This is a genomic window from Oceanimonas sp. GK1, from assembly GCF_000243075.1.
Classification (GTDB): Bacteria; Pseudomonadota; Gammaproteobacteria; order Enterobacterales; family Aeromonadaceae; genus Oceanimonas.
In genome coordinates, this window is record NC_016745.1 from 3,015,400 (window position 1) to 3,070,171 (window position 54,772).

The following is a 54,772-nucleotide window of genomic DNA, read 5'->3' on the forward strand; positions in this document are numbered from 1 at the left end:
GGCACCGTGGTGGCCATCACCCACGACCGTTACTTCCTCGACAACGTGGCCGGCTGGATCCTGGAGCTGGACCGGGGCGAAGGCATTCCCTGGGAAGGCAACTACTCCTCCTGGCTGGAGCAGAAGGATCAGCGCCTGTCGCAGGAAGCCTCTTCCGAAGCCGCCCGCCAGAAGTCCATTCAGAAAGAACTGGAGTGGGTGCGTCAGAACCCGAAAGGTCGTCAGGCCAAGTCCAAGGCCCGTATGGCCCGCTTTGAAGAGCTGCAGAACCAGGACTTCCAGAAGCGCAACGAGACCAACGAGCTGTTTATTCCGCCCGGTCCGCGCCTGGGTGACAAGGTCATCGAGGTGGAGCACCTGACCAAGTCCTACGGCGACCGCGTGCTGATCGACGATCTGTCGTTCAGCATTCCCAAGGGCGCCATCGTCGGCATCATCGGCCCCAACGGCGCCGGTAAGTCCACCCTGTTCCGCATGCTCACCAACGCCGAGCAGCCGGATGCCGGCAGCATCACCCTGGGTGATACCGTGCAGCTGGCCTCGGTGGAGCAGTTCCGCGACGCCATGGACAACAGCAAGAGCGTGTGGGAAGAAGTGTCCGGCGGGCTGGACATGATGCGCATCGGCAACCTGGAAATCCCCAGCCGGGCTTACCTCGGCCGGTTCAACTTCAAGGGCACCGACCAGCAGAAGCGGGTCGGCGAGCTGTCCGGTGGTGAGCGTGGCCGCCTGCACATGGCCAAGCTGCTGCAGACCGGCGGCAACGTGCTGCTGCTCGACGAACCGACCAACGACCTGGACGTGGAAACCCTGCGCGCCCTGGAAAACGCCCTGCTGGAATTCCCCGGCTGCGCCATGGTGATCTCCCACGACCGCTGGTTCCTCGACCGTATCGCCACCCACATTCTCGACTACAAGGATGAGGGCAAGGTGGAATTCTTCGAAGGCAACTTCACCGAATACGAAGAGTGGAAGAAGAAGACCTACGGCGCCGAGTCCATTCAGCCCAAGCGTATCAAGTACAAGCGCATCGCCAAGTAAGGCTTACCGCTGTGCTGCTCAAAGGCCCGCTTCAAGCGGGCCTTTTTATTGGCGGCTAGACTCAGGGCAAGCCACTCACCGGAGCCTCCATATGACACTGCGTACCTTGATGATGATCCTCTGGCTGCTGCCCGCCCTGGCGGTGGCCGCCCCTCAGGTGGCGCTGAACGAGCAATCCCACCAGGACTACCTGACTGCCGATAAGGCCCTGAACGAAGCCTATGGCCGGCTGATGGACAAGCTCAGCCCCGAGCGCCGGCAAAAACTCAAAACCGCCCAGCGAGCCTGGCTGCGCTTTCGCGATGCTCAGGCCGAGCTGGTGTCCTCGGCCTGGCAAGGCGGCTCCCTGCAGCCCCTGGCTCACAGCGAAGAGCTCAAACGCCTGACCGAACACCGCACGCAAGAGCTGGAGCAGCAGTGGCGGGCGGAAAACCGCTGAGCCCATACCGAACTGTGATCCTGCCGCCTCGCCCTGGCGCCCCCCTGTGGTATGCTGTCGGTTTTGGCCCACTCACCCCCACGGGATTCCTATGGACACCTATGCCGCGCAGGCACAACTGGATCGGCAGGACACCTGGCAGGGCTTCAAGCAACTGCTGCCCCTTTCCTTTTTTGTGGCCGCCTTTGGCCTGGCCTTTGGCCTGGCGGCACACCAGACCGGCCTTAGCGACGGCAATATCGTGCTGATGAGCGCCGCCGTGTTCGCCGGCACCTCCCAGTTTGCCGCCCTCGACATCTGGGGGCTGCAGGTGCCCCTGGTACCGCTGGCGATCACCACCTTTGCCATTAATGCCCGCCACCTGCTGATGGGCGCGACCCTCTACCCCTGGCTGCGCCACCTGCCCCCGGCGAAGCGCTACGGCATTATGCTGTTTGCTTCAGACGCCAACTGGGCCCTGGCGATGCAGCATTTTCACAAGGGCGAGCGGGCGCTGGGCATTCTGTTTGGCGGCGGCATGGCGATCTGGAGCTTCTGGATGGCGGGCACCTGGCTCGGCATCCGTTTTGGCAGCGCCATTGAGGATCCGGTGAGCATCGGCCTCGACATGGTGCTGGGCTGCTTTCTGCTGGCCATGGCCCTGGGCGCCCGCAAGGATCTGCGCACCCTGGCCATCTGGGTGGTGGCCGGCATCAGCGCCATGGCGGCCTACTGGTGGCTGCCGGAAAACAGCCATGTGGTAGTGGGGGCGCTCGCCGGCGGCGTGCTGGGTGCCATCTGGATGGAGAAAGGCGCATGATGCTCGACACCGCCGGCAACGGCACCCTGCTTATCATCGCCATCATGGCAGTAGTGACCCTGTTCACCCGCCTGGGCGGCGTGCTGGTGATGTCGTTTATTCCCATCAACCGTCGAGTGCAGAACTTTATCAGCGCCATGTCGGGCTCGGTGCTGATTGCCATTCTCACCCCCCAGGCGGTCAACGGTGACGGCGGCGCCCGGGCCGCCCTGCTGGCCACCGGCCTGGTGATGTTAATCCTGAAAAAGCCCCTGCCCGCCATCGCCGCCGGCGTGCTGACCGCCGCGCTGTGGCGGCAAATGCTCTAAAACCAGCTGGAAGTCGGAAACGATAAGTAGCTGCCGCTTTAGCCGGCAGGGCCTGTGCAACAGGCCTTTAATACACGTTACTCTGAAAGTTCGCGCTAGCCGAAGCGGTGCCTTCAGCTGAATGCAAAAGGCCCGCTGCTCAGCGGGCCTTTTATCACTCACGGTTCAAACAACAACATTAACGGCGCCACACCACCGGGAACCAGTCTTCGCGCATTATGTCACCGGTTTGCAGGTTGATGCCGTCAAAAGGCGGCGAGGTGGGGCCGCCCCGATCAACAAAGCGCACGTCGTCGCCCATAAAGCGGGTGGAAAAGGCCCGGCGGCGGTGTGGGGTCTGGTTGCCCGGCGCCCCGTGCACGGTTTTGAAGTTAAACAGCAGGGCGTCCCCCAGCTCCAGCTCCGGGCTCAAAATCTCAAAGTCGCCGCCGTCGATGTCCGGCATCTCCATATAGGGGCTGTCGTCGGCATACCAGGAGGCATTGGTGGACCACTTGCTCGGGCGGACCGGCTTGGGCCAGCGGTGGGAGCCCAGCACCACCTGCAGGGCGTTTTCCGGGGTAATGGGATCCAGTGGTATCCAGTAGCTGCCGGTCTGCTCGCCGTCCACGCAGTAATAAGGCATGTCCTGGTGCCAGGGGGTGGCCTTGGAGGTGCCCGGCTCCTTCACCAGTATGTGCTCGTGAAACACCTGAACGGCGTTTGAGCCGGTGGCCTCGCCCACAATGGCGGCGCCGGGCGACTGCTCAATCCACCGGCGAAATTCGGGAATACGCTGCCAGTTGCAGTAATCCTCAAAGAAACGGCCGGTTTCGGTGCCGGTCACGTTCTCCCGGCCATGTTCGCTGGGCTGCTGCAACACCCGGTCAAAGCCGGTGCGCAGGGGTTCAATCCAGTCCTTGAAAGCACCCTTGATCACAATGGCGCCGTCGCGCTGGTAAGCGGCAACTTGCTCGTCGGTCAGCCAGGTTTTGCTGGTGGTGGCGGTGGTCATTTTGCTCTCCTTCCCCAATAGGCAGTCACCGCTCGACTTTAACAGCCTTTCTACATAGCATAAAAATACAGTTTAAATATGAAGCTCATAGCATAATGACTATACCTTTCACCTTTCGTCAGCTCGGCTACTTTGTGGCCGTGGCCCAGCACGGCAGCATCAGCAAGGCGGCCGGTGCCCTGCACGTGTCCCAGCCCTCGGTCTCCATCGCCATTGCCCAGCTGGAAGGACTGCTGGGCCAGCCCTTGTTCCAGCGCCACCGGGGCCAGGGGGTGAGCCTGAGCCCCAGGGGCGAGGCGCTGTTCCGGCAGGCCCGGCATATTCTCGCCCTGTCCCAACACCTGCTCGACAGCCAGCACCAGCACGGCACCGAGGTGGAAGGCCAGCTGGTGCTCGGCTGCTTTCGCGACATCGCCCCCTACTATCTGCCCCGGCTGGTAAGCGAGTTTGAACGGCGCTACCCGCGTATTGGCGTAACCATGCAGGAGCAGGATCTGGCGGGCGTGCGCGAGGGGCTGGAGCAGGGCAAAACCGAGCTGGTAGTAAGCTATGGCCTGGGGCTGCCGCCGGAGTACCGCCTGCATGTGCTGGATGAACTGAGGCCCTATGCCCTGCTGCCGGTACACCATGCCCTGGCCAACCAAACACAACTGAGCCTGGCGGAGCTGGCGGAAGAAACCCTGATCCTGCAGGACCTGCCGCTGACCCGGGAATATTTTCTGTCGCTGTTCTGGCACCGGGATCTGCAGCCGGCGCGCATTCACCACACTCTGTCCTTTGAAATGCAGCGCGGCCTGGTGGCCCACGGCCACGGCGTGGCGCTGTCCTGCACCCGGCCCGCCGGGGATCAGAGCTACGACGGCGCGCCCATCGCCTGCCTGCCCCTGAGTGACGAGGTTCCGCCCCAACGGGTGATGCTGGCCCGCTCACCGGCCTTTCCGCTGTCGCTGCCGGCCCGGCTGTTTGTGGAGCAGGTCACCGGCCAGCCTGCCTTGCCCTGATCTTTCCGGGCCCCACACCCACGAAGCGCCGCCGGAGCGCTACACTGCGGTGTGGCTTCCTCACTCAGGCGTTCGCTGCTTATGACCACCGGCTCGTCCTCATCCGATCATCCTCCGCTGTCCCGACACGACCGCCCGTCGCGGCTGCCGGAGCTTTGCCTGCTGGAGCGTCTGATCCGCCGGGGAGCCCCCGCCCTACGCAGCCGGGTACTGGCCAGGGTGGAAGACAAGGAAGGCTGGCTGCCCGTCTATGGCCTGGAGCTGGGCAGCCTCAATCCCACGGCCCCGGTGCTGCTGCTGTGCGGCGGCGTGCACGGCATTGAGCGTATCGGCACCCAGCTGCTGCTGGCTCAGCTCGACACCCTGCTCCAGCGCCTGCGCTGGGATCTCAGCCTGCAGCAACTGCTGCAACAGGTGCGTATCGTGCTCTGCCCGCTTCTCAACCCGGTGGGCATGGTGCGCGGCTGGCGCTGCAACGGCAACGGGGTTGATCTGATGCGCAATGCCCCGGTCACTGCCGAGCAGCCCGGCCCCTGGCCGGTTTCCGGTCACCGCCTGGGGCGCTGGCTGCCCTGGTATCGGGGCGAGCCTGGCCAGCCCATGGAAACGGAGGCTCAAGCGCTCTGTACCCTGGTCGAAGAGCAGCTCGCCACGGCCCCTTTTACCCTGGCGCTGGACTGCCACTCGGGCTTTGGCCTGCGCGACCGTGTCTGGTTTCCCTATTCCGGACGCCGCCAGTTGCTGGAGCACGCCGCCGAGCTGCACGCCCTGTGCCGGTTGTTTGAACGCAGCCATCCGCACCATCCTTACTTGTTCGAGCCGCAGCACCATCATTACCGCACTCATGGCGATCTCTGGGATCACCTCTACCAGCGGCATCGGCAGCATCAGGACTCCGTCTTTCTGCCCCTGACGCTGGAAATGGGCTCCTGGCTCTGGGTAAAAAAGAACCTGCGGCAAGTCACCAGCTACACCGGACTGTTCAACCCCCTGGTGCCCCATCGTCATCAGCGCACCCTGCGCCGTCATCAGCTGCTGCTGGACTTTCTGCTGCGGGCGGTCAACGCCTGGCAGCACTGGCTGCCCACCGAGGCGCACCGGCGCCACCATCAACGCCGTGCCGAGCGCCGCTGGGGAACGCCATGAGCGCCGCCGGGCCTCAGCCGCCCCAAGGGGCAAGCAGGGAGCACCGTGGCTGGTTTTTACTGCGCGGCCTGGTGCGGGAATGCCGCCACTGGGGAGATTTTCCCGAGCGGCTGGCCGCCCGGGTGGGAGAGCCGGTGCGTTGCCTGGAGCTGCCCGGCAACGGCGTTCACCACCGGCAACAAAGCCCGGTCTCGATTGCCGCCATGCTGGAGCAGTTGAGAAGCGAGGCCGGGCCGGGCGCGCCGGTTCACCTGCTGGGGTTGTCGATGGGCGGCATGATCGCCGCGGAGTGGGCCGCCCGCTACCCTCGGGAAGTGGCCGGTCTGGTGCTGGTGAACTCGAGCAGCGGGCTCAGTCCGTTCTGGCAGCGCCTGCGTCCTGCCGCCCTCCCCCCTTTGTTGCTGGCCTTGTTGTTGCCCAGGGCTCAGCGGGAGGCCCTGGTGTACCGACTGACCTGCGCCCGCCGGCAGGATCGCCACGCCACCCTGCAACGCTGGCGTCACTACGCCAACCAATACCCGGTCGCCCACGGCAATTTTGTGCGCCAGCTGCGGGCCGCCGCCCGCTACCGGGTGCCCCCCAGGCCAGCCGGCATCCGCCCTCTGATCCTGTGCAGCCGGGGCGATCGCCTGGTGGACGCCCGTTGCAGCCATGCCCTGGCTCGCTACTGGCACACCGATCTTCACGAGCACCCCTGGGCCGGCCACGATCTGCCCCATGATGACCCGGACTGGCTGCTGAACGAGCTGGCCCGTTACCGGCGCCGGTAAACCCGCGTGCCGGGCAGAGCCCGGCACGCTGAGTGGTGGCCGGCATCATGTCGCCGGGCCCTGCGTTACAGCACATGGGCCGCTATCCAGCCAAAGATCACCAGGGGGATGTTGTAGTGAATAAAGGTGGGAATGACCGAATCACGAATATGATCGTGCTGGCCGTCGGCATTCAGGCCGGCGGTGGGCCCCAGGGTGGAGTCGGAGGCGGGAGAGCCCGCATCGCCCAGGGCGCCGGCGGTGCCCACCAGGGCCAGGGTGGCCAGGGGCGAGAAACCAAAGCTGATGGCCAGGGGCACGTAAATGGCGGCAATGATCGGTATGGTGGAAAACGACGAGCCGATGCCCATGGTAATAAACAGCCCCACCAGCAGCATCACCAGCGCCGCCAGTCCCGGGTTGTCGCCAATCAGCGCGCCGGAGCCCGCCACCAGCTCGGGAATGGCGCCGGAGGCCTTCATCACCCCGGCAAAGCCGGAGGCGGCGATCATGATAAAGCCAATCAGCGCCATCAGCCGCATGCCCTGAGTGAACACATCGTCCTGATCCTTCCACTTGAACAGGCCGTTCATCGACAGCAAAGCAAAGCCCAGCAGGCCACCCAGCACCATGGAGCCGGTGCTCAGCTGCACCACCAGGGCACCGACAATGGCCACGCCAATCATGACCAGCTGCTTGCGGCTGAGCGCGGGCCGGCTTGCCTTTTCCCCCTTCACCTCGTTCAGCGGCGAGACATAGCCCCGGGGCCGGCGGTAGCTGAACAGCACCGCCACCAGCAGCCCCAGCACCATGCCCGCCGCCGGCAGCAGCATGGCCTTGGGCGCCATGGCGGTGGTCACCTGCATGCCCAGCTCCTCGCCGGCCTGGTTCACGCTGCTGGTGAGAATGTCGTTGAGGAAAATGGTGCCAAAGCCCACCGGCGTGGTCATGTACATGATGGTAATGCTGAAGGTGATCACGCAGGCCACGGCGCGCCGGTCCAGCTGCAACAGGTTCATCAGCCCCAGCAGCGGCGGCACCAGAATGGGAATAAAGGCAATGTGCACCGGCACCACGGTGCCGGAAGCCGCCCCCACCAGGATCAGCGCCACAAACAGCAGCCACTTCACTCCGCCGGCCTGGCCGGCACCGCCCTGAGACGCATCCCGCCGGGCTCCCACCCAGGCCAGCGCCTTGTCGGACACCATGGTGGTAATGCCGGTGCGCGACAAGGCCACCGCAAAGGCCCCCAGGGTGGCATAGGCCAAGGCCACGGTGGCGCCGCCCCCCAGCCCGTCGTTGAAGGCCGAAATCACCTGCTCCACCGACATGCCGGCCCACAGCCCGCCCACCAGGGCAGCCACCACCAGTGAAAACACCACCGACACCCGGGCCAGACACAGGCCCACCATCACCACAATCGCCAGTACAATGGCATTCATCGGATCCTCTCCCCTTCTCGCTCACATCCTGTCAAGGGTGCACCGGCCCCGATGCACAACAAAAAATTAACACCGTTAACAAATTTAAAATAAATACAGTTTGCGTATGCCGCATATAGCACTAAGGCTATGTTCAGCCGGCCAGCGCCCTGCCCACCAGGGCCTGCACGGCCGCAGGCAACGTCAGTGCCAATGCGGCCTGATGGCCTTTTTCCGACATTTTGCGCCAGGTTTTGCCGATGATGTCCACCACCTTGTCCTCGTCGTGCCGGGCGGCAAAGTCTTGCAGGTAATAGCGCAGAAATACCAGGCAAATCACGTCTTCCAGCAGCTGCACCTCGGTGTCCTGCTTGAGCCGCTTTTTCAGCAACAGCCCGCTCACCCGCTGCTGCGCCTGCTCACCGTAACCCGCCTCTGCCATCAGCTGCGTGGTCAGTTCGGCATGATATTGCGCCAGCTCGCTGCGCCAGCGCTGGTAGCCGCTTCGATCCATGGGGTAATCGCTGCGGGGAATGGCCCAGCGGCGAACATGCTGGGCCCGGGCGGCAATGTGCAGCAACTCGCCGGCATCAGGGGCAAAGTCATGGAGTTGCTGCGTCATCCGCTCGCTGTAGAGCAGCTCTTTGGGCCAGTCTTTTCCCTCATGGACCTGCCGGTTGGGATCCTGGCGGTTGATTTGATCGATGGCGGAAATGACTTGCTTGAAAACCGGTGATGAGGACATTTGGCAGACTCCTTGCGCGCAATGGCCGCAATCATACCGGCAGCGGCCCGCCAGCTCGAGTCTGGTGCACAAAAAATGCAAAAATTCATTGATGCATTTCAAATGTGACTATATTATTTCGCCCCAATAAGTAACATTATGAATACAACTTAACCCAACCAACGAGGTTCTCATGCTGGATGCTCGCACCATTGAAATCGTGAAAAGCACTGTTCCCCTGCTGGAGTCGGCCAACACCGCCCTTACCGAACATTTTTACCAGCGAATGTTTCGCGATAATCCCGAGCTGAAGGATGTGTTCAACCTCAGTCACCAGAAAACCGGCCGCCAGCCCGCCGCCCTGTTTGCCGCCGTGCTGGCCTACGCCAAAAACATCGACAATCCCGCCGTGCTGAGTGCCGCCGTGGAGCGCATTGCCCACAAGCACACCGGCTTTGCCATTCAGCCCGCGCAATACGCCATCGTCGGTCATCATTTGCTGGAAACCATCAAGGAGCTGGCCCCTGACGCCGCCACGCCCGAGGTGATCGATGCCTGGGCTAAGGCCTACGGTGCCCTGGCCGAGATCTTTATTGGCCGGGAAGAGCAGATCTATCAAGACAACGAAACTCAGACCGGCGGCTGGCGCGGCACCCGGGCCTTTGTGGTGAAGGAAAAACGCCAGGAAAGCGAGCACATCACCAGCTTTCTGCTGGCCCCCGCCGACGGCGGCGCCGTGGTCGACTTCAAGCCCGGCCAGTACCTCAACCTGCACCTGGACTCAGACCGGCTTGAGCACAAGGAATACCGCCAGTATTCCCTGTGCCAGGCTCCCAATGGCGAACACTACCGCATTGCGGTCAAGCGCGAGCCGGGCGGCGTGGCTTCCAACTTTCTGCATGACCATGTGAACGAGGGCGATACCCTGCAGGTGCTGCCGCCTTCCGGCGACTTCTTTATGGAGGTGACCCCCGCCACGCCGGTGGTGCTGATCTCCGGCGGCGTGGGCCTGACCCCGATGCGGGCCATGCTCGACCAGTTGCTGAACCAGGCGCACGCCGCCCCCATTCACTGGCTGCACGCCTGTGAAAACGGCGCCCAGCACGCCTTTAAGGAAGACATTCAGGCCCGCCGCCAGGCCCATGCCAACCTGGAAACCCACACCTGGTACCGGGCTCCGCTGGCACATGATCGCCCCGCGGAAGACTTTGACGCCACCGGCCTGATGGATCTTGGCAAGCTGCGCGAGGCCATCAGCCAGCCCGGTGCCCACTACTACTTCTGCGGCCCGGTGCCCTTTATGGCCATGGTGAAAGAGACCCTGTCCGGCTGGGGCATCGCCGACGCGCAACTGCACTACGAAGTGTTCGGTCCGCACCAGAGTCTGTGATACTCAAATTTACGGCTGTAGGCGCCGCTTTAGCTGGCGCAAACCTGAAGACCACTGTGTCTTAAAGGCCTGTTGCACAGGCCCTGTCGGCTAAAGCGACAGCTACAGCAATGCCGAACCAGAGCGTTTGCATGATGTTATGAATACAAGGCCCGCGCTGCTTGCAGCCGGGCCTTGTTTGTTCTAAACAGAAGGCTCCTTCACATCGCTTCGCTCTGGCGACGGGTTAAATGGAGTTTTCTATGAACATCAATGCGCTGCAGACCCTGCTGTTCGTTCCGGCCAACCGCCCGGAACGGTTTGCCAAGGCCCTGAGCAGTGGCGCCGACGCCGTTATCATCGATCTGGAAGATGCCGTGCCGCCGGCGGAAAAGGACGCCGCCCGAGCCACACTGGCCGGCTGGTTAACGGAACAGCCACCGGCCTCGGTGCTGGTGCGCATCAACGGCACCGGCAGCCCCTGGTTCAATCAGGACATGGCGCTGTGCCGCGCCGACGCCGTGGCCGCGGTGGTGGTGCCCAAGGCGGAAGATCCCGCTGCCCTGGCCGAGCTGGCCAACGTCACCGACAAACCGCTGCTGCCCTTTATCGAGTCGGCCCGGGCCCTGGCCCGGCTCGACGACATTGCCAGCACCCATGGCGTGGCCCGGCTGCTGTTCGGCCAGCTCGACATGGCGCTGGATCTGGCCATGGACTACCCGCCGCCGGCGGGCGAACCGCAGGATCAGACGCCCTTTCTGCCCATTCGCAGCCAGCTGGTGGTGGTGTCTCGGGTTCACGATCTGGCCGCGCCGCTGGACGCCGTCTATACCGCCTTTAACGACGATGCCGGCCTGCAGGCCTATGTGCACGAGGGCATGAAGCTGGGCTTTGGCGGCGTGCTGCTGGTGCACCCGCGCCAGGTGACGCCCGCCATCCAGGCCCTGGCGCCCACGGCGGCCCAGCGGCTCTGGGCCGAGCGAGTGCTGGCCGCCGAGCGAAAAAGCAGCGGGGCTGTGGTGGCAGTGCAGGAACACATGGTGGACAGCCCGGTGATGGCCCGGGCCCGCCGTATAGAGGAACAGGGTAAAAACGACTAAATAACATGCCGGGGCCCAGGCCCCGGCATGTTCCGGTGATGAAGAGCGGGGCGGTTACAGTTTTTCCTGCACGTCCCGCGCCGCTTCCTGCACCGCTTCACCGCCCCGCTCAATGTCCTTGCCGGCACCGGCAAAGGTATTGCAACCTGCCAGGGTGAACAGCGCCACCATCCATAACACCCACTGTCGTCGTATCGTCATCATTTGCATCCTTAACCGTGAACACCACGCCAACAGTATAGCCGCCGCCGGCGACCAGGTTCATTCCATCCAGGTGCTGAGCTGCGGATGCGGCCGCCCCATGTGGAATCCTTGCGCATGATCGATGCCGGTGGCCCTGACCATGTCCAGCACCGCCTCGTTTTCCACGTATTCGGCCACGGTTTTCACCCCCAGTTGTCTGGCCAGCTGGGTAATGCTGCTGACAAAGGCCAGATCCCGGCTGTCGTGGGCCATGTTGGCGATAAACTCCCCCTCGATTTTCACAAAATCGATGGGCAGGTGCTTGAGATAATGAAAGGACGAGAACCCCGAGCCAAAGTCGTCGATCGCCAGTAAAAAGCCGGAATCCTTCAGGGCCCGGACAAACTGCTCCAGCAGCACCATGCTCTTGATGGTATCCCGCTCGGTGATTTCAAACACCACCCGCTCCGGGCAAATACCGTAGCCGGCCACCAGGGCCCGCACCCGGGTGAGGAAGTCCCCCACCAGCACCGCCCGGGGCGACAGATTGATAAACACCAGGCCGTTAAAACCGGTGTCCCGCACCTGGGCAAAGGCCTTTTCCATCACGATGTAGTCGAGCAGGTGCACCTTGCCCATGGCCTCGGCAATCTCGATAAACTCGCCGGCGTTCATCAGGGTGTCGTCGGCCAGGCGAATACGGCTCAGCACCTCCACCGCCATGGGAGCGCCCTCCGCCAGGGGAAGAATGGGCTGAAACACCGGCAGCAGGGTGCGCTGCTCTATGGCCTGCACCACCAGCTGGGTTTTTTCGCTCATGTCCCGAAAAATGTCGGCCACATCCTGCTCACCGGGCAGGCAGACCCGGTTCTTGCCCTGGCTCTTGGCCCGGTACATAAGGTTGTCGACAAACATAAACAGTTCCTTGGCGTTGTCCGCATGGTCGGGGTAAATACCCACGCCCACCGAGCAGGTTACTCGGATCTGGCCGCCATCGTGCTCCATGCCAAAGCCGTCCACCGCCGCCAGAATGCGCTCGCTGACGTCCCGGGCCCGCTCCATGCCAGCCTCGGTGAGCACAATCACGAACTCGTCGCCGCCGTAACGGGCCAGCACGTCACCATTGCCCAGCTGGCTCTTCAACAGTATCGACAGCTCGGTCAGCAGACGATCGCCGCAGGCATGGCCGTAGCCGTCGTTGACCGACTTGAAGTTGTCGAGATCAAGCAGCAGCATGGCCACCGAATAGTCGTGCCGGCGGCTGCGGTCCAGCTCATAGTCGAGCAGTTCCCACAGCATGCGCTGGTTATAGAGGTTGGTGAGGGGATCCCGGGTGGCGTAGTACTCCAGATCCCGAGTGTACTTGTAGATGGCCTTGACCGAGCCCACCACATTCAGCAGGGTGGACAGAATGCTCTCCAGCACCAGCACCTTGGTCTTGTCCTTGACGATGTCGGCCTGCACCCCGATGCCGACAATGCCGCCGATCTTGGGCGCCTCCACCAGCAACGACTTGGTCTGCAGTTCGATGTCCTGTTCGGCCAGCTCCACCCTGTGGGCCTCATCCTTGTTGACCACGTTGTGATTGAGGGTGAACTCGCCGTGACTGAAGGGGGTATCGCCACTGCGCAGCCGGGCCAGCACCGCCTGCTCCATCATGACCCGGGTGGCGGTGGTGGGGGTATAGAGCCAGAAAATTTCCAGATCAAACAGCTCGTCGTCCACCTTGAAAATGGAAAACATGGTGTAGATGTCGAGCACCTGGTTGATGTCGAGCATCAGCACATTGACGTATTCCCGCCAGTCGCGCACCACTTCCGAGGTGATCACGAATTTTTCCAGCAGCCGGATCTCGAATTCCAGCAGATCCTTGTCCACGGCAATATTGCGCAGCTTGTCGGCCAGCTGCTCCACTTGGCCAAAGATAGAGTTCATCTCACTGAAGCGGAACTGCCGCCGCTCACTGCCCACCCGCGACAAATCCGACAGGCTTTCCACCTGGGCGATGCTGCGGGACAGGTGCTGCACCGAGTCATTGATGTGCAGGCTGACCCGGCGCACCGCCCAGAAGGCAAACAGCAGGGGCAGCGGCGACAGCAGCAGCAGGTAGTAAAGCAGGTTGCGGTTGGCCATGCGCAGCTGGGCCGACAAGTCCTGCTCCACGGAGATCACCCCCAGGGTGTCTCCCGGGCTGGCATTGGCATGGCAGGCCAGGCACTCCTGGCGCGCCTTGAGCGGGTAGAGGTAGCGCAGGTGTTCACCCCTGTCCAGGGCGGCAATGTCACCACTGGCAACGGCCTGCAGCAGGGCCTCGTCCGGCGGCTGCTGGGTAATGGCACCAAAGCGCTCGCTCACCAGCTCGCCCCGGTAGAGGCCGATATGAAAGCCGTCGCCGCGATTGCCGTTTTCCAGTTGCAGCAAAAAGGTTTCCAGCTGGGCGCGGCTCCAGCCCTGGCTCATGATGGCGTACATGGAGTTGAAGGTGGTCTGGGCCACCGAATCCGCCACCTGACGGGCACTTTCCCGCACGCTGCTCTGGTAGGCCTGATTGGCGACCAGCAGCAGCAACAGAAAGCCGATAACGGAAAACTGCAGGGTACGGTTAAGCAGGTACCGCCGAATGGTGGTCGGATTGTCGACCATAATATGGAACTCTCCCTGTTTCCAAAGCGGCGATTATATGTGAGGGGGGCATGGGGCGCATTGCCAACCCTTGGATTGTTTGACTCAAATCAACATCAGCCGGAAAATGCCGCCGGCATCAGCAACACTGCCAGCAGCAAGGCCGCGCCCACCACTGGATAGATCAGGTAGCCGTCGTTGCTGCGCCGGGCCTGCAAAAACAGCAGCCGGCCCATCACCCACTGATAACCCAGCAGCAGCAGGCTGACCAGGGCAAACTCCCCCAGTCCCAGCCAGGAGGCGCGCAGGGCGTAGCCGGCCAGCAGCAGCGGCTGCAGCACGATAAGGTAGAGGGTCAGTTTGTGCAGCTGGCGCCCGAGGCGCGAGCAACGCCCTTGAGGGTGGCGCATAAGGCCTCCTTTGCTCCGTCTTCCGCCCTATAAAACGGCCGCCAGGCGAACAAAGTAAAACCGGGTACGCTATTTGCTACGCCTGTGCCATGAGAACCCTATTTTTCCTGTTGGCGCTGGGGCTATGGGCGCCGCCCGCCTTGGCCTTTTCCTTTGACGAGGGGCTGTACGCCCGCCCCGAGGTCAAGCGTGAGCTCGACTACCTGCGCCGCCATCCGGCCTACCTGGAGCGCAGCCGCGCCCGGGCGGAACCCTGGCTTCCGCACCTGCTGCCGCTGCTGCGCGCCCGGGGCCTGCCTGCCCGCCTGCTCTGGCTGCCGGTGGTGGAAAGCGCCTGGCTGCCCGGGGCCCTGTCGCCCGCCGGCGCCGCCGGGCTGTGGCAGCTGATGCCAGCCACCGCCGCACGCTTTGGCATTCTGGTCGCTGACAATTACGACGGCCGGCTGGCCCCGCTCAGCGCCAGCCGGGCGGCGCTCACCTACCTGGCCTGGCTGCATGACTATTTCGACGGCGACTGGCTGCTGGCCCTGGCCGCCTACAACGCCGGGGAAGGTCGGGTGCGCCGGGCCATGCAACGCAGCGGCAGCCGGGATTTCTGGCAGTTGCCGCTGCCCAAGGAAACCCGCCGCTACGTGCCCCGCTTTCTGGCGGTGCAGAAGCTGCTGGGGCAACCGGCCGCCGGTCGCGCAGTACTGACCGAGCACAGGGTGAAAGGGCCCCTGTCACTGTCCGCCCTGGCCAGCCGGCTGGGCGTCACGGTCACGGAGCTGAAGGCCCAGAACCTGGCCCTGAAGGGAAACTGGCTGCCGGCGGAGCACGAGGTGTCAGTCCTGCTCCCCGCGACCGGTCATCGCCGGGCACAGCGGCTGGTGACCATCAGCGCCCAGCCGCTGTTTACGGAACAGGCCGCCGGGCTGGACTTGTCCGGCGCCGGCGGCCTGTTTGGGGAAGTGGGCGCCGTCTTCAGACGGGAAGCGCCACCGGGCTGGCGCCCTTACTGAATGATCGCCACCGGTGGCGCGTCGGCGGCCAGGCGGGCACTTTGCTGCTGCTTGTTGAAAATACCCTCGGGCAGCCCCGCCTCAAACAACGCCTGCAGCAACTGCTCCGCCTGCCGGCTCAGCAGCAGCAGCTCCACCCGGCGGTTGTTGCCCGAGGTGGGATTGTCCCGGTCAAAGGGCGCCTGATCGGCCATGGCCACCACCTGCAGCACCCGCTCCCGGGGCACCCCGGCCAGCTCCAGCAACTGACGCACGTTCTGGGCCCGGGCGCCGGACAGGTCCCAGTTGGAATAATGCTGGCTGGCATAACGCACCGCATCGGTATGGCCGGAGATCACCAGGCGGTTTTCCACCTTCTCGAACACCGGCGCCAGGGTGTGCAGCAGCCGCTCGAACTCTTTTTCCATGCGGGCACTGCCCCGGGTGAACATGGGCCTGTCGCCCTGATCGTGAATGCGAATGCGCAGGCCCTCGGGCACCACATCCAGCTCCAGGTTGTTTTCCATGCCCTGGCGCTCGGCCAGCTCGCCAATCAGCACCGCCAGCCGGCGCTTGTCCTGTTCGCTCTCCACCCGGCCCGGGCGCAGCTCGGCGGGGCTTTGCAGCGGCTCGGTGGCCAGGGAAATATCCTGCAAGGCGGTGGCCTGGCCCGGGATCTGCGCCAGCGGCTGGCCCTGCATGTCCACCGGAAAGGGCGTGCCCCCCAGCAGGTAGGGGCTGGTGCTGCCGTCAAACACCGAGTAGTCGCGCAGCTGGCTGGACACGGTTTCCCGCTCCTGCTCGCTCGACACCGCCAGTATCCACAGCACCATGAACAGCGCCATCATGGCCAGGGCAAAATCCGCAAAGGCCACCTTCCAGGCACCGCCATGACTGCCCTCGCCCTTGTGGCGCGACTTGCGTTTAACGATGATGGTTCCGTGATCACGCATCAGGGGCTTTCCGCTTCGGTTTCACTCACCCAGGACTCCATGTCGATAAAGCCGGGCTTGATGTCCTGCTCGATCAGCTTGCGCCCGGCATCCACCGCCAGCAGCGGCGACTTACCGCCCACATGGGAAACCAGCACCGCCTTGACGCACTCCAGCGCGGTAATGCGCCGGCTGACCCACTGCTCCATGGCGTTGCTGGCCGGGCTCAGCAGGCAGTAACAGGCGAAAATACCGAGAAAGGTGCCCACCAGGGCCGCGGCCACGTGCACCCCTATGTAGGTGAGCGGGCCGTCCAGGTGCTGCATGGTGATGATGATGCCCATCACCGCCGCCAGTATGCCGAAACCGGGCATGGCGTCGGCGGTTTTGGCCAGCGCCTGGGACGGCTTGAGCATGCTTTCTTCCAGGGCGTCGATCTCCTGCTCCAGCAGGGCTTCCAGCTCATGGGCGCTGAGCTTGCCCATGCCCAGCATACGCAGGTTGTCGATAATAAACCCCAGCAGCTCCGGATGGCCGGCCACCAATGGATAGCGGCCGAACAAGGGGCTTGAACCGGGTGACTCCACATGACCGTCCAGCGCCTTCAGGCCCTTCAGCCGGGTTTCCTGCAGCAACTGGTGCAGCAGTGGCAGCAACTGGCGATAGAGCTCGCCATCGTTTTTCTGGCCGCCGCCAATGGCCTTGAGCTGCTGCCAGATGCCCTTGAGCACGGCGGTGGAGTTGCCCAGGATCAGCGCCCCCAGGCCGGCGCCGAGAATGATCACGATTTCCGCCGGCTGCCACAGCGCCGCCAGCTTGCCGTTGGCCATGATAAAACCACCGAACACACACACCAGAATGACGGCGATACCTACCAGCTTCTGCATTATTTTTCTCCACCCTGGGCAAATTCCCGGTTCAACAACGCCAGGCACTGCTTGTGCAGCTGACACACCCTGGATTCGGTCAAATCCAGTACCAGGGCGATTTCCTTCATGTTCAGATCATGCTGGTAATACAGCGACATCAGCCGCTGCTCCCGGGCCGGCAGCCGGGTAAGCAGGGCCTGGATCTGGCGCTGCTGCTCCAGCCGGTCCAGAGCCTCGTCCTGAGCCGGCTCGTGACCGTGCTCCAGCAATACCTGCAGGCTTTCCATCTCCGCCATCTGCCCGGCGTAAACGATGTTGCGCAGCTCGTCCATGGTCACGCCCATGGTTTGTGCCAGCTCGGTTTCGGTGGGCCGCCGGCCCAGCCGGCGCATCAGCTCCCGTTCCGCCTGGGCGCACTGGTGGCTTTGCTGGCGCAGCTGACGGGGCCGCCAGTCGTGGCGACGCAGCTCATCGAGAATGGCGCCGCGCACCCGCTTGAAGGCAAAGCCGGCAAACCCCTCGTCGGGCGGGCCGCCGTAACGGCGAATGGCTTCCAGCAACCCCATGATGCCAATCTGGGCCAGATCGTCCGCGTCCATCACCGTATTGACCTGATTCCTGAGCTGCCCCAGCACCCGCTTGACCAGCGGCAGGTACTGATTGAGCCAGTGCCTTTCCTGCTCCGCGCTCACCGCGGGCGCGGCGGCATCCCGACTCCAGTCCGGTTCCACTAACATGGCCGCCTCCTATTGGATCACCAGCTTGGTGATCAGCACCGCTTCCACCGAAGGGGCATAGCCATAGCCCTCCAGCCGCTGGTTCAGGGCCAGCTGCAGCTCACTTTCGAACTTGCTCATGTCCTGCAACTGCGCCTGTACCTGATCGTGGTCAAAACCGCTGAAATAACTCAGGGTGGTGTTGCGCAGGGCCGGCAACACGCCTTCCCACAGCGCCAGCTGCTGCGGGCGCCGGCTCATCAGCGCCAGCTCCAGCACCATGTAGTGATTGCGCTCGGCACCAGGCAGGCCGATCACAAACTGCTCCAATGGCTGAAATTGCGGCTCGGTGACCGGCTCGGGCTCGGGAGCCGATTCAAACAGCGCCAGCCAGCCTTTCGCTTGCAGTGTTTGACGGTAATCGGCCAGCACAAAGGTACCGGCGCCTATGCCGGTCAGCAGCACCGCCAGCAACAGCAGTGCCATCTTCAGGGAAGAACGGGATGTTTTAGCCACTTGATTGGTTTCCTCTGTCAGGCCAGGGCGTTAATCCAGCCAAGGCCCATGGCCCCGGCGGGGTTGTCGTCACCCGGCTCGGCGGATGCCGCGCCGATATGAATGTCGTCATGAAAGCGGGGGGCGCTGTCCTGGCGGTCTTGCTGCCCCACATTGACCTCCACCCCGCCACCGTGCTGGGCCAGCAGATCCTGGCGCAAGCGGTCGGCCTGGGCGGTAATGGCGTCGCGCAGGCCGGCATGGCTTGCGTTGATCTGCACATGCAGCCTCTCCCCTTCCAGCCGGACGGTCAGCTCCATCCGCCCCATTTCGGGCGGGTCCAGCTTGATACGGGCCTGTTGCACCCGCTGGTTGAGCTGCAGCTCCACCTTGTCTTTGAGGGCCAGCAGCAACTGCTCGCCGATGGCCGCCTTGTCGCCGGACTGCACCGACACCGGCGCCCACTCGTGACTGCCCGCCGGTGCCGTGCGCACCGCCGCCAGGGCAGTGGCAAACACCGCCGTCGGATCGGCATAAGCCGCCTGGCCGGCGGCCGCGTCCGGCCGGGACAAGGGCCCACCGCCCAGGCGCTGCAGCAGCAGGGCATTGGCTTCAGGCATACGGAGTTCGGGAAGACGAAGCTCGGGCAGACGGGGCTCAGGCCGCGTGCCCGCATCGGGCTGGGCCTGTTGCCGTAGCGAGGGCGGGCCGGCGTCGGGCCGGGCCTGCTCGCGCAGTCGCCATAACTGCACCGGTGCCTCGGCGACCGGCCGGTGGCTCAACAGGGGCGCGGCGGGCTCAGCGTTCCCCTGGGCCGGCAACGACAGCGTCGCCACCACCTGAGCCTCGGCACCGGTATCGCCACCCGGGTCGGCACCGGACTGAGCGTCGCGGTCGCCTTCCTCCGCCGTGACACTGCTGCCCTCCATGGCGGCACTTGGCAGGGCTGTGCTCGAATTAACCGTCTGCTCCCGGCGGCCGTCCGGTGCCGTCGCATTCGCCGAGGCGAGTGACGCAGGGGCGGCCTCGGCGGCCGCTTCTTTACCGACCGGCGGCGTCGCCTGCAGGCCCAGGCCGGTGCGTTCGGCCACGCCGGCAAAGCCGCCCTTGCCCTCGCCGGACAGAATTCGCTCGCCGGCCACGGCGGGCAGGCCGGCAACGGCCCGGGCCGCGGGCAATGGCATCACGCCTCGTCCTCCAGCTGGCTGACCCAGTCGTAGGCCAGGGTGCCCTGGTGCTGCTGGCGCAGCTGGTCCAGTTGCGAGTCCAGCGCCTCGGCCTGCAGCCTGACCCGGCTCCATTGCGCCCGGTACTGCTCGGCAAAACGCTGCAAGAGGTCCCGCTGCCGGGCGTTGAGCTGGTGCCGGTAGGGAGCCAGCTCTTCCAGCGCCTTTTTCAGCTGTTTGTCCAGTTCGCTGAGCCAGCCCCACTGGCCCGCCTCGCAGGCCTGGGCGGTGCTTTGCTGCAGCATCAGCAGGCGGGCGAAAATGGGGCCCAGCTCGGCACGTCCGCAGGCCGCGGACGGCGCAGGGGGAACAGGGTTTTCCGCCGGGGGACTGACCGGATTCCGCTTTTCCATTATGCGGGCACCTCGCTGCCCAACCCCTGCCAACCGTCCCGCAGGTCGGCCAGCACCTTGTTGACCGGCGCCAACAGGGCGGCGTCGTTGTTGACGCTGGCGCTGAACAGCTGGCGGCCGCAGAAGTCGTACAGCGCATGTAGGTTGAGGGCCAGCTCGCCGCCGTTGTTCATGTCCAGAGAGCTGTCCAGACCACCAATAATATCAATGGCTTTGGCGATGGATTTGCCCTTTTGCTCAATCCGGCCGGCAAGGATGTGGCCCTCGGCCCGGGCGATTTCGTCCATCAGTCCGTCCATCAGCATCAGCACCAGCTCCCGGGGCGAGGCCTGGGCGGCCCGGGCATCGGTGTGAGTATGCTGGTAAATATCAAGGCCGGAATCGGCATCAAACATGGTCAGCTCCTGGCTCGGTTAAAACATGGACATGGTCTGTTGCATTTGCTGTGCCAATGTTTGCATGCGGGTGAACTGGCCCAGGTAGCGCTGGTAGACCTTGTTCATGCGGCTGTCCAGGGCCTCCTGCCGGTCGGCAATGCGATCCAGGCCGCTCTGCAGGCTGCGATCCCGCTGCACCAGGGTGCCGTTGCGATCCAGATAGGGTTTGGTGTCGGCCTCCAGCCGGGTCAGCAGGCCGCCGGCACCGGTAAAGGCGTCTTCCAGGGCGCCGGGCCGGCTTTCCTGCAGCCTGGCCATGGCGGCGGTGTCGAGGGAGAGCTTGCCGTAGCGGTCGGTCTTGATGCCCAGCTCCGCCAGACTGACACCGTCGGGTGGATTGGACAGGGTGCCCCGCAGCCGCCCCAACAGGCCCCGGGCCATGCTGTCGCCGGAGAGCGCCGCACTGCTGCCTTCCTTGCTTTGGGTGTGCTTTTGCACCTCGCCCACCAGGGCGTTGTAGGCGTCCACTATACCCTTGAGGGATTCCTCAATGGCGGCCTGATCCGTGGCCACGCTGAGCCCCAGCGGCGCATCGGTATAGTTGCCGAATTCATCCTGGGCATGGGCCTTGCTCACCGTCAGGTTGAGGCCGTCTATCTGGCCGTCAAAGGTGTTGGTGGTGCTGCTCAGTTGCAGGCCGCCGGCCCCGCCCAGCTCGATCACCGCATCCTGGGCGCTGGCCAGTTGCGTCTTGTTGCCAATGGCGGTTTGCAGCTCGGTAAAGGCCGCCTCGCCGTTGCCGCCGCCGAGGTTGATGGTCATGGCCTGGCTGGCGCCGGTCTTGCTGCCGGTCAGCATCAGGTGGGTCTGGCCATCGGCCCGCACCAGAGACGCCTGCACGCCGCTGTTGTCCGTCGCCTGGTTGATCGCATCCCGCAGCCCGGTAAGCCCGCTGGCGGAGTCCAGGGTCGACAGATCCAGGCTCAGGGTCTGGCCGTCAAGGGTAATGTCGAGCACGCCCTGAGTGGGCACCGTCCAGTTCTCGTCCAGCGCCAGGGAATACTGATCGGATTGCGCCAGCTGTTTTACATAGAGCTGGTAATCGGCGTTGGCGGCGCCGGCCTTGACGGTGGCGCTGGCATAGCCCTCGGCACTGAAGCCGACGGACTGGCTGCTAAGGCCGGTGCCGCTGGTCAGCTCCTTGATCGCCATCTGCAGCGCCTGCAGCTTGCCTTTGATCTGGCCGTAAGCCTCTTTCTGGGCGCTCAGCTGGCTTCGCTGGCTGCGCAGCAGGCCGTCGAGGGGAGCCCGCTCCGCCGACATCAGCATCTGCGCCATCGAGGACGGATCCATTCCGTTCATTCCAAACATCGCCACCTCCGCAATGATTCATTGTTTGTGTACTTGGTATTCGAACAACGACAGCGGCAGCGGGTGACTTGAATAATAAAACGCCGGGAACGGCGGAAATAAAAAAGCGGCCCATCAGGGCCGCAAAGAAAGAAAACGCACGGGGAAACCCCGGCAAAAAGCAAAGAACACAACGCGGGGCCATGGGCCCCGTACTACAGGGGGCCGCGGTTAACGCAGCAGCGACATCACCAGACCGCTCATCTGGTTTGAGTTGCTCAGCACCGACATGCCGGACTGCATCAGCATCTGGTTTTTGGACATATTGGAAGCTTCGGACGCGAAGTCGGCGTCCATAATACGACCCTTGGCGGCTTCACCGTTCTCACGCATATTGCCCAGGTTGGTAATGGTGTGCTCCAGACGGTTGATATAGGCACCAAATTTTCCTCGAGCTGTACCAATATTGTTCAGCAAAGTATCCATTTTGGTGATTTCAGCCTGGGAAGTTGCCTGGTCCGACATGGTCGCTGCAGTCCAGGTCGCGCCGACGGCAGTAGCAAGAGCACCAACTTCAGCAGTGGTATCTACAGCTAGGGTCTCGGCATTACTTGCACCAATTTGAAAATTCACAGCGGCAGCCGCAAATTTGCCAGTGGTACCGTCCAGAAGCTTGGTACCGGAACCGTAACTGGTATTAGCCATGATGTTAGCAAGCTCTTCGCCAAGCTGGTTGTATTCAGCATTAATGGCAGCAAACTCAGCAGTACCAGTTGTTCCGTTGGCGGCCTGAGTGGCCAGATCTTTCATTCGATGAGTGATATTGGTCATTTCATCTAGTGCGCCTTCGGCCGTCTGCATCATGGAAATGGCATCCTGGGCGTTGCGCATGGCCACACCCTGGCCGTTAGTCTGGGCCTGCAGACGCACGGCAATTTGCAGGCCGGCGGCGTCGTCGGCGGCAGAGTTGATGCGAAAACCGGTGCCCAGGCGCTCCATGGCGGTGCCCAGCATTTTGTTGGTGCTGTTCAGGGTGTTCTGAGTGACCAGCGAGGTGTAATTGGTATGAATTGACAGGCCCATGATCGTTTCCTTTTTAAAAGCATGATTGGCTTGGTTCACTCTTTTAAAACGGCGGCTGATTTGGGCAACTTGAAAGAAAAAATAAAAATTTTTGTGAGGGGGAAAACGAAAGGGGTGAGGGGAAAAACGTAACAAAAAATGAAGGTAACGGCCGACAATGCCGGACTTTCACAAAGCGACAGCAGGGATTACCGTAACCGACCGTCACATGCCACGGACAGCATTTGCCGAGCGTCCCACGGATGGGCTCGAAGCGTGTCGGTGGAGGTAACCCTGCTGTTGCTTTGCCTACGAACGAAGCCTATTCCTTGCGTAATAACGCCACGGCGTTATGGCGGGCGACGTTGGCCTGGGCCACCAGGGCCGACACCAGCTTTTCAAAGGGGCTGCCGCGGTTGCCGAGTGGTGCCTCGCCGGAAGGCGGTGGCACCGCCGGCCACTCATTGGCCATTTGCTGCAGAATAAAGCGGCGCTGCTCCTGCAGACGGGTACTGTAATCCTGAATGCGGCTCAGCACCCGCTGCAGGTGCTCGCGCTCGCTGGCCAGCTCCCCCTTGCGGGCGGCCTGCTGCAGGGGCGCCAGGGCATCGGGCTCGGGCGTGGGCTTGATCAGTACCGGCTCGCCCGCCGGCACGCGAATGCCCTCGCCCTGCATCAGAATGGGCTGGCGCAATATCGCCTCGGCCCTATCGGTGGCCACCAGCTGCACTCGGCCCTGCTCCGCCTCGGCACTGATGCCAAGGGGTTTTAAATGCCGGTTCAGCTGGACGAGGGTATCGGCCGGCCGCTGGCCGGGCCGAATGGTAATGCCCATGGCCTGCTGCTGGCCCGCCAGCAGCAGGGTTATGCGCTCGCGACTGCCCTTCACGCCCAGCAGGTCCACCTTGTCGAGCTGAAAGCGATGGCGGGCGGCATTGCCTTCCAGCGCCCTGGGCTGCAGCCGGGCATCGAGCCGGCCCTGCTGTTGCAGTTGTTCACTGAGCCGAGTCAGCTGCTCGCCCCATTTTTGCTGCTGCTCGCCGCTGATGGCGGAAGCCTGCAGGCGCTGGGCCAGGGTGCGCAACTGCTGATAGGCCTGGCTTAATGACTGCTCCGCCGCCTGCAACCGGGCCACGCTCGACTGGGCCTGGCTGAGCTTGCCCCATTGCTGAAAGCGCCCCGGCGCCGACAGTCCGCCAGCGAACGCGGCAAGGGGAGGCTTGCCGTCGGCCTGGCCGGTGAGCACTGGTGCGGCGGCAATGCCACCGGCGGGGTCCAGTGAGGTCTGTACCGCGCCCGGGCGGGTACTGGCGAGTTGCATGGTGTTTCCTTACAGGGCGCTGAACAGCGACAGCTTGTTCACATTGACAAAGGCCTGCTGGCTGCTTTGCAGCGCCAGCAGCATCTGCTGCATGTTCATGGCCGCCTCGCCGTAATCCAGGGCCGACAGCTCGTTGTGCAGGCCCTGGCCAAACACCTTCATCTCGCCATGGGTGGCCACCACCTGCTCCAGGCCGTTGATGCGCCCGCCAATGTCGGTAAGGGTGCGGGTCAGGTTGCCGATGCCCTTGTCCAGGCTGTTGAGCATGTCGGCCACCGAGGCACTGATATCCCCGGTGGCGGTATCCAGCAGCTGAATAAAGCCGTGCACGTCCTGCAACAGGTTGCCGCCGTTGAACATCAGTCCTTCGGCGGTATCGTTGGCAGCCACGGTCACGCCGTTGGCGATGGCCACCTGACGCTGGTAGTCATCCCCCTGGTAGGCGAACACGCCGGGAGCGGTTTCCACCACCGCCGGCACCTCGGTTTGAGACCCGGAAAACAGATAGTGACCTTCCTCGTTGCGGGCATTAACCAGATCCAGCAGGGTGGCCTTGAGGGATTCCATTTCCTGGGTCAGGGCCTGGCGCTCGGCCAGGTTGTAGGTGCCGTTGCCCGCTTCCACCGTCATGTCCCGCAGCCGCAGCAGTATGTCCTTCATGGCGTCGATCTGGGTTTCCTGCTGGCCCAGCCGGCTCTGTACCTGCACGGCATTTTTCTCGTACTGCGCGATGGCGCTGATTTCCTTGTCGATGCCCTGCAGCCGCACCGTGGCGAGCGGGTCGTCCGACGGTTTGAGAATGCGGTCACCGCTGCCCATCTGTTGCAGCAGTTTGCCGTAGTCGGCACCGCCCTGCTGCATGCTCTGCATCATGATCCGCTGAATTTGTCCTGTACTGACGCGCATGTCGCCTCCGTTAAATCATGTTGAGCAGGGTGTTGAACAGCTGGTCGGCGGTGCCGATCACCTTGGCATTGGCCTGGTAGTTCTGCACATAGCTCATCATGTTCATGGCTTCTTCATCCAGATTCACGCCGCTTACCCCGTCCCGCCGGGCCTGGGCCTCGGTGCGGATATTGCCGGCGGCAGCCGCGTCGGCCTGCCACTGGGCGCTGGTAATGGCCAAGTCCCCCACCAGACCGCGATACTGCTCGTAGCTGCCGTCCTCCAGCCCCAGCAGGGCCTGCAGGTTGTCGTTGTTGCCCGGCCCCGGGCTGGTGCTGCCGGACAACGCCAGCTGCTCGGGGGTAAAGCCGTCGCTGACCCTCAGGCTGCCGGCGCCATCGTCGGGGGTAAAGCTGAACAGCGGCGCACCGGGCTGACCGTTGAGATCCACCCCCTGGGCCAGCTGCTGGTTAATCTGGCTGGCCAGCCCTTCGGCCAGGGTGTCGAGTTCCTCCCGGGCCGGCTGCAACTGCTCGGCCCGGTGCAGCATCAGGCCGCCCAGGCTGCCGCCGATGTCGCCGTTAAGGGGATAGTCCTGGCCACTGAACCGCACCGACACTCGCGTATCGTCGCGGCTGATCTGCGCCGCCTGGTTGCCCAGCACCAGGGGCTGCCCCTGACTGAGGCTGACGTTGATGGTGCCGTCGGCTTGGCGGGAGGAGCGGATTTCCACCAGCCCCGACAGCTGACGCAGGGTCTCGTCGCGGCTGTCTTCCAGCACGCCGACGTTGCCGCCCCGGGCGCCCACCGCCTTGATTTTTTCGTTCAGCTCGGCCACTTGGGCCAGCAGGCTGTTGGCCTGGCTGTTGGAGGCGTCGAGCTGATCCAGCACCCGCCGCTCCTGGGCATCGAGCTGGGAGCTCAAATGATTGAAACGCTGGGCCAGGGCCTCGGCCGAGGCGATGATCTGCTGGCGCGGGGCCAGGCTCTGGGGCGTTTCCGCTGCCCCGTGCAGGGAGGCGAAAAACTGATTGAGCCCGGGCAGCAGACTGCTGTCTTTACTGCCCAGCACGGTTTCCATCTGCCCCAGGTAATCGCTCACCTGCCGGCGCTGGCCGGCCTCGGATTCGGCCCGCCACAGCTGGGCGGTAAGAAAGTCGTCGGCCACCCGGCGCAGGCCGGTCACCTGTACACCGCTGCCGCCCATCACCCCAAAGCCGGTCTGGCGGGCCGCCAGCTGCACTTCCTGGCGGCTGTAGCCGGGCACGTTCACGTTGGCCACGTTCTGGCTCATGGTGTTGAGCGCGGTCTGGGCCGCCAGCAGCCCCGACAGGCCATTGTTGATCATCGCCATTTCACATTATCCGTGTTTGGCCACCCGCAGCGGCTGGCTGAAGGCGGCAAGGGAAGTCTCATTGTTGCTAACGACCGCCCCGGCGGCACTCTTTAACGGCTGTCCCAGCTGGCTGACCATCAGCTCTCTGAGGCCGGTCTGTCCCTGAGAGGCCATGTTCATGGCGATCTGGCCGTCGTACCAGTCCCGCATCATCGCCTGCTGCGGGCCCGGCGCAAAAGGGCTGTCCGGATCCCGCAGGGCATCGGTGGCGGAACGCATGTTTTTCAGCACCATTTGCAGAAACATGGCTTCAAACTGCTCGGCGGCCTGCTCCAGGCCCTGCTGGGGAGACTGGCGCTTGATGTGCTCCAGCCCCTGCCAGTTCAGGTACTGGCTCTGCTCGGTTTTCATGACGTTTTCACTCTCCGTTACAACACCACCAGCTCGCCCTCAAGGGCGCCGGCTTCGTCCAGCGCCTGCAGGATCGACATCAGCGCATCCGGCTTGGCACCCAGGCTGTTGACCGCCTGCACGATTTCATTGAGTTCGGTGCCCTCGGGCCAGACAAACATCTTGCCCGGCTCCTGCTCCACCTTGAGATCCGACTCGGGCGTGACCGTGGTCTCCCCCTGGGCTAGGGCATTGGGCTGGCTGACATTAAAACGCTCGGTAATGGTCACCGTCAGATCGCCGTGGCTCACCGCCGCCGCCCGCACCCGCACGTTCTGCCCCACCACCACGGTGCCGGTGCGGCTGTTGAACACCACCTTGGGCCGTTTGGGCCCCGTTTCCACCCGAATGTCTTCCAGCATCGACATAAAGGTCACCCGCTGGCGGGCGTCGGACGGCGCCCTCACCTCAATGGCGCGGGGGCCGGTGGCCTGGGCCACATCGGGCCCGAACACCCGGTTGATGGCCAGCTCCACGTTGCGGGCGCTGCGGAAATTGGCCTCTTTCAGGTTCAGGGTCACCACCGGCTCGCTGACGAAGTTAGACGGTATCTCCTGCTCAATCAGCGCCCCGTTGGGAATGAGGCCGGCGGTCGGTACGTTGACGGTAATGGACGAGCCGCTGTTGCCCTCGGCCTTGAGTCCGCCCACCACCAGGTTGCCCTGGGCCACCGCATAGACCTGACCGTCCACCCCGCGCAGGGGGGTCAGCAGCAAGGTCCCGCCGCGCAGGCTCTTGGCGTCGCCGATGGAGGACACCGTCACGTCCAGGGTCTGGCCGCGCCCCGCCAATGCCGGCAGGGTGGCGTGCACCGACACCGCCGCCACGTTCTTGAGCCGGGGATCGGTGCCCTCTTCCAGCTGCACGCCAAACTGGCGCAGCATGCTGGTCATCGACTGGCCGGTGAACTTGACCTGGCTGCGATCGCCGGTGCCCGACAGCCCCACCACCAGGCCGTAGCCCACCAGCTGGTTGTCGCGAATGCCCTGCACGTCCACCACATCCAGCAGCGGTCGCTCACTGGACCGGGCCGGCGCCGACATAGCACCGAGCATCAGGCACAGCATGATCACAAACGAATATTTCATTCTCAGCTCCTAGAGAGGGAACCAGCTGCTGTTAAAGAAGCGCGATAGCCAGCCGGCCTGGTTGGTGTCGGCCAGGGCGCCGCGGCCGGCATAGGTGATGCGGGCATCGCCCAGGCGCTGGGACGGCACCCGGTTGTGGCTGTCGATATCATCCATGCGTACCAGCCCCTGCAGACGCACGTATTCATCGCCCTGATTCAGCCGGATCCATTTCTCCCCTTTGACCCTGAGCACGCCGTTGGGCAGCACTTCCGCCACCGTCACCGTGATCGAGCCGGACAGGGTATTTTGCTGGCTGGTGCTGGCCGAGCCGCTGAAGTCCCGGTCGGCACTGGCTTCGGCGGTCAGGTTGGTGCGCAGCTTGCGTCCCACCAGCGGTACCGGAATATCAATGCTGCTGCTCTTGTCGAGGCTGGTGTCCGCCTTCTTGCTGGACTGGGTGCGTTCCTGCAGCACCACCGTCAGCATGTCGCCCACGCGAAAGGCGCGCCTGTCCTGAAACAGGGCGATCATGGTGCGGTTGCTGAAGGCGCTGCCGTCCCGGGCCGGCGGCTGCACCGGCCCTTGGGCCAGGGTCGGCGCCCAATCGTCTTCCCCCGGCTCGGGCGGGATCAGCTCATAGGTGGTGCAGCCGCTCAGCATCAACAGTACGGCCGCCCAGGTGCCATGGCGTGTGTTCATCAGAGCGCCTGGCTTACAAACTTGAGCATCTGATCGGCTGCCGACACCACCTTGGCATTCATCTCGTAGGAGCGCTGGGTGGTGATCATGTCCACCATTTCCTCCACCACGTTGACGTTGGAGCCTTCCAGGGTTCCCTGCTTGAGGGTGCCCAGGGCATCGTCGCCGGCCTGCGCTTCCATCGGCTCGCCGGAGGCGCCGGTCTGGCGATACAGGTTTCCGCCCATGGCCTCAAGCCCGGCCGGGTTGGAAAAATTGGCCAGGGTGATCAGGCCCAGCTCCTGAGGCTCGGCCTGGCCCGCCAGGGTGGCGGTGACGATGCCGTTGGCGCCCACGGTGACATTGATGGCGTTTTCCGGAATCTCAATCTGGGGCACCAGCGGCAGGCCTTCGGCGTTGACCATCAGGCCGTCGGCATTGCGGTGAAACTGGCCGTTGCGGGTGTAGACCAGCTCGCCGTTGGGACGCTCAATCTGAAAGAAGCCCTGGCCGACAATGGCCATGTCCAGCTCCTGGCCGGTGTTCTGAAAATTGCCGGTGGTAAACACCTTCTGGGTGCCCACCACCTTGACGCCGTTGCCCATCTGAATACCGGTGGGGATCTGGTTCTGCTGATCCGCCGCCGCCCCGGGCTGACGCTGCACCTGGTAAAACAGATCTTCAAAGGCCACTCTGTCCCGCTTGAAACCCACGGTGTTGACGTTGGCCAGGTTGTTGGAAATGGCGGTCATGCGCGCGTCCTGCGCGCTGAGACCGGTTTTGCTTACCCACAAGGCTGCATGCATGGTTGTTTATCCTGTTGACTGTGTTGAATGACTGAGGGGTCAGCTGCCGCGGATCAGGCGAGCACCGGCCCGGGCCTGATCATCGGCGGTCTTCATGGCCCGCACCTGCAGCTCGAACTGCCGGCCCAGGGCCATGGTCTGCACCATCTCCTCCACCACGTTGACATTGGCCCCTTCCAGATAGCCCTGCTTGAGCACAATGTTCTCATCCATCGCCAGCGGCTCGGGCTGATCCGCGTAAAACAGCCCGTCGAGGCCCTTTTTCAGCTGGCCGTCCTCGGGCCGTACCAGCTTGATGCGGCCTCCCTCAATCTGGGCGCCGCCCCCGGGCGGGGTCAGGCTGACGGTGCCGTCGCTGCCAATTTCCAGCTGGCTGAATTCGGGCAAGACCAGGGCGCCGCCCTCGCCCACCACGGGGTGGCCATTAATGGTGAGCTCGCCTTCGGGGCTGACCAGCATGTTGCCGGCCCGGGTATAGGCTTCGTTCTCACCGCTTTGCACCGCGATAAAGCCGTCGCCCTGAATGGCGATGTCCAGATCGCGGCCGGTTTGCTGCAAGGGCCCGGCGGCCAGGTTGGTGCCGGCGGGCAGGCTCTGGGCCAGGGCCCGGGTGTGCAGGCCGTCTCCCTCAAGGAAGCGGGCCGAGGCCTGCTCGTAGTCGGCGCGAAACCCTTGAGTGTTGGCGTTGGCCAAGTTGTTGGCGCGGATCCCTTGAGCCATCATGGCGTGCTGGGCCCCGGACATGGCGGTATAAAGCAAACGATCCATTCAGCGGCCTCAGAAGGAGTTGAACAGCACCTGCGTCATCTTGTCGGCGGCGCTGATGCTTTTGGAGTTGGCCTGATAGTTGCGCTGGGCGGTCATCAGGTTGACCAGCTCGCCGGTCAGTTCGACGTTGGAGCCTTCATAGGCGCCGGCGGTCAGGCTGCCCAGGGTGCCGGTGCCCGGCTCACCCAGCACCGGGGCGCCCGAGGCAAAGCTCTGGTACCAGCTGGTGTTGTCGCCCTGGCGCAGGCCGTTGGGGTTGGCGAAGTCGGCCATCACCACCTTGCCCTTGAGCTGATCCTGGCCGTTGGTGAACACCGCATACATGTCGCCGTTGGACTCAAAGCGCAGGCCCGCCAGCTCCCCGGCGGTATAACCGTCGGGCTGGTTGCGGGACACGCTGAACTCACCGGCGTACTGGGTGGAGCCGGCCAGGTTCAGGGTAATGTTCAGGGGATCGGCGGCGGCCAGCGGGTGGGTCAGGTTCACGGTCGTGGCCGAGGTCAGCTTGCCGGCGGTGTCAAAGGTCATGGTCTGGGGCGCGCCCATGGCAGCGCCATCCATCTGGCGATGCACCTGCCAGCTGTTGTCGGCGGTCTTGACGAAGTACTGGGTCAGCACATGACGGGTGCCGAGCGAGTCGAACACCTCGATGGACTGGGAAAAGTTGTAACTGCCGGCATCCGCCGGATCAAAGGGGGTGACCGCCGGGTCTATGGTCTGGGCATCCGCCTTGAGGTTGGCGGTAAAGGCCAGGTTGGTGCTGGCCTGGGCCGGCAGGCCGGCGCCGTCCACCTGCAGATCCTCGATCACCCCCTGCTGCAACTGGCCCGCTTCATTGGTCATGTAGCCCTGCAGGCGCATGCCGTTGCCGCTGACGATGTAGTTGTCGGCGTCCCGGTTGAAGGTGCCGGCCCGGGTAAAGGCGGTCTGGCCGTTCAGGCTGGTCATGAAAAAGCCATTGCCGGAAATGGCCAGATCCAGGGCCCGGCCGGTGTTGACCACGTCGCCGTCCCGCTCGAAGTTCTGGGACACGTTATTGACTTCCACCCCGCCCGGCTGACCGCCGCCGTACACGGCGGCAAACTCCGCCCGGGCGCTCTTGAAGCCGGCGGTGGACACGTTGGCGATGTTGTGGCTGATCACCCCCAGCGACTGGCTGGTGGCCCGCAGGCCGCTCAGGCCGATACTCATGGACATAACTGACTTCCTTCCGTTAGGACTGACCGAACTCGGTCACCTTGAACAATGACATCTGGCCGACTCCGGCCAGTCCCAGCATGATGTCGCCGCCCCCGGCGGGCAGGCTGACCTTTTCCACGGTGCGCTCCAGATAGGGTGACAAGGACAGACGGCTGCCCTCCCGGGTGGCGGTGACCCTGAACTCGTAGTCACCGGGCGGCAGCTCGGCCAGCGCAAACGTCTGCTCGCCGGTGGGCGAATGCCATTCCTGCTGGTGCACCCGCTTGCCCTGCTGGTCGTACACCTCCAGAGAGAGCTGCCCGGTGCCCGCCGGCACCGGTATGGTGCCGCTCAGACGTTCGGGTTCGCTCAGGCTGATGGACTGCACCGGCACCGTGACCTTTTTGCCCATCAGCGAGGTGCTGCCCAGCACCTGCAGGGTGTCGAGCAGGGTGGCCTGCTGCTGACCCTGCACCTTCATCTGCTCGATGCCTTCCACCATGCTGAACTGGGCCAGCTGGGTTACGTACTGGGTGCCGTCCAGAGGATTGAGGGGATCCTGATTGTTGATCTGGGCCACCATCATCTGCAGAAACTCGCTGCGCAGGCTGCTCACCTCCCCCGCCGGTGCAATGGCGTTCTTCTGGCCGGCGCCGGCATTGTCCAACCCGTTGATACTTGCCAGTGCCATGATTAACGCTGCCCCAGGTTGAGCAGCCCCTGCTGCATGCTGTTGACCCGACCAATCACTTCCACCGCCGACTCGAAACTGCGCGAGGCGGACATCATGTCGGCCATTTCTTCCATCACATTGACCCCGGCGTAATAGACATGGCCGTCGGCGTTGGCCAGGGGATGATCCGGCTGATAGCGCTGCTCGGGCTGGCGATCCGAGGGCAGCACCCCGGCGATATTGACCCTGGCACCGGCCAGCTCGCCGGCTTGGGTTTGCTGGTAGAGGGTGGCGAACACCGGCTTGATGGCCCGGTAGGCCTCGTCTTCACTGGCGGCCACCGAGCCGGCGTTGGCCAGGTTGGAGGCCACCGTGTTCATGCGGCTGGTCTGCGCCTGCAGGGCGCTGGCCGCGATGTCATACACTCCGCGAAACGACATAATCAACGTCCTTCTATGGCCTGTTGCAGGCCGCGTAACTTGAGGTTCAGAAAGGTCAGGCTGGTCTGAAAATCCATGGCGTTTTCGGCAAAGGCGGTCTGCTCCACCGACAGCTCCACGGTGTTGCCGTCCCGGGACGGCTGGTAGGGCACCCGGTACAGGCTCTCGGCCGCCATGCCCGGCCGCTCCGCCCCCCGGCGCAGGGCGTTTTCGGTGTGCTGCAAGACCGCCTTGTAGTCGATATCCCGGGCCTGGTAGCCGGGGGTATCCACATTGGCCAGATTGCCGGCCAGTAATTGCGTTCTGTCCATCCTGAGGGATAATGCATACGGATGAACGCCCAGCGCCTTGTCGAACCCCAGTGCCATTTGCTGTACCTTTCCAGTTGCTCACATTGGTTCCGCATCGACCTACAAGATTTGTGCCATCAATTAAATGCCAATATTTTCATATATTTACATATTAACTTCCGCCCTTTACCGGCGTCTTCGGGAAGGTCACCTTCCCCCCGGAAAACGGACCTGGCTGCTGTTGCTGGTTGCTTCCTGTTCCGTGCAGGCCGAGCTGGCCGATGAGCTGACCCGCGCCGCCGGGCAACGGCTGGCCGCCCACGCCGGCGAGCAGGACTGGCTGCCCTACCAGGCCGAGTTCAGTCCCTGGCTGCCCGCCGGTGCGTCCCGCCTGCCCCCGTGCACGGTGCCGCTGCGCTTTGAACCGGCCCAGGCCGATGGCGAGCCCTGGGGCCGAGTGCCCTATCTTGTTCATTGCCCGGATCAGCCGGGCTGGACCAGCCGCGCCCGGGTAGAAGTCAAGGTGCGCATGCCGGTGTGGGTGGCCGCCGAGCGCCTGCGCCGGGAGCAGGAAATAACGCCGTCCTCGGTGCGGCTGGAAAGCCTGAGCCTGGAGCGGTTGCACCGGGGCTTTATCAGCGGCCAGCGGCCGCCGCAGCAACGACTGCTGCGGGATCTGCCGGCGGGCGAGCCGTTGTATCCGGCGCTGCTGGCGCCGCTGTGGCTGGTAAAGAAAAAGGAACTGGTGGTGATCGAGGCGGTGGGGGACGGCTTTGCCATCACCACCAAGGGCACCGCCCTGGGCAATGGCAGCCTGGGCGAGCTGGTGCGGGTGCGCAATGCGGACTCGGGCAAGGTGATCCAGGCCCGGGTGGTGGCGGAAAACCGGGTGCAAAGCCTGCGTTAAAGATGCCGGCAACGCCGGTCGTTATTCACAGACAGCTGCAAACACAATGGATACTCAGATGAAAATCAGCCCTCACCGCACCACCCCGCTGACCCTGGTTTCCAGCCAGGAAAAACCCCGGGGCCCGCTCACCCAGTCCGGGGCCGCCGGCCAGCCGGGCCAGACCGAGCTCAGCCCGGAGCTGGGCATGGTGCAACAGGCCCGGGAAAGCCTGAAGGCCATGCCCGAGGTCGACATGGACAAGGTCGCCCGGCTGCGCCAGGCCATCGCCAATGACGAACTGCCGCTGGATCTGGAGGCGCTGTCCCGGGCCATCGTGGAGCTGCATCGGCGATGAGCAGGGCTCTTCTCAGGCAACTCTGGCAAACGCTGCAACAGGAGCGCCAGGGGTATGAACACCTGCACCGGCTGCTGCAACATCAGGCCCGGCTGCTGACCGGCCAGGATCATCAGGGCCTGCTCAGCCACAACCCGCAACAAACCACACTCACCGGGCAGCTGGCCGAACTCGCCGCCCGCCGTGACACCCTGCTGGCCGAGCTGGGCGTCGCCTCGCCCGAGCAGCTCTGCCACAAGCTGCCCGCCCCCCTGTCCGGCCAGCTCGGCGAACTCTGGCAGGCGTTGCTGCAACAGGCGCGCCTGTGCCGGGCCCTGAACGACGGCAACGGCCGGCTGCTGGCCAGCCAGAAGGAGTGGCTGGAGCACCGCCTGGGCGTTACCGACGCGGTGTATCAGCCGGCCTGACCCCAAAGGCCGTCTCTCCGGGCTTGACCCGGAGTCGATACAGGGAGCTCTGCCACCGTAACCGGGATCCGCAGAAAAATACCGGCTCAAAGGCCGGTATGACCAGGCGACGGTCGATATATGCCGCTTTAAACATGGCGTACGGTTCGACAACACCATTCCAGCTGAGCTTCCCATTCCCGCCGCTGGGCATCGCGGCGGGCGGTGTCTGCCCGGCGCTGCTCCAGCAGCTCCAGCCCCTTTACCTTGCCCGCCTGCTGGCGGCTGAGCCGCTGCAACCGTTCGCTGTCCTGCTGTGCCGCCGCCAGCTGACGACGGTGGCCGTCAATCACCGTATTCAGCTGCTGGCGGATCAGCCCCTGATTCAACAGGCTGACCGGGCTGGCCGCCGCCGGCACGCCGGCAAGGCCACGTCTGGCCTGCTCCAGGGCCTGATGTTGCTGCTGCAGTTTTTCGGCCCGTTCATTCAATTTGTCGCGCTGTTGAATGAGGCCGTGCAGTTGTTCACGCTGCTGATTAATCAGATGGTTGCGCACGAGTGTCTCCGGTCAGTTCGGCCAGCTGCTGTAACGTCTCTGCCAGGCTCACCGGCTCCAGCTCGCCCTGCTGCAAAAAGGCGGCCAGGGCCGGGTAGCGGGCAATGGCCTCGTCGGTTTCCTGACTTTTACCGCTCTGAATGCCCCCCAGGGGCAGCAGCTCCCGCACCTGCTGGTAGAGGCCGAACCAGCGTTTGCACTGCACCGCCCGGGCCAGGTGATCGGGGCCGGCCACCTTGCTCATCACCCGGCTGATGGAAGCGCCGATATCGATGGCCGGATAGTGGCCCTGCTCCGCCAGCTGCCGGCTGAGCACCACATGGCCATCGAGGATGGCCCGGGCCGCATCGGCCACCGGATCCTGCTGATCGTCCCCTTCCGCCAGCACGGTGTAAAAGGCGGTGAGGCTGCCCGCCGGCTGCTCGCCGTTGCCGGCCCGCTCCACCAGCCCGGTCAGGGCACTGAAGGCGGACGGCGGATAGCCCCGGGCCACCGGCGGCTCGCCCACTGCCAGGCCGATTTCCCGCCGGGCCTGCACGTAACGGGTGAGCGAGTCCATCAGCAGCAGCACGTCCTGGCCCTGATCGCGAAAATGCTCCGCCACCCGGTGACAGCTTTCCGCCGCCCGCACCCGCATCAGCGGGCTCTGATCCGCGGGGGCGGCGATCACCACCGACCGGGCCCGGCCCTGCGCGCCCAGGCAGTCGTCGATGAATTCCCGCACTTCCCGGCCCCGCTCGCCAATCAGCCCCACCACCACCACGTCGGCCCGAGTGTAGCGGGCCATCATGCCGAGCAGCACGCTCTTGCCCACGCCGGGGCCGGCAAAGAGCCCCAGCCGCTGCCCCTTGCCGGGGGTCAGCAGGCCATTGATGGCGCGCACCCCCACGTCCAATGGTTCGCTCACCCGGCGGCGCAACAGCGGATTGGGCGCCGCGCACTGCCAGGGCACCGGCTGGCCCTGGGCCGGCGGCCGGCCATCGAGCGGGCGCAACAGGCCGTCGACGATGCGCCCCAGCAGCGCCGCTGACACCGCCAGCCGATCCTCGCCGGCCAGCGGTCGCACCCGGGCGCCGGTATAGAGGCCCGAAGCCGACGTCAGCGGCAGTAACAGCGCCTGCTCCCGATCCAGGGCCACCACTTCCGCTTCCAGCTCACCGCCGCCGTCGGTGTCGATGCAACAGCGCTGGCCCAGCACCAACCGGCAGCCGGACACTTCCAGCAGGTTGCCGGTGACCCTGAGCAGCCGGCCGTAGACCTGGCCGATATCCAGCTCCTCGCTGAGCGCGGCCCGGGCCAGCTGCAACCGGTGCTCAAGCAGGCTCATCAGCGCCATCCAGGCTTTGGGCCACCCGCGCCATGCCCTTTTGCAGGCGCTCCTCGGTCAGGGCTTCCAGGGTCAGGGTTTCGGTCTCGATGCGGCAGTCCCCCGGCGCCAATGCCGCATCCTCATGCAGCGCCCAGCCCTGGCACTCGGTAATGCCTATCTCCCTCAGCCGGGCGCAATCATCGGGATTGACGAACAGCTGCAGTTCCTGGGTGCGGGCATCGATGCCGGCCAGGGCTTCTTCGACAATGGCCAGCACCTGCTGCGGATTCAGGGTCAGCTCGGTGCGGATCACCCGACGGGCCACCTGCTCCACCAGTTCGCACAGTTGCTCCCGCTGCTGGCGCAGGGCCGACAGCGACAGCTGCTGCCACTGCTGCTCGGCGCCGCTCTGCCACTGGCGCAGCTCCTCGGCCAGGCTGTGCTGCAGCTCCCGCAACTGGGCCAGTCCCTGTTGGCGGCCCTGCTCGGTGCCCTGCTCCAGCCCCAGCCGGAGCCCTTCCTGGCGGCCGCGTTCAAGGCCGGCGGCATGGCCCTGTCCAAACCCCTCTTCATAACCCTGCTCCAGCCCCTGGCTGTAGGCGGCGGGCTCTTCTTGCTCAGTCGCCTCATGCCGCGAAGGTTCGCCGTACAGGGGCGGAAAGCGGTAGCGGCGGTAGGCCAGCGCGCCCTTGGTGTGTCGTGTCACTAGCTCACCACCTGCTCTTCATAGAGCTGGAACTCCAGCTCGCCCTGTTCGACCAGCTCGCGCACCAGGTTCATCACCTCCTGACGGGCGTTTTCGACCCGGCTCACGGCCACGGCGCCCTGGCGCAGCATGTCCTGCTCCATCTGCTGGGCCATGCGCCGGGGCATGGCTTCCAGCAACACCCGGCGTACCGGACTTTCGGCGCCCTTGAGCGCCAGCCCCAGCACCTCCAGCGGCAGATCCTGCACAATGCGCTGCAGGGTTTCCGGGGTCTGCCGGGCCAGGCTGGTAAAGTCGTACATGTTGCGCTCGATGTCACTGGCCTTGTCGGCGTTGTGCAGCTTGATGGACTCCATCAGCTGGCCGCGGTTGCCCTGGTAACGGTTGACGATGTCCGCCACCTGGCGCACCCCGTCGACCCGGGCACCGGCATTGTGGGCCACGAATTCCATGCAGCGGGTCAGCGCCGCCTTGAGCTCCACCACCACGAACTCGCTCACCTCGTTGAGGTTCGCCACCCGCAGCAGCAGCTCGTCGTGGCTGTCCGCCGGCAGCAGGGAGAGCACGGCGGCGGCGGAGTCGGCGGGCAGAAACGCCAGGATCACCGCCTGCATCTGGGGGTGCTCCTGCTGCAGAAAACGCGCCAGCAGCTCGGGCTGCACCCATTGCAGGCGCTGGATTTCCCGGCGCACCACGTCGCCGTACATGGAGTCCAGCAGGCCTCGGGCCAGTTTTTCGCCCAGCGCCAGATCCAGGGTGCGCTCCAGGTATTCCCGAGACGCGGAGTTGATGCCGCTCTGCTGGCGGTAGAGATCAAAAAACTCCTGCAAGGTGCCCCGGGCCGACTCGGCGGAGACGCCCGAGAGCCGCGCCATGGCGGTGGTCACCTTGTTGACCTCGTCCCGGTCGAGGCGCTGCAGCACCCGCGCCGCGGCGTTCTCGCCCATGCTCAGCAACAGCACGGCGGCCTTTTCGGTTTCTTTCAGACTCAGGCCCGCGGCCTGTTCGGTCAGTTGCTCAGTCATTGTCTTTTATCCAGTGCTTGATGACTTCCGCCACCCTGTCGGTTTCCCGTTCCGCCAGCAGTTGCAGGTGGGTCACCTGCACCGTCAGCTCGCTGCCCGGCGGCGGCAGCTGCCACTCGCGCTCGTCCGCCTGCCAGGGCAGCGTGGTGTGGGGGCCGGCCCGTTCACTGGTGCCGGTGTTGCCCGCCAGCCGCGCCGTGCCGGCATCCATGTCGGTGGCCGCCGGCAGGGTCGACTGCAGTTCCCGCAGGGCCGCCGCCTTCTGGTTGGTACCCAAATGACGCACCAGCGGACGCACCCCCAGCAGCAGCACCGCCAGCACCATAAAGGCGCCCAGCAGGTAGCGGGCATAGGTCTGGATCTCCGGCTGCTGCCACCAGGCCAGCGGTTCCGGAAACTCGCTCAGCACCGCCTGAGGGGCGAAGTCAAAGCTCGACAGGGCAAAACGGTCACCCCGGGCCGGGCTGAACCCCACGGCGCCCTGCACCATTTGCCCCAGCTGTTCGAGCTGTCCCTGATCCCAGCCTCCTTCTGGCGCCGCCCCCTTGTTGAGCAGCACCGACACGCTCAACTGCTTGATGCGGCCGCTCTGGTAGCGGGTATGCACCACCGAGCGGCCGCTGTCGAACTGGCGCTGGTATTCCCGCTGCTCACGCCGGCTTTGGTTGTCCTTGCTCTCGGCTTCGTCACCCTCGGCATCCCCCCGGGGCGGGGTATTGGACAGCGCCCCGGGAATGCCCAGCCCCAGGCTGTTCTGGGTCCGGTTTTCACTGCCGGTTTCACTGAGCAGCACCGGGGTCTGATCCAGGCTCTCCCGGGTTTCCTCCACCGCGTTGAAGTCGAGATCCGCGGTCACCTGCACGCGAAAGTTGCTGGCGCCCAGCACCGGGTAGAGCATGTCCCGGGCCCGCTGGGCCAGTTGCTGCTCCAGCTGGCGGCTGTATTCCACCTGGCGCAGGCTGAGCCCCCGACTCTGGCCGTTGATGGCCAGCTCGTCACTGAGCAGCTGGCCGCTCTGATCAATCACCGACACCTTTTGCCGGGTCATACCCGGCACACTGCCGGACACCAGATTGACGATGCCCTCCACCTGGGCCGGATCCGGCTGGTGGCCGGGCACCACGTCCAGCATCACCGAGGCGGTGGGCACCTGCTCGGCCCGGCCGATAAACAGGGTACGCTCGGGCATGGCCAGGTGAACCCGGGCCTGACGCACCCAGTCCAGGGCCATGATGGTCCGCGCCAGTTCCCCTTCCAGGGCGTGGCGGTAGCGGCGGGTTTCCATAAACTGGCTGGTGCCGAACCCGGTACCTTGCGCCAACTCATCCATGCCCGCGGGCAGCATCGCCTTGACCCCCTGGGACGCCAGCCGCATGCGCACCGGCCCCAGCTGGCTTTCTTCCACCAGGATCTGGCCGCTGTGGCTGTCCAGCCGAAAGGGGATCTGATCCTGCTCCAGCACCTCGACGATGCGCGCCTGGTCATACAGCTCCTGCTTGCCGTACAGGGGCACGAAACTGCGCCCGGCCTGCCACAACAAGGCCACCACAACGGCGGCGATAAGCAGCGCCAGCCCTCCCAGCAGCAGGACCTGGCGATGATGGGCCGACAGCCCCTGCCAGCGCGCCTGAGCCTTGCCAAACCCCGCCTTCAGCGGCTGGCCGGCGGCCAGCAATGTGCTTGCTTGTGCCATGAATGCTCCTTACAGCGGCATGCGCATGATGTCGTCAAACGCGGTCATCAGCTTGTTGCGCACCTGTACCAGGGTGGAAAAACTCAGGCCCGCCTTCTGGCTGGCCAGCATGGCGCCCACCAGATCCTCGCTGGCGCCGGTTTCCACCGCCGTCATCAGGCCGGAGGCCTGTACCTGCTCGTGGTTGATGGCCCGCACCGTGGTTTTCATCAGCTCGCCAAAGGAGCCCGGCTCCGCCGACGGAGTAATGGCGGTGCCGCCCTGGGCCTGTTGCTGCAACTGGCTGAGACGCACCAGCATGGCCTGCTGGGCACTTTCGGGGGAAATGGTCATGGTCAGGCTCCTGTGGCGCGGTCGATGTCAATGCCCTGCTCACGCATGGCGGCCAGCTTGTAGCGCAGTGCCCGGGTGGTCAGCCCCAGGGCTTCGGCGGTACGGGAACGGTGGCCGCTGTGCCGGCGCAGCACCTGCAATACGTAGTCGAATTCGGCGCGCTGACGGCTGGCCTGCAGCCCTTCGGCAGCGGGCTCCGCCGCCGGCTGACTCAGGGTGATCAGGCTGTTGGCCGGGCGGGCGGCGCCGGGCAGCATCAGATCGGCCACGTCAATAATGGCGCTGCGGGCCAGGATCAGCGCTCGCTGAATGACGTTTTCCAGCTCGCGAATGTTGCCCGGCCAGGGATGGCCCAGCAGGGCGCGCTCGGCGTCGGCACTGAAGCGGAACGACTCGCCCTCGCCGTATTTGTGCAGAAAATGCCGGGCCAGGGGCATGATGTCTTCGACCCGCTCGCGCAGCGGCGGCCAGCCCAGGGGCAGCACGTCCAGGCGGTAGAACAGATCTTCGCGGAATTCCCCGGCACTCACCGCCTCGCGCAGATCCTTGTTGCTCGCCGCCACGATGCGCACATTCAGCCGCACCTTCTGGTGGCTGCCCAGGCGCTCCACTTCCCTTTCCTGCAGCACCCGCAGCAGCTTGGCCTGCAGCCCCAGGGGCATTTCGGCAATTTCATCCAGCAGAAGGGTGCCGCCGTTGGCCAGCTCAAACTTGCCCGCCTGGGCCTGGGCCGCGCCGGTGTAGGCGCCCTTGCTGTAACCGAACAGCACCGCCTCCAGCATGCTTTCGGGAATGGCGGCACAGTTGACCGCCACAAAGGGGCCGTCACGGCGGTCGGACACCTGGTGAATGTAGCGGGCCAGGCACTCCTTGCCGGTACCGGACTCGCCGCCGATCAGCACCGCTGCCGGGGTTTGCGCCGCCCGGTAGGCCAGCTGCAGCACCTGCAGGCCGGCCCGAGAGCGTACCACCATGTCGCCGGTGCTGTGGCGCAGCGCCAGGCTCTGGCCCAGCACCCGCAGCAGCTGGCTGGGCTGAAACGGCTTGAGCACATAGTCGCTGGCGCCGGCGCGCAGGGCCTCGCCGGCCAGGGCGCTTTCTCCGTGTTCCACCATGGCCAGGATCACCGCCTGGGGAAAGCGGCTCACCAGGGTCTGAATGTGCCCGGCAAAACCGGGGCCGGTGTCGCTGTCCACCAGGATCACGCCCGGTTTGTGCTCACTGCGGGACAGCACCGTCATGGGCTCGATACGGTAACCTTCGGCCAGCAGGGCCCCGTGACAGACATCGGACAGGCCGCCCGTTGAAATCAGCCACAGCAAAGAAGAAGACTGAGTCCCCATGTTCATGATGCTTGCTCCGCCTTGATAAGAGAAATAACGACGCGCCGGTTCTGGTAACGGCCGGCGGGGGTGGAGTTGTCGGTTGCAGGATAGGCTTCACCAAAGGCGCGAATGGCCATCGGCAGCGCAGGATGGAAGCGGCGCAGCTCATCGGCCACGCGCTCGGCCCGTTGCCGGGAGATCTCAAGGTTCAGGGCCTCGTCGCCGCGGTTGTCGGTATGGGATTCCAGCAGCAGGGACGCCGGTTTGCGCTCACCGATATGGGCGGCCAGGGCCGCCAGTTGCCGGCGCTGCTCCGGGCTCAGCGCCCGGGTGCCACTCTGAAAGTGCAGGGTCAGACGCTCGCCGTTAAAGGCGCGATCCACACCGCCCTCGCCCCGGCACAGCCGAAAGTCGTTGTGGGCCTGCTGAAAATGAATGCCGGAGATCACCAGCCGGTGGGGGTTGCCCGGTGCGGAAATGGCCAGCCAGCGGCCGTCGGCCAGGGCATGGAGCGCCTCGGGAATGTGCTGGTCAAAACGCAGTTGCTGGCGCTGCCAGTGGCTTTGAGCCAGGGGCTGCTCGGTCGCCGGCTGCCAGGGGGCCGACACCACCGACAGGGTGGTCTGACCGCCCTGTATGCCCCGGGCGTGCCAGTTCACTTCCAGCACCGGGGGTGCTTTACCGTTGGCGCTGAAACGGGCGGTGGCCACCTGCTCGATAGCATGTTCCAGCACACAACGGGAGGCCGTGCGTTCGGCGCGCCAGGCAGCCTGATCCAGATCGGTCGCGTAATCGGCGACGACCCCGGGGCTGCCCAGCAACACACCAAGGCAGGCCATGCCTTTCAGTGTTGCAAGGTTGTTCATGTTGCTTCTTGTCATTTACTGCCGGCACAAAGTACCGGCCCGGCACCAGGCCAGGATGTGAAGTAACGCTGAGAAAGGTTTTACAGGTGGCGAAACGCCGGAAGGTAACCTGCCTTGGCGGCCCCGCTATCCTAGGAACATGGTTCCCTTAGACCGGAAGCTTTGCGTCCTGCGCTTTCACGCAGTTTGCCCTTGTCATCAGCAATCGTATTTCTGTGCGTCAATATTTGACTAAAAAAACAAGGACTTTGCAACCCTGTCCTTGATTTTATTGGGGGTATTGGCCTCAGGAAACCGGGCTTCCCCGGGGCCGGCCTCCTCAGCCCAGGGTGCCGACCACGTCAATCTGAATGTGCTCGGGCACCTCGTTGTAGGACAGCACCTTGAGGCCTTTGGCGAACACGGCGCCGTAACGGGCCAGCAGCGGACGCAACTGGGGCATCACCAGCAGCACCGCCGGCACGCCCTGCTCCTGCAGGGTTTCGGCCACCGCCGGCATTTTCTGCTGCAGCTGGGACAGCAAATTGGGCTCGACCGGAAAGCTGTCGATGCTGGTTTTGGCATTCTGCTGCTGGGCCTGGCCCAGGGCACCGAGCAGGGTCTGCTCCAGGGTGTCGGCCAGGGTAAAGGCACTCAACACGCCGCGTTCTCCCATGATCTGGCGGACAATGACCCGCTTCAGAGCACAACGTACATCCGCCGCCAACAGCACGGGATCCTTGGTGATCTCGGCCCCTTCCACCAGGGCGGTGGCGATGGTGACCACGTCCGCCAGACTAACCTGCTCCTTCAACAGGTAGCGGAACACCCTGAGCAGCAGCACCGGCGGCACCGCCTCGGCCAGCAGCTCGGCGAGCTTGGGCGCCTGCTGCTGCAGCCGCTCCTGCCAGCGGCTCACGTCATCCAGCACCAGCAGCTCCGGCAGGTGCTCGCGCATCAGCTTGCTGACGTGGGTGGCCACCACGCTGGCGGAGTCCACCACCGCATAGCCGTAGTTCAGCGCCTTGGCCTTGTTGCCCGGCTCGATCCACACCGCCGGCATGCCGTAGGCGGGATCCTGGGTCAGCTCGCCGTCCACCTCGCCGTAGGTCTCCCCCTTGTTGATGGCCAGCATACGCTCGCCGTCGGCGCTGCCACTGGCCATCACCACCCCGGCCAGCTTGATGCGGTACTCCTGGGGCGACAGTTGCAGGTTGTCGCGCACCCGCACCTCGGGCAGCAGAAAGCCGGCCTGCTCCGACAGGCTCTTGCGCACCCCGCGAATACGGCCCAGCAGGGGCGCGCCCTGCTCCTCATTCACCAGGTTGACCAGCCGGTAGCCCAGCTCCAGGGTCAGCAGATCCACCGCAGGCAGATCCTGCCAGCCGAGCGCGGTATCCTGCTCCCGGGCCAGCAGGGTCTCGGCCTGCTCCAGGGGATCGGCCTGAGTGGCCCGGGACTGCTGCAGACGCCAGGCCACGTAGCCCAGTACGGCGGCAAACAGCAGAAACACCAGGGTCGGCATGCCGGGCACCAGCCCCAGGATCAGCATGACGGCGGCGCCGGTCCATACCACCTTGGGCGACGCCAGCAGTTGCTGGCCCACCTGGGACGACATGTCACTGTCGTCGTTGACCCGGGTCACGATAATGGCGGCGGCGGTGGCCAGCAGCAGCGAGGGGATCTGGGCCACCAGGCCGTCCCCTATGGTCAGCAGGGCAAAGCGCTGGAAGGCCTCGGCGGCGCTCAGTTGATACTGGAACATGCCGATCATGAAGCCGCCCAGCAGGTTGATGAACAGGATCAGCAGGCCGGCGATGGCATCCCCGCGCACGAACTTGGAAGCCCCGTCCATGGAGCCGTAGAAGTCGGCTTCCCGGGCCACTTCCTGCCGGCGGTGGCGGGCCTGCTCCTGATCGATGGCGCCGGCGTTAAGGTCGGCGTCAATGGCCATCTGCTTGCCCGGCAGGGCGTCCAGGGTAAAGCGCGCCGCCACTTCCGATATCCGCTCGCCGCCCTTGGTGATCACCACAAAGTTGATGATCATCAGGATCACGAACACCACCATGCCCACCACGTAGTTGCCGCCGATCACCACCTCGCCAAAGGCTTCAATCACCTTGCCCGCCGCTCCCGCCCCCTCGTGGCCGCTGAGCAGCACCACCCGGGTCGAGGCCACGTTGAGGGTCAGCCGCATCAGGGTGGCCACCAGCAGCACGGTGGGAAACACCGAAAAGTCCAGGGGCCGGCGGGCCGACACCGCCACCAGCAGCACCAGGATCGCCAGCACGATATTGAAGGTAAAAAGCGCGTCCAGCAGCCAGGGCGGCAGCGGCAATATCACCATGGCGAGCACGGCGATCAGCAGCAGGGGCACGGCCATATAGGGGCGATCAAGGCCTTTCCAGTTCACACTTCACCTCTCAATGTTGGTATTTCTCGGGAATACGGAACTCGGGCAGGGTACCGGGACGGCGCCCTCTGCCCTCGCGCCAGGCTTTCAGCTGCAGCACATGGGTCAGCACATAGGCCACGGCGCTGTACAGGCCCGCCGGCACCTGCTGATCCACCCGGGTGGAGTAATACAGGGCCCGGGTCAGGGGCGGCAGGCTGATGATGTCGAGGTCGTACAGCCGGGCCAGCTCGCGAATGCGCGTGGCCAGGGCGTCGCTGCCCTTGGCGATGACAAAGGGCGCCTCGGCGCGCTTAGGATCGTACTTGAGCGCCACCGCGTAGTGAGTGGGGTTGACGATCACCACATCGGCCTCCGGCACCCGCTGCTCGATGCGGCCACTGGCCATCTGAAACTGAATCTGGCGAATGCGCTGCTTGATCTCCGGCCGGCCCTCGGTGTTTTTCTGCTCTTCCTTCACTTCCTGCTTGGTCATTTTCAGTTTCTGGGTCATGGACCACTGCTGAAAAGGCACGTCGATAATGGCAATCAGCGCCAGTGCCACACACAGCGCCAGCACCGCCAGCACCAGCAGCCCCAGCCCCTGGCCAAAGCCGGTTTCCAGCGGCATGCGGCCGAGAAACACCAGCCGCTGCCACTGGCTGACCAAGAGCACCGCCAGCGTGCCCCCCAGCAGGCTGACCTTGAGCATGGACTTGAACAGCTCCACCAGCGTCTGCTTGGAGAACATGCGCTTGAGCCCGGACAGCGGATTGAGCCGGCTCAGCTTGGGCTGCAGGCTATCCCAGGAAAACAGCAGGCCGCCGGGCACCAGCCCCGACAGCACCAGCAGCACCGAGATGGTGAGAAACACCGGCAGCAAGGCCCACAGAGTCGCCATCAGCGCCTGCTCCAGCAGCTCCAGCATGCGTGCCGGCTCTTGCGTGGCCGCCGCCGGCAGCTCCATCGCCAGGGTAAACAGCCGGCGGAAAAACGCCCCCAGCGCCGCGGTCTGCCACCACAGCACCAGGCCGCCGAGCAGCAACAGCACCAGGGTGTTGAGATCCTTGGAACGGGCCACCTGGCCTTCGCGCCGAGCCTTGCGCTTGCGCTGCTCCGTGGGCTGTTCGCTTTTGTCCTGAGAGGAGTCCGGCCCGGCCATTTACGAACTCCACTGACGCATGAGATCAAACACGTCCTGACTGAATTCCAGGTAGCGCTGGGGAAGGTTGGCCAGCATCAGCAACAAGGACACCAGCCCCAGCATCATGGTCATGGGAAAGCCCAGGGCGAAAATATTGAGCGAGGGGGCGCTGCGGTTCATGACGCCAAAGGTGATATTGACCAGCAGCATGGCGATCACCGCCGGCAAGGCCAGCAGCAGGGCGGCGCCGAACATCCAGCCGGCAAGGTGAATCAATACAGAAAGATCCAGCTCATACAGGCTGTGCCCCACCGGCCAGCGGCGAAAGCTCTCCACAATCACGTCCAATGCCAGCAGATGGCCGTTCCAGGCCAGGAACAGCAGCGCCACAAAAATCCACAGCAACTGGCCCAGCAGCGGCGCCGAGCCGCCATTGACCGGATCGTTCATCACCGCCATGGCCAGGCCCATCTGCATCGATAATATCTGGCCAGCCATGGTCACCACGGTAAACAGCAGCTGCAGCATCAGCGCCAGCAGGGCGCCGAACAGCAACTGCTCCAGGGTGATCACCAGGGTGGCAAAGGAAAAGGGGTCAATTTCCGGCCCCTTTGGCAGCAGCGGCATCAGCACCATGGCCAGGGCAAAGGCCAGCAGCAAGCGGATTTGCGGGCTCAGATGACCATCGCCGAACAGCGGTAACACCCAGAAAAACGCCGCCAGCCGGCAAAAGGGCCACCAGCCTTTGCCAATCCAGGCCATCAGCTCCGGGGTGGTCAGGCTGAGCAGGGGTGTCATCAGAGGCTTCCGGGGATCAGGGTGTAAAGCATGTCGAACAGCTCCATCAGCTCCCGCAGCAGCCAGTGGCCGGCGAAGATCAGCATCAACAGGGTCACCAGCAGCCGCGGAAAAAAGCTCAGGGTCTGCTCCTGAATTTGCGTGGCCGACTGAATAATGCTCACCACCAGCCCTACTACCATGCCGGGAATGATCAGCACGCTGACCATGGCGATGATGGTCAGCACCGCCTGGCTGATGATGTCCACCGTCTGCTCGGGCGTCATTCAGCCTCCAAAACTGCGGGCCAGGGTGCCCACCGTCATGGACCAACCGTCCACCAGCACGAACAGCATCAGCTTGAAGGGCAGCGAAATCACCAGGGGCGACAGCATCATCATGCCCATGGCCATCAGCACGCTGGCCACCACCAGGTCGATCACCAGAAAGGGAATAAACAGCATAAAGCCGATTTGAAAGGCGGTTTTCAGCTCGCTCAGCACAAAGGCGGGGATCAGCACCTCAAAGGGCACTTCCTCCGGCGACAGATCGGTGGGCTCCTGGGCAATATTCAGGATCTGCTCCAGATCCGTTTCCCGGGTCTGGGCCAGCATAAAGGTCTGCAGCGGCGCTTTTGCCGTCATCAGTGCCTGCTCAAAACCAATGGTGCCATTGTCATAAGGCACAAAGGCGTGGTGATAGATGTCCTGCAATACCGGCCGCATGATCAGCAACGTCAGCGACAGGGCAATGCCGATCAGCACCCGGTTGGGGGGGCTCTGCTGCAACCCAAGAGCCTGACGCAGCACCGCCAGCACCACGATAATGCGGGTAAAGCTGGTGAGCATCAGCAAAAACGCCGGCAACAAGCCCAGCGCAGTCATCAGCAGCAAAATCTGGATTTTCAGGCTGTATTCGGTGTCGCCGTCGGGCCCGGTCACCGTCAGCAGCGGCATGTCGGCCGAAGCCAGCCCCGGCAACAGGGCCAGCGCCAGCAATGCCAGCCGGTAGTTACGCTTCATGCTTGCCGTCTTGGCTCGCCTGCCGGTTGAAAATGCGGGTCAGACGCACGCCGTAGCGGCCGTTGGCCACCACCACTTCGCCCTGGGCCAGCAGGGTGCCGTTCACCCGCACGTCCAGCGGTTCGCCGGCCATCTTGTTGAGTTCAATCACAGCGCCCTCGCCCGCCTGCATCAGCTCGCCCAGGCTGACCTCGGCGCTGGCCACTTCCAGTGTGACCTTGACCGGCAACTGCTGAAAATAGCCCAGATCCCGGCGGTCAGCGGCCTCCATGGCCGCGCTTTCAGGCTCCATGGCCGCGTCGTTGAACAGGCTGTCGAGGTCATCTCCCAGCAACAGGCCATTGTCTTGTTGTGTGTCGGTCATTAGCCGCTCCGTAACTGCTCAGTCTATGAATCCGTGGCTGGCAAACACCAGCATGCCGTCGCGCTCGGCCACCCGTCCCTTCAGCACCGGCTGCTCGCCGGCCCGGGCCACCACTTCGGGCAACAGGTTGATGGGCAGCACCTCCCCTTCCTGCAGTTCCCTGAGCCGCCAGAGGGGCAGATCAAAGGTGGCCAGCGGTACACTCAGCCGGGTGCACAGCCGGGGCAGGCTGGCGTTCAGGGTCTGGCCCAGCGCCGCCTGCATGGCGGGCATGGCCTCTTCGGACGAGGGCGGCTGCAACCGAGGCAAGGCCAGCACCCAGTCCAGGCTTTGCTCCGCCAGCCGGACCTGGAATGCAATCCGGGTCTCGGTGGTGAAATCGGGGTTGGCCGGCAACAGTCGTCCGGCGCCCGGCACGGCTTCTGGCAATATCCGTGCCACCACATCGCCGGCCAGCATGGTCAGCAGGCCGGCACCCAGCCGGCGTTCGGTCTCGGACAAGGGCCGCCGCGGGCCGCGACCTTGTTGCGGCTGGCCGCCAAAGGTCATTTCCGCCAGCCGGTAGAGGGTGTCATGGTCGATATGCAGGGCGGCAGAAGGCTGCCAGCGGCCGTCCCACTGGTGATCCATGGCGAAATACAGGCTGTCCCCGGTCTCTGGAGCAGAGTCCTGCAGCCGGCAGGACAGGCCGACTTCGCTGCGATACAGCATGGCCTCCAGCCGACGGCGCCAACCGTCCCGGCACGCTTCCAGGGCCGGCACCAGCCGTTCACGCTGTTGCTCCCGGGGCGTTTCCCGGTGAAAAAAGTCATAAGGAGGAAACGCCGCTTCCTCCGCCGGGTGGACTTTTCCGCTGGTACTGCCCGCCAGCCCGGGTCCGGTGTGCCGCTTGTTGTTCACTGCCTGCTTCCTCCACGGCGGCTGAGGCCGCCTGCCTTGCTGCCCGGGCGCCGGAAGGCCATTGCCCGGAATTGCGGTAATGGCGGCACGTTCTGCAATTACCGTTCCAGCCCGCCCGGCCACCGCCATATGAAGTGTCATCATGGCTGCGGTATCATGGCGCTCCCATTCATGGAACAGGCTTATTTTATGCTTTCGGTATTCTGGCAGTTCTTCATGCTGGGCTGGGTCAGCTTTGGCGGGCCGGCCGCCCATATCGGGTATTTTCAGCGCCATTTCGTGCAGAAACTGGGCTGGCTGCCGCAAGACCGCTTTGCCGCCACCCTGGCCCTGTGCCAGTTTCTGCCGGGCCCCGCCTCCAGCCAGCTCGGCTTTGCCATCGGGTATCAGCGCGCCGGCCTGGGCGGGGCCATCGCCGCCTTTCTCGGCTTTACCCTGCCCTCCTTCGCGCTGATGCTGGCCCTGGCACTGCTGGGCCAGCACTATGCCGACTCGCCGGTCACCTCGGCGGTAGTCAGCGGCCTGAAACTGTTTGCCCTGGTGGTGGTGGCCGATGCGGTGCTGACCATGGCCGGTCAGTTCTGCCGCCAGCGGCTGCCGCTCACCCTGGCGGTGGGTACCGCCGCCGGGCTGTGGCTGTGGCCGGGGCTGGCGGCCCAGTTTGTGGCGCTGCTGGCGGCGGCCGTCGTCGGCGCTCTCTGGCTGCGCCGTGACAGCGGTGAGCCAGGACGCTCTCCTGCCGTCAACTGGCCGTTTTTGCTGTTGTTTGCCGGCCTGTTTCTGCTGCTGCCGGTACTGGCCCGGGATGGCTCGGCGCGCCTGTTTGCCGACTTTTACCAGGCCGGCAGCCTGGTGTTTGGTGGCGGCCACGTGGTACTGCCGCTGCTGCAGAATCTGCTGGCGGATTCGCTTTCCAGTGAAGCCTTTCTTACCGGCTATGCCGCCGCCCAGGCCATGCCCGGCCCCATGTTCACCCTGGCCACCTTTCTCGGCGCCGAGCTGCTGCCGCAAAGCCCGCTGCTGGGGGCTCTCATCGCCACCTTCGGGGTGTTTTTACCGGGCTTTTTGCTGTTGCTGGCGTTGCTGAACGGCTGGCAGTCGCTGGCGGCCAACCCGCGCATGGCGGGGGCCATTGCCGGGGTGAATGCGTCCGTGGTGGGATTGTTGCTGGCGGCCCTGTATCAGCCGGTGTTTGTGGCCAGTGTCACCGGCGCGCCGGCCCTGGCCGCGGCGGCGCTGGGGCTGCTGGCGCTGCGGGTATTCCGCTGCCCGCTGCTGGTGCTGATCCCGGCCTTTATGCTGCTGGGGGTGTGGTTGTAAGTGCAAGGGGATTAGGGATTAGGGATTAGGGCGAGTCTACAAACAGATGGTGCCGGCCTCTATAAAGGAGGCCGAAGGTGGCCGCTTCGCGACCGATCAAATGCCATGGCCGAAAAGTTGCTCCTGCATTTTCGGCATTCCCGCCATCCATGGCGGTCAGATGCATTTGTCGAGCGCCCCAGGGAGGGGCTTGAAGCGTGTCGCGAAGTGGTTCCTTTGGCCGACGTTTTCTCGTACCTACAGACGATTAAGAACTTAAAACGCTACCTTAACCGCGGCGGCGGCGCGGCGGGCCTTGTCCCGGGCGTCGTCGATGCTGTCACCTAACGCCAATGCCACACCCATGCGGCGGCGGCCGTGAATTTCCGGCTTGCCGAACAGGCGCAGATCCGTGTCGGGCTCGGCCAGGGCTTCGGTGAGGTTGCCAAAGGTGGTTTGGGTGGAGCTGCCTTCCGGCAGGATCACCGCCGAGGCCGCCGGGCCGTACTGGCGAAGGGCGGGGATGGGCAGGCCGAGAATGGCCCGGGCGTGCAGGGCGAACTCCGACAGGTTCTGGGAGATAAGCGTCACCATGCCGGTGTCGTGAGGCCGGGGCGACACTTCACTGAACAGTACTTCGTCACCGCGAACAAAGAGCTCCACGCCAAACAGGCCGCGGCCGCCGAGGGCGGTCGTGACTTTTTCCGCCACCGCCTGGGCCGCCGCCAGCGCCGCCGGACTCATGGCCTGGGGCTGCCAGGACTCCCGGTAGTCGCCGTCCACCTGAATATGACCGATAGGGGCGCAGAAGCCGGTGCCACCCGCATGGCGCACGGTAAGCAGGGTAATTTCGTAGTCAAACTCGACAAAGCCTTCCACTATCACCCGGCCACCGCCGGCGCGGCCGCCTTCCTGGGCGTAGTGCCAGGCGGCGTCGATGTCGGCCTCGGTTTTCACCGTGCTCTGGCCCTTGCCCGAGGAGCTCATCACCGGCTTGACCACACAGGGCAGACCAATCTCGGACACGGCGGCGCGGAATTCGTCCTGAGTGCCGGCAAAGCGGTAAGGGGACGTGGCGAGATTCAGCGCTTCCGCCGCCAGCCGGCGAATGCCTTCCCGGTTCATGGTGAGCTGGGTGGCCCGGGCGGTGGGCACCACGGTAAAGCCTTCCCGCTCCAGCTCGCCAAGAGTATCGGTGGCGATGGCCTCGATTTCGGGCACGATCAGGTGCGGCCGCTCTTTTTCGATGACCTCGCGCAGGGCGGCGCCATCGAGCATGGAAATCACGTGGGAGCGGTGCGCCACCTGCATGGCCGGCGAGTGGGCATAGCGGTCTACCACTATCACTTCCACGCCCAGGCGCTGCAGCTCAATCACCACTTCCTTGCCCAGCTCACCGCCGCCGCACAGCAAAACCCGGGTGGCAGTGGCCGAGAGGGGGGTACCCAGAGTTGTCATAACGGAATCCTGTTTTGTGAGAAAGCGCACATTGTAGCAACTCGGGTCCATTAAGTGACCCCGCATGAGCGGGGCCAAACTTAACAAGATGCCGGCTCGAAGGCCGGCATGACGGCATTTTTACGTCATACCGGGCTTGACCCGGTATCTGGCTTAACCCGCCGGTGAAAAGCGCTTCAGCCGCAGGGCATTGCTCACCACAAACACGCTGGACAGCGCCATGGCACCGGCGGCCAGCATGGGCGACAGCAGCACCCCAAACGCCGGGTACAGCACGCCGGCGGCCACCGGAATCAGGCCCACGTTGTAGGCAAAGGCCCAGAACAGGTTCTGGCGAATGTTACGCAGGGTGGCATGGCTGATGGCCAGCGCCTGGGGCACGGCGCGCAGATCCCCGCGCATCAGCACCACCTGTGCCGCCTCAATGGCGATGTCGGTGCCGGTGCCGATGGCCAAGCCCACGTCCGCGGCGGCCAGTGCCGGGGCGTCGTTGATACCGTCCCCCACAAAGGCCACGGTGCCGTGCTGCTTGCGCAAATGTTCCAGCGCCTCGACCTTACCGTCGGGCATCACCTCGGCTTCCACCGCATCAATGCCCAGTTGCCGGGCAATGGCGTCGGCGGTGCCCTGGTTGTCACCGGTGATCATGGCCACTTTCAGCCCCTGCTCATGCAGGGCGGCAATGGCGTCGGGCGTGCCTTCTTTCACCCGGTCGGCTACGGCCAGAATGGCAACGGCCCGGCCGTCGATGGCGGCATAAAGCGGGGTTTTACCCTCGCTGGCCAACCGGGCGGCGGTGTCGGCAAAGTCTGACAGATCCATCTTCAGGGACTTGAGGTAACGGTCCGCCCCCACCTCAACCCGCACACCGTCTACCTTTGCCTGCACGCCCATGCCGGTGACGGTATCAAACTCGCTCACCTCGGGCAGCTTGAGGTTGCGCTCTTTCGCCGCCGCCAGCAGGGCCTCGGCAATGGGATGCTCGGAGCGCTGCTCCACCGCGGCAATGCGCGCCAGTACGCTGTCCTTGTCCACGCCGTCAAGGGTCTCCAGGTCGGTCAGCTCGGGTTTGCCCTCGGTCAGGGTGCCAGTCTTGTCAAAGGCGACAACCCTGACGCCGCGCAGGCTTTGCAGCGCCTCGCCCCGGCGAAACAGCACCCCCAGCTCGGCGGCCCGGCCGGTGCCCACCATGATGGACGTAGGCGTGGCCAGCCCCATGGCGCAGGGGCAGGCGATGATCAGCACTGCCACGCCGTTGACCAGGGCAAAACTGAGCGCCGGCTCTGGCCCCAGCCACCACCAGAGTGCAAAGGTCAGCAGCGCCAGGCTGATCACCACCGGCACAAAGACGGCGGTAACCTTATCCACCAGCGCCTGTATCGGCAGCTTGGCCCCCTGGGCCTGCTCCACCATGCGAATGATCTGCGAAAGCCTTGTCTGTTTGCCCACTCGGGTGACTTCAATGAGCAGCGAGCCCTTGTTGTTGACAGTGCCGCCGGTCACCTCGCTGCCCTGGCTTTTTTCTACCGGATCCGGCTCGCCGGTAAGCATGGACTCGTCCACCCAGGAACTGCCTTCCATCACGGTGCCGTCCACCGGAATACGCTCCCCCGGGCGCACCCGCACAGGGTCCCTGACCCTGACCCGCTCGAGGGGTACCTCTTCGGTATTGCCGTCCCGCTCTACCCGGGCGGTGGGCGCCTGCAGGCTGAGCAGTTTCTGAATGGCCTCGCCGGTGCGGCCCTTGGCCCGGGCCTCGAGAAAACGCCCCAGCAGGATCAGGGTGACGATCACCGCCGCCGCCTCGAAATACACCTGCCGGCTGCCTTCCGGCAGCCAGTGACCGGCAAAGGTGGCCACGGTGGAATAGCCCCAGGCGGCCAGGCCGCCCAGGGCCACCAGGGAGTTCATCTCGGGCTCGCCCCGCAGCAGGGCCGGCAGCCCTTTTTTCAGAAACAACAGCCCCGGGCCGAACAGCACCAGGGTGGCCAGCACAAACTGAAGCTGCCAGTTCAGGGACTGCCCCAGGGTGCGTTCAATCCAGTGGTGCATGCCAGGCACAAAGTGGGATCCCATTTCCAGTACAAACACCGGCAGGGTCAGTACCGCCGCCATCATTAAGGCGTGCTTCAGGGACTGCTGCTCCCGCTCGCGGCCGTCCTGCTCATCGGCGTTGGACGCGTCCTCGGCAGCCTCGGCACTGAAGCCGGCTTTTTCCACCGCCGCCACCAGTGCACTCATGTCCTGACTGCCGGACAGCAATTCCACATAGGCCCGGCCGGCGGCCAGGTTGACAGTGGCCGACAGCACCCCCGGCAGCCGGCCCAGCACCTTCTCCACCCGGCCGGTGCAGGACGCGCAGCTCATGCCGCCAATCACCAGCTCCACCCGCTCCACCGGGCACTGGTAGCCGGCCTGTTCCACCGCCGCCACCAGCTCGCCCGCGGCCGTATCCTGGTCGAGCGTCAGCTCGGCGCTGTTGGACGCCAGGTTCACGCTGGCCGAACGCACCCCCGGCACCGCATTCAGGCTTTTTTCTACCCGGGACACGCAGGACGCGCAGCTCATGCCCGCAATGGACAGACGAAGTTTCGCTGTTTGGGTCGTCATGGCCGCCTCCCTGTTACTCGCAGTCGTAGCCGGCGTCGCTCAGGGCCTCGATTATGGCGTCACGAGGCAGGCTGGAACTGATGCTCACCTTGTGAGTGGCCAGTTCAAAGTTCAGCTCGCAGTCCGGATCCAGCTCGGTCAGAATGCCGGAAATCACGCCCACACAGTGGCCACAGGTCATCTCGGGAACGGTCAGGGTAATCATGGTGGTTTCCTCAATCAGTGTGATGGTCAGTGCCCAGTATTGGGGTTACCGCCACGGTAAGGTCAACCACTTTATTGCGCGGTGCAGATATCGGGGAAAACCGCCTTCAGGCGTCTCCGGCCAGCCGGCGCTGAAGCAGATCGACGCCATCGGTCCCGTTGGTGTTCTTGGAGAAGTAGACCTCGGCCTCGAAGCCCGGATCGGCTGCACCGCCGGACGCTTGCTTTGTCATCCGCTCCCGTAAACGGTCCACACCATCGGTTCCGTTGCTGCCGCCATTGAGAAACACTCGGGCAGGAACACATTGTGGTGCGCCACTGCCGATGTCGCCGGCGCGGCGCGCGGCCAGTTTCGCCTGGTGCAGGTCGACGCCGTCGGTGCCCATATTGGCGGTGCTCAGGCAGACGCGGGCCGGGGTTTTGGCATCCAGTGCCAAGGCGGCCTGGGGCAGCATCAGGGTGGTGGTCAGGGCAATCATCAGGGTGCTGAACTTACGCATTGTGTTTCCTCTCAGGATGAGTGGGCTTGGTCAATGGCGAAAGCATAACAAGGGGGCACTGACGAAAGGCTGACATCCCCATGACATTACTGTCATCTGGAGCCGGCAATAAAAAAG

60 protein-coding genes and 1 riboswitch (1 of these 61 cut by a window edge) are annotated in these 54,772 nt (G+C 64.4%); of the genes, 14 read left to right on the forward strand and 46 right to left on the reverse strand.

Going from position 1 to position 54,772, the window contains the following annotated elements:
- From ettA to GU3_RS14265, 4 genes are all read left to right on the forward strand, one after another.
- Positions 1-1,041, forward strand: partial view of an energy-dependent translational throttle protein EttA gene (gene ettA / locus GU3_RS14250; protein ID WP_014293230.1) — the 3' portion only. 627 nt of this gene lie to the left of the window's left edge; 1,041 of the gene's 1,668 nt are visible here — the last part of the coding sequence; its start codon lies off the left edge, out of view; the stop codon is at positions 1,039-1,041.
- Between the two features lie 91 nt (positions 1,042-1,132).
- Positions 1,133-1,480: a lysozyme inhibitor LprI family protein gene (locus GU3_RS17245; protein ID WP_014293231.1), complete on the forward strand. Its 348-nt coding sequence runs from the start codon at positions 1,133-1,135 to the stop codon at positions 1,478-1,480.
- 91 nt (positions 1,481-1,571) lie between these two features.
- Positions 1,572-2,279, forward strand: coding sequence for an AzlC family ABC transporter permease (locus GU3_RS14260; RefSeq protein WP_014293232.1), 708 nt, complete (start codon positions 1,572-1,574; stop codon positions 2,277-2,279).
- The gene (locus GU3_RS14265; protein ID WP_014293233.1) at positions 2,276-2,587 is read left to right on the forward strand and encodes an AzlD family protein; all 312 of its coding nucleotides are present in this window, start codon (positions 2,276-2,278) and stop codon (positions 2,585-2,587) included. Before GU3_RS14260 ends, GU3_RS14265 begins: the two co-directional genes overlap by 4 nt.
- A 178-nt stretch (positions 2,588-2,765) precedes the next feature.
- Here GU3_RS14265 and GU3_RS14270 read toward each other — a convergent pair whose 3' ends face one another.
- Positions 2,766-3,581 (reverse strand): phytanoyl-CoA dioxygenase family protein, encoded by an 816-nt coding sequence (locus GU3_RS14270; RefSeq protein WP_014293234.1) that lies wholly within the window; start codon positions 3,579-3,581, stop codon positions 2,766-2,768.
- Between the two features lie 95 nt (positions 3,582-3,676).
- Between GU3_RS14270 and GU3_RS14275 the strand changes: the two genes are divergently transcribed.
- The 3 genes from GU3_RS14275 (at position 3,677) to GU3_RS14285 (ending at position 6,498) form a co-directional block, all read left to right on the forward strand.
- Complete coding sequence (locus tag GU3_RS14275) at positions 3,677-4,582, forward strand: LysR substrate-binding domain-containing protein (protein ID WP_014293235.1); 906 nt, start codon at positions 3,677-3,679, stop codon at positions 4,580-4,582.
- Between the two features lie 81 nt (positions 4,583-4,663).
- The gene (locus GU3_RS14280; RefSeq protein WP_014293236.1) at positions 4,664-5,728 is read left to right on the forward strand and encodes a M14 family zinc carboxypeptidase; all 1,065 of its coding nucleotides are present in this window, start codon (positions 4,664-4,666) and stop codon (positions 5,726-5,728) included.
- Positions 5,725-6,498, forward strand: a complete 774-nt coding sequence (locus tag GU3_RS14285; protein WP_014293237.1) for an alpha/beta fold hydrolase — start codon at positions 5,725-5,727, stop codon at positions 6,496-6,498. The genes GU3_RS14280 and GU3_RS14285 overlap by 4 nt, the downstream gene beginning before the upstream one ends.
- Positions 6,499-6,563: 65 nt before the next feature.
- Here the strand turns inward: GU3_RS14285 and GU3_RS14290 are convergent, their stop codons facing one another.
- Both GU3_RS14290 and GU3_RS14295 read right to left on the reverse strand, forming a co-directional pair.
- Positions 6,564-7,919 carry a Na+/H+ antiporter family protein gene (locus tag GU3_RS14290; protein ID WP_014293238.1) on the reverse strand — a complete coding sequence of 452 codons (1,356 nt, stop codon included), beginning with the start codon at positions 7,917-7,919 and terminating at the stop codon, positions 6,564-6,566.
- Positions 7,920-8,052: 133 nt separating this feature from the next.
- Positions 8,053-8,643, reverse strand: a complete 591-nt coding sequence (locus GU3_RS14295; protein ID WP_014293239.1) for a DUF4202 domain-containing protein — start codon at positions 8,641-8,643, stop codon at positions 8,053-8,055.
- A gap of 172 nt (positions 8,644-8,815) precedes the next feature.
- On the opposite strand from GU3_RS14295, the gene hmpA reads away from it, so the two are divergent.
- The gene (hmpA, locus tag GU3_RS14300) at positions 8,816-10,012 is read left to right on the forward strand and encodes an NO-inducible flavohemoprotein (protein ID WP_014293240.1); all 1,197 of its coding nucleotides are present in this window, start codon (positions 8,816-8,818) and stop codon (positions 10,010-10,012) included.
- Positions 10,013-10,254: 242 nt separating this feature from the next.
- Positions 10,255-11,091: a CoA ester lyase gene (locus GU3_RS14305; RefSeq protein ID WP_014293241.1), complete on the forward strand. Its 837-nt coding sequence runs from the start codon at positions 10,255-10,257 to the stop codon at positions 11,089-11,091.
- 54 nt (positions 11,092-11,145) lie between these two features.
- Here the strand turns inward: GU3_RS14305 and GU3_RS14310 are convergent, their stop codons facing one another.
- The 3 genes from GU3_RS14310 to GU3_RS14320 form a co-directional block, all read right to left on the reverse strand.
- Positions 11,146-11,292 (reverse strand): entericidin A/B family lipoprotein, encoded by a 147-nt coding sequence (locus GU3_RS14310; RefSeq protein ID WP_041543268.1) that lies wholly within the window; start codon positions 11,290-11,292, stop codon positions 11,146-11,148.
- Positions 11,293-11,352: 60 nt separating this feature from the next.
- Positions 11,353-13,917 (reverse strand): bifunctional diguanylate cyclase/phosphodiesterase, encoded by a 2,565-nt coding sequence (locus GU3_RS14315; RefSeq protein ID WP_014293243.1) that lies wholly within the window; start codon positions 13,915-13,917, stop codon positions 11,353-11,355.
- A 95-nt stretch (positions 13,918-14,012) separates the two neighbouring features.
- On the reverse strand, positions 14,013-14,306 hold the full coding sequence (locus tag GU3_RS14320; protein ID WP_014293244.1) for a hypothetical protein: 294 nt from the start codon (positions 14,304-14,306) through the stop codon (positions 14,013-14,015).
- A gap of 89 nt (positions 14,307-14,395) precedes the next feature.
- On the opposite strand from GU3_RS14320, the gene GU3_RS14325 reads away from it, so the two are divergent.
- Positions 14,396-15,307, forward strand: a complete 912-nt coding sequence (locus GU3_RS14325) for a lytic transglycosylase domain-containing protein (protein WP_041543270.1) — start codon at positions 14,396-14,398, stop codon at positions 15,305-15,307.
- On the opposite strand, the gene GU3_RS14330 is transcribed toward GU3_RS14325, so the two are convergent.
- The 21 genes from GU3_RS14330 to flgB form a co-directional block, all read right to left on the reverse strand.
- Positions 15,301-16,239, reverse strand: a complete 939-nt coding sequence (locus GU3_RS14330) for an OmpA family protein (RefSeq protein WP_014293246.1) — start codon at positions 16,237-16,239, stop codon at positions 15,301-15,303. The two genes, GU3_RS14325 and GU3_RS14330, sit on opposite strands and share 7 nt — an antisense overlap.
- Positions 16,239-17,105, reverse strand: a complete 867-nt coding sequence (gene motA / locus GU3_RS14335; protein ID WP_014293247.1) for a flagellar motor stator protein MotA — start codon at positions 17,103-17,105, stop codon at positions 16,239-16,241. The genes GU3_RS14330 and motA overlap by 1 nt, the downstream gene beginning before the upstream one ends.
- Positions 17,105-17,824, reverse strand: coding sequence for a FliA/WhiG family RNA polymerase sigma factor (locus GU3_RS14340; protein ID WP_014293248.1), 720 nt, complete (start codon positions 17,822-17,824; stop codon positions 17,105-17,107). Before GU3_RS14340 ends, motA begins: the two co-directional genes overlap by 1 nt.
- Positions 17,825-17,833: 9 nt before the next feature.
- Positions 17,834-18,319: a flagellar basal body-associated protein FliL gene (fliL, locus tag GU3_RS14345; RefSeq protein WP_148265919.1), complete on the reverse strand. Its 486-nt coding sequence runs from the start codon at positions 18,317-18,319 to the stop codon at positions 17,834-17,836.
- Positions 18,320-18,336: 17 nt separating this feature from the next.
- A complete protein-coding gene (locus tag GU3_RS16660; protein WP_014293250.1) occupies positions 18,337-19,482 on the reverse strand; it encodes a flagellar hook-length control protein FliK in 1,146 nt (381 codons plus the stop codon).
- Positions 19,482-19,877 carry a hypothetical protein gene (locus tag GU3_RS14355; protein WP_014293251.1) on the reverse strand — a complete coding sequence of 132 codons (396 nt, stop codon included), beginning with the start codon at positions 19,875-19,877 and terminating at the stop codon, positions 19,482-19,484. The genes GU3_RS16660 and GU3_RS14355 overlap by 1 nt, the downstream gene beginning before the upstream one ends.
- Complete coding sequence (fliS, locus tag GU3_RS14360; RefSeq protein ID WP_014293252.1) at positions 19,877-20,272, reverse strand: flagellar export chaperone FliS; 396 nt, start codon at positions 20,270-20,272, stop codon at positions 19,877-19,879. Before fliS ends, GU3_RS14355 begins: the two co-directional genes overlap by 1 nt.
- Before the next feature lie 18 nt (positions 20,273-20,290).
- Complete coding sequence (fliD, locus tag GU3_RS14365; protein WP_237711151.1) at positions 20,291-21,625, reverse strand: flagellar filament capping protein FliD; 1,335 nt, start codon at positions 21,623-21,625, stop codon at positions 20,291-20,293.
- A 210-nt stretch (positions 21,626-21,835) separates the two neighbouring features.
- Positions 21,836-22,687 (reverse strand): lateral flagellin LafA, encoded by an 852-nt coding sequence (gene lafA / locus GU3_RS14370; protein ID WP_014293254.1) that lies wholly within the window; start codon positions 22,685-22,687, stop codon positions 21,836-21,838.
- 301 nt (positions 22,688-22,988) lie between these two features.
- The gene (locus GU3_RS14375) at positions 22,989-23,987 is read right to left on the reverse strand and encodes a hypothetical protein (protein ID WP_014293255.1); all 999 of its coding nucleotides are present in this window, start codon (positions 23,985-23,987) and stop codon (positions 22,989-22,991) included.
- Positions 23,988-23,996: 9 nt separating this feature from the next.
- Positions 23,997-24,893 (reverse strand): flagellar hook-associated protein FlgL, encoded by an 897-nt coding sequence (gene flgL / locus GU3_RS14380; protein WP_041543272.1) that lies wholly within the window; start codon positions 24,891-24,893, stop codon positions 23,997-23,999.
- Between the two features lie 10 nt (positions 24,894-24,903).
- Entirely contained in the window at positions 24,904-26,226 is a 1,323-nt protein-coding gene (gene flgK / locus GU3_RS14385) for a flagellar hook-associated protein FlgK (protein WP_014293257.1), read from the reverse strand.
- Positions 26,227-26,232: 6 nt separating this feature from the next.
- Complete coding sequence (locus GU3_RS14390; RefSeq protein ID WP_014293258.1) at positions 26,233-26,619, reverse strand: rod-binding protein; 387 nt, start codon at positions 26,617-26,619, stop codon at positions 26,233-26,235.
- Between the two features lie 17 nt (positions 26,620-26,636).
- Positions 26,637-27,746, reverse strand: coding sequence for a lateral flagellar basal body P-ring FlgIL (fgIL, locus tag GU3_RS14395; protein ID WP_014293259.1), 1,110 nt, complete (start codon positions 27,744-27,746; stop codon positions 26,637-26,639).
- A 9-nt stretch (positions 27,747-27,755) separates the two neighbouring features.
- A complete protein-coding gene (gene flgH, locus GU3_RS14400; RefSeq protein WP_014293260.1) occupies positions 27,756-28,427 on the reverse strand; it encodes a flagellar basal body L-ring protein FlgH in 672 nt (223 codons plus the stop codon).
- Positions 28,427-29,212 carry a flagellar basal-body rod protein FlgG gene (gene flgG, locus GU3_RS14405; protein ID WP_014293261.1) on the reverse strand — a complete coding sequence of 262 codons (786 nt, stop codon included), beginning with the start codon at positions 29,210-29,212 and terminating at the stop codon, positions 28,427-28,429. Before flgG ends, flgH begins: the two co-directional genes overlap by 1 nt.
- A gap of 39 nt (positions 29,213-29,251) precedes the next feature.
- Positions 29,252-29,980 (reverse strand): flagellar basal-body rod protein FlgF, encoded by a 729-nt coding sequence (gene flgF, locus GU3_RS14410; RefSeq protein WP_014293262.1) that lies wholly within the window; start codon positions 29,978-29,980, stop codon positions 29,252-29,254.
- A 9-nt stretch (positions 29,981-29,989) separates the two neighbouring features.
- Positions 29,990-31,177 carry a flagellar hook protein FlgE gene (flgE, locus tag GU3_RS14415; RefSeq protein ID WP_014293263.1) on the reverse strand — a complete coding sequence of 396 codons (1,188 nt, stop codon included), beginning with the start codon at positions 31,175-31,177 and terminating at the stop codon, positions 29,990-29,992.
- 16 nt (positions 31,178-31,193) lie between these two features.
- Positions 31,194-31,850 carry a flagellar hook assembly protein FlgD gene (locus GU3_RS14420; protein WP_014293264.1) on the reverse strand — a complete coding sequence of 219 codons (657 nt, stop codon included), beginning with the start codon at positions 31,848-31,850 and terminating at the stop codon, positions 31,194-31,196.
- Between the two features lie 2 nt (positions 31,851-31,852).
- The gene (gene flgC, locus GU3_RS14425) at positions 31,853-32,272 is read right to left on the reverse strand and encodes a flagellar basal body rod protein FlgC (RefSeq protein ID WP_014293265.1); all 420 of its coding nucleotides are present in this window, start codon (positions 32,270-32,272) and stop codon (positions 31,853-31,855) included.
- 2 nt (positions 32,273-32,274) lie between these two features.
- On the reverse strand, positions 32,275-32,640 hold the full coding sequence (flgB, locus tag GU3_RS14430) for a flagellar basal body rod protein FlgB (RefSeq protein ID WP_014293266.1): 366 nt from the start codon (positions 32,638-32,640) through the stop codon (positions 32,275-32,277).
- Between the two features lie 163 nt (positions 32,641-32,803).
- Between flgB and flgA the strand changes: the two genes are divergently transcribed.
- From flgA to flgN, 3 genes are read left to right on the forward strand one after another with little or no spacing between them, the layout of a single operon-like run.
- Entirely contained in the window at positions 32,804-33,469 is a 666-nt protein-coding gene (flgA, locus tag GU3_RS14435; protein WP_014293267.1) for a flagellar basal body P-ring formation chaperone FlgA, read from the forward strand.
- 58 nt (positions 33,470-33,527) lie between these two features.
- Positions 33,528-33,806 carry a flagellar biosynthesis anti-sigma factor FlgM gene (gene flgM, locus GU3_RS14440; protein WP_014293268.1) on the forward strand — a complete coding sequence of 93 codons (279 nt, stop codon included), beginning with the start codon at positions 33,528-33,530 and terminating at the stop codon, positions 33,804-33,806.
- Complete coding sequence (gene flgN / locus GU3_RS14445) at positions 33,803-34,213, forward strand: flagellar export chaperone FlgN (RefSeq protein WP_014293269.1); 411 nt, start codon at positions 33,803-33,805, stop codon at positions 34,211-34,213. Before flgM ends, flgN begins: the two co-directional genes overlap by 4 nt.
- Before the next feature lie 128 nt (positions 34,214-34,341).
- Here flgN and GU3_RS14450 read toward each other — a convergent pair whose 3' ends face one another.
- The 15 genes from GU3_RS14450 to GU3_RS14520 form a co-directional block, all read right to left on the reverse strand.
- Complete coding sequence (locus GU3_RS14450; RefSeq protein ID WP_014293270.1) at positions 34,342-34,749, reverse strand: hypothetical protein; 408 nt, start codon at positions 34,747-34,749, stop codon at positions 34,342-34,344.
- Positions 34,730-36,076 carry a FliI/YscN family ATPase gene (locus GU3_RS14455; protein WP_014293271.1) on the reverse strand — a complete coding sequence of 449 codons (1,347 nt, stop codon included), beginning with the start codon at positions 36,074-36,076 and terminating at the stop codon, positions 34,730-34,732. The genes GU3_RS14450 and GU3_RS14455 overlap by 20 nt, the downstream gene beginning before the upstream one ends.
- Positions 36,063-36,764, reverse strand: coding sequence for a FliH/SctL family protein (locus GU3_RS14460; RefSeq protein WP_014293272.1), 702 nt, complete (start codon positions 36,762-36,764; stop codon positions 36,063-36,065). Before GU3_RS14460 ends, GU3_RS14455 begins: the two co-directional genes overlap by 14 nt.
- Positions 36,764-37,789, reverse strand: a complete 1,026-nt coding sequence (locus GU3_RS14465) for a FliG C-terminal domain-containing protein (RefSeq protein WP_014293273.1) — start codon at positions 37,787-37,789, stop codon at positions 36,764-36,766. The genes GU3_RS14460 and GU3_RS14465 overlap by 1 nt, the downstream gene beginning before the upstream one ends.
- Positions 37,782-39,482 (reverse strand): flagellar basal-body MS-ring/collar protein FliF, encoded by a 1,701-nt coding sequence (gene fliF / locus GU3_RS14470; protein WP_014293274.1) that lies wholly within the window; start codon positions 39,480-39,482, stop codon positions 37,782-37,784. The genes GU3_RS14465 and fliF overlap by 8 nt, the downstream gene beginning before the upstream one ends.
- A gap of 9 nt (positions 39,483-39,491) precedes the next feature.
- Positions 39,492-39,815, reverse strand: coding sequence for a flagellar hook-basal body complex protein FliE (gene fliE, locus GU3_RS14475; RefSeq protein ID WP_014293275.1), 324 nt, complete (start codon positions 39,813-39,815; stop codon positions 39,492-39,494).
- A gap of 2 nt (positions 39,816-39,817) precedes the next feature.
- On the reverse strand, positions 39,818-41,164 hold the full coding sequence (locus tag GU3_RS14480; RefSeq protein ID WP_014293276.1) for a sigma-54-dependent Fis family transcriptional regulator: 1,347 nt from the start codon (positions 41,162-41,164) through the stop codon (positions 39,818-39,820).
- Entirely contained in the window at positions 41,161-42,006 is an 846-nt protein-coding gene (locus GU3_RS14485) for an OmpA family protein (RefSeq protein WP_014293277.1), read from the reverse strand. Before GU3_RS14485 ends, GU3_RS14480 begins: the two co-directional genes overlap by 4 nt.
- Before the next feature lie 113 nt (positions 42,007-42,119).
- Positions 42,120-42,207: riboswitch (cyclic di-GMP riboswitch) on the reverse strand.
- Positions 42,208-42,325: 118 nt separating this feature from the next.
- Positions 42,326-44,368 (reverse strand): flagellar biosynthesis protein FlhA, encoded by a 2,043-nt coding sequence (flhA, locus tag GU3_RS14490; protein ID WP_014293278.1) that lies wholly within the window; start codon positions 44,366-44,368, stop codon positions 42,326-42,328.
- A 40-nt stretch (positions 44,369-44,408) separates the two neighbouring features.
- The gene (gene flhB, locus GU3_RS14495) at positions 44,409-45,539 is read right to left on the reverse strand and encodes a flagellar biosynthesis protein FlhB (RefSeq protein WP_014293279.1); all 1,131 of its coding nucleotides are present in this window, start codon (positions 45,537-45,539) and stop codon (positions 44,409-44,411) included.
- Entirely contained in the window at positions 45,540-46,319 is a 780-nt protein-coding gene (gene fliR, locus GU3_RS14500) for a flagellar biosynthetic protein FliR (protein WP_014293280.1), read from the reverse strand.
- A complete protein-coding gene (locus GU3_RS14505) occupies positions 46,319-46,585 on the reverse strand; it encodes a flagellar biosynthetic protein FliQ (RefSeq protein WP_014293281.1) in 267 nt (88 codons plus the stop codon). The genes fliR and GU3_RS14505 overlap by 1 nt, the downstream gene beginning before the upstream one ends.
- Positions 46,586-47,320: a flagellar type III secretion system pore protein FliP gene (gene fliP / locus GU3_RS14510; RefSeq protein ID WP_014293282.1), complete on the reverse strand. Its 735-nt coding sequence runs from the start codon at positions 47,318-47,320 to the stop codon at positions 46,586-46,588.
- Entirely contained in the window at positions 47,310-47,684 is a 375-nt protein-coding gene (gene fliN, locus GU3_RS14515) for a flagellar motor switch protein FliN (protein ID WP_014293283.1), read from the reverse strand. Before fliN ends, fliP begins: the two co-directional genes overlap by 11 nt.
- An 18-nt stretch (positions 47,685-47,702) precedes the next feature.
- On the reverse strand, positions 47,703-48,584 hold the full coding sequence (locus tag GU3_RS14520; protein WP_014293284.1) for a hypothetical protein: 882 nt from the start codon (positions 48,582-48,584) through the stop codon (positions 47,703-47,705).
- A gap of 189 nt (positions 48,585-48,773) precedes the next feature.
- Between GU3_RS14520 and chrA the strand changes: the two genes are divergently transcribed.
- On the forward strand, positions 48,774-49,904 hold the full coding sequence (chrA, locus tag GU3_RS14525) for a chromate efflux transporter (RefSeq protein ID WP_041543846.1): 1,131 nt from the start codon (positions 48,774-48,776) through the stop codon (positions 49,902-49,904).
- A gap of 255 nt (positions 49,905-50,159) precedes the next feature.
- Here chrA and purT read toward each other — a convergent pair whose 3' ends face one another.
- The 4 genes from purT to GU3_RS14545 all read right to left on the reverse strand — a co-directional run bounded on the left by purT (position 50,160) and on the right by GU3_RS14545 (position 54,655).
- The gene (purT, locus tag GU3_RS14530; RefSeq protein ID WP_014293286.1) at positions 50,160-51,341 is read right to left on the reverse strand and encodes a formate-dependent phosphoribosylglycinamide formyltransferase; all 1,182 of its coding nucleotides are present in this window, start codon (positions 51,339-51,341) and stop codon (positions 50,160-50,162) included.
- 153 nt (positions 51,342-51,494) lie between these two features.
- Entirely contained in the window at positions 51,495-53,951 is a 2,457-nt protein-coding gene (locus GU3_RS14535) for a heavy metal translocating P-type ATPase (RefSeq protein WP_041543277.1), read from the reverse strand.
- A gap of 13 nt (positions 53,952-53,964) precedes the next feature.
- The gene (locus tag GU3_RS14540; RefSeq protein ID WP_014293288.1) at positions 53,965-54,156 is read right to left on the reverse strand and encodes a heavy-metal-associated domain-containing protein; all 192 of its coding nucleotides are present in this window, start codon (positions 54,154-54,156) and stop codon (positions 53,965-53,967) included.
- A 106-nt stretch (positions 54,157-54,262) separates the two neighbouring features.
- The gene (locus GU3_RS14545) at positions 54,263-54,655 is read right to left on the reverse strand and encodes a hypothetical protein (protein WP_014293289.1); all 393 of its coding nucleotides are present in this window, start codon (positions 54,653-54,655) and stop codon (positions 54,263-54,265) included.
- Positions 54,656-54,772: the final 117 nt, after the last annotated feature.

Coding starts and splice junctions, on each gene's coding strand:
- GU3_RS14465 (WP_014293273.1), bottom strand. CDS start 37,789: ATGACTGAGCAACTGACCGAACAGGCCGCGGGCCTGAGTCTGAAAGAA.
- GU3_RS14260 (WP_014293232.1), top strand. CDS start 1,572: ATGGACACCTATGCCGCGCAGGCACAACTGGATCGGCAGGACACCTGG.
- purT (WP_014293286.1), bottom strand. CDS start 51,341: ATGACAACTCTGGGTACCCCCCTCTCGGCCACTGCCACCCGGGTTTTG.
- GU3_RS14320 (WP_014293244.1), bottom strand. CDS start 14,306: ATGCGCCACCCTCAAGGGCGTTGCTCGCGCCTCGGGCGCCAGCTGCAC.
- GU3_RS14540 (WP_014293288.1), bottom strand. CDS start 54,156: ATGATTACCCTGACCGTTCCCGAGATGACCTGTGGCCACTGTGTGGGC.
- GU3_RS14285 (WP_014293237.1), top strand. CDS start 5,725: ATGAGCGCCGCCGGGCCTCAGCCGCCCCAAGGGGCAAGCAGGGAGCAC.
- flgE (WP_014293263.1), bottom strand. CDS start 31,177: ATGTCCATGAGTATCGGCCTGAGCGGCCTGCGGGCCACCAGCCAGTCG.
- flgC (WP_014293265.1), bottom strand. CDS start 32,272: ATGTCGTTTCGCGGAGTGTATGACATCGCGGCCAGCGCCCTGCAGGCG.
- GU3_RS14485 (WP_014293277.1), bottom strand. CDS start 42,006: ATGAACAACCTTGCAACACTGAAAGGCATGGCCTGCCTTGGTGTGTTG.
- hmpA (WP_014293240.1), top strand. CDS start 8,816: ATGCTGGATGCTCGCACCATTGAAATCGTGAAAAGCACTGTTCCCCTG.
- fliN (WP_014293283.1), bottom strand. CDS start 47,684: ATGACCGACACACAACAAGACAATGGCCTGTTGCTGGGAGATGACCTC.
- flgF (WP_014293262.1), bottom strand. CDS start 29,980: ATGGATCGTTTGCTTTATACCGCCATGTCCGGGGCCCAGCACGCCATG.
- GU3_RS14270 (WP_014293234.1), bottom strand. CDS start 3,581: ATGACCACCGCCACCACCAGCAAAACCTGGCTGACCGACGAGCAAGTT.
- flgK (WP_014293257.1), bottom strand. CDS start 26,226: ATGGCGATGATCAACAATGGCCTGTCGGGGCTGCTGGCGGCCCAGACC.
- GU3_RS14480 (WP_014293276.1), bottom strand. CDS start 41,164: ATGAACATGGGGACTCAGTCTTCTTCTTTGCTGTGGCTGATTTCAACG.
- GU3_RS16660 (WP_014293250.1), bottom strand. CDS start 19,482: ATGCCATTGCCCGCGGCCCGGGCCGTTGCCGGCCTGCCCGCCGTGGCC.
- GU3_RS14505 (WP_014293281.1), bottom strand. CDS start 46,585: ATGACGCCCGAGCAGACGGTGGACATCATCAGCCAGGCGGTGCTGACC.
- fgIL (WP_014293259.1), bottom strand. CDS start 27,746: ATGAAATATTCGTTTGTGATCATGCTGTGCCTGATGCTCGGTGCTATG.
- GU3_RS14330 (WP_014293246.1), bottom strand. CDS start 16,239: ATGCGTGATCACGGAACCATCATCGTTAAACGCAAGTCGCGCCACAAG.
- GU3_RS14535 (WP_041543277.1), bottom strand. CDS start 53,951: ATGACGACCCAAACAGCGAAACTTCGTCTGTCCATTGCGGGCATGAGC.
- flgG (WP_014293261.1), bottom strand. CDS start 29,212: ATGCATGCAGCCTTGTGGGTAAGCAAAACCGGTCTCAGCGCGCAGGAC.
- GU3_RS17245 (WP_014293231.1), top strand. CDS start 1,133: ATGACACTGCGTACCTTGATGATGATCCTCTGGCTGCTGCCCGCCCTG.
- motA (WP_014293247.1), bottom strand. CDS start 17,105: ATGCAGAAGCTGGTAGGTATCGCCGTCATTCTGGTGTGTGTGTTCGGT.
- GU3_RS14545 (WP_014293289.1), bottom strand. CDS start 54,655: ATGCGTAAGTTCAGCACCCTGATGATTGCCCTGACCACCACCCTGATG.
- fliR (WP_014293280.1), bottom strand. CDS start 46,319: ATGACACCCCTGCTCAGCCTGACCACCCCGGAGCTGATGGCCTGGATT.
- GU3_RS14280 (WP_014293236.1), top strand. CDS start 4,664: ATGACCACCGGCTCGTCCTCATCCGATCATCCTCCGCTGTCCCGACAC.
- chrA (WP_041543846.1), top strand. CDS start 48,774: ATGCTTTCGGTATTCTGGCAGTTCTTCATGCTGGGCTGGGTCAGCTTT.
- fliS (WP_014293252.1), bottom strand. CDS start 20,272: ATGTTTGATGCCGATTCCGGCCTTGATATTTACCAGCATACTCACACC.
- flhB (WP_014293279.1), bottom strand. CDS start 45,539: ATGGCCGGGCCGGACTCCTCTCAGGACAAAAGCGAACAGCCCACGGAG.
- GU3_RS14325 (WP_041543270.1), top strand. CDS start 14,396: ATGAGAACCCTATTTTTCCTGTTGGCGCTGGGGCTATGGGCGCCGCCC.
- fliE (WP_014293275.1), bottom strand. CDS start 39,815: ATGACCATTTCCCCCGAAAGTGCCCAGCAGGCCATGCTGGTGCGTCTC.
- flgH (WP_014293260.1), bottom strand. CDS start 28,427: ATGAACACACGCCATGGCACCTGGGCGGCCGTACTGTTGATGCTGAGC.
- GU3_RS14315 (WP_014293243.1), bottom strand. CDS start 13,917: ATGGTCGACAATCCGACCACCATTCGGCGGTACCTGCTTAACCGTACC.
- flgM (WP_014293268.1), top strand. CDS start 33,528: ATGAAAATCAGCCCTCACCGCACCACCCCGCTGACCCTGGTTTCCAGC.
- flgB (WP_014293266.1), bottom strand. CDS start 32,640: ATGGCACTGGGGTTCGACAAGGCGCTGGGCGTTCATCCGTATGCATTA.
- GU3_RS14305 (WP_014293241.1), top strand. CDS start 10,255: ATGAACATCAATGCGCTGCAGACCCTGCTGTTCGTTCCGGCCAACCGC.
- flhA (WP_014293278.1), bottom strand. CDS start 44,368: ATGGCCGTGCCCCTGCTGCTGATCGCCGTGCTCGCCATGGTGATATTG.
- fliP (WP_014293282.1), bottom strand. CDS start 47,320: ATGAAGCGTAACTACCGGCTGGCATTGCTGGCGCTGGCCCTGTTGCCG.
- GU3_RS14340 (WP_014293248.1), bottom strand. CDS start 17,824: ATGTTAGTGGAACCGGACTGGAGTCGGGATGCCGCCGCGCCCGCGGTG.
- fliF (WP_014293274.1), bottom strand. CDS start 39,482: ATGGCACAAGCAAGCACATTGCTGGCCGCCGGCCAGCCGCTGAAGGCG.
- fliD (WP_237711151.1), bottom strand. CDS start 21,625: ATGTTTGGAATGAACGGAATGGATCCGTCCTCGATGGCGCAGATGCTG.
- GU3_RS14420 (WP_014293264.1), bottom strand. CDS start 31,850: ATGGCACTGGCAAGTATCAACGGGTTGGACAATGCCGGCGCCGGCCAG.
- flgN (WP_014293269.1), top strand. CDS start 33,803: ATGAGCAGGGCTCTTCTCAGGCAACTCTGGCAAACGCTGCAACAGGAG.
- GU3_RS14310 (WP_041543268.1), bottom strand. CDS start 11,292: ATGACGATACGACGACAGTGGGTGTTATGGATGGTGGCGCTGTTCACC.
- GU3_RS14295 (WP_014293239.1), bottom strand. CDS start 8,643: ATGTCCTCATCACCGGTTTTCAAGCAAGTCATTTCCGCCATCGATCAA.
- GU3_RS14355 (WP_014293251.1), bottom strand. CDS start 19,877: ATGGAAAAGCGGAATCCGGTCAGTCCCCCGGCGGAAAACCCTGTTCCC.
- GU3_RS14390 (WP_014293258.1), bottom strand. CDS start 26,619: ATGAAAACCGAGCAGAGCCAGTACCTGAACTGGCAGGGGCTGGAGCAC.
- flgL (WP_041543272.1), bottom strand. CDS start 24,893: ATGCGCGTCAGTACAGGACAAATTCAGCGGATCATGATGCAGAGCATG.
- GU3_RS14375 (WP_014293255.1), bottom strand. CDS start 23,987: ATGCAACTCGCCAGTACCCGCCCGGGCGCGGTACAGACCTCACTGGAC.
- GU3_RS14275 (WP_014293235.1), top strand. CDS start 3,677: ATGACTATACCTTTCACCTTTCGTCAGCTCGGCTACTTTGTGGCCGTG.
- GU3_RS14290 (WP_014293238.1), bottom strand. CDS start 7,919: ATGAATGCCATTGTACTGGCGATTGTGGTGATGGTGGGCCTGTGTCTG.
- GU3_RS14455 (WP_014293271.1), bottom strand. CDS start 36,076: ATGAGCCTGCTTGAGCACCGGTTGCAGCTGGCCCGGGCCGCGCTCAGC.
- lafA (WP_014293254.1), bottom strand. CDS start 22,687: ATGGGCCTGTCAATTCATACCAATTACACCTCGCTGGTCACTCAGAAC.
- GU3_RS14265 (WP_014293233.1), top strand. CDS start 2,276: ATGATGCTCGACACCGCCGGCAACGGCACCCTGCTTATCATCGCCATC.